Source organism: Vibrio sp. 2130-1 (genome assembly GCF_033339515.1).
Genome location: NZ_JAWOUT010000004.1, coordinates 115,343 through 173,013, shown reverse-complemented (window position 1 = coordinate 173,013; position 57,671 = coordinate 115,343). Strand labels below are relative to the sequence as shown.

Annotated in this window: 43 protein-coding genes (2 of these 43 running past the window's edge); 23 read left to right on the top strand and 20 right to left on the bottom strand. The window is 45.5% G+C overall.

Features of this window, described 5'->3' with window-relative positions:
* Window positions 1-17,236: the 5' portion of a tandem-95 repeat protein gene (locus R7Q09_RS07500; protein WP_318070692.1), read on the bottom strand. Its footprint begins 866 nt before the window's first position; only the first 17,236 of its 18,102 coding nucleotides appear in the window; it begins with the start codon at window positions 17,234-17,236; its stop codon lies off the left edge, out of view.
* 182 nt (window positions 17,237-17,418) lie between these two features.
* Between R7Q09_RS07500 and R7Q09_RS07495 the strand changes: the two genes are divergently transcribed.
* The 7 genes from R7Q09_RS07495 to R7Q09_RS07465 all read left to right on the top strand — a co-directional run bounded on the left by R7Q09_RS07495 (window position 17,419) and on the right by R7Q09_RS07465 (window position 26,971).
* Entirely contained in the window at window positions 17,419-17,787 is a 369-nt protein-coding gene (locus R7Q09_RS07495) for a hypothetical protein (RefSeq protein ID WP_205461380.1), read from the top strand.
* 9 nt (window positions 17,788-17,796) lie between these two features.
* On the top strand, window positions 17,797-19,146 hold the full coding sequence (locus R7Q09_RS07490) for an HlyD family type I secretion periplasmic adaptor subunit (protein WP_033906830.1): 1,350 nt from the start codon (window positions 17,797-17,799) through the stop codon (window positions 19,144-19,146).
* 3 nt (window positions 19,147-19,149) lie between these two features.
* Window positions 19,150-21,381, top strand: coding sequence for a response regulator (locus tag R7Q09_RS07485; protein ID WP_239945529.1), 2,232 nt, complete (start codon window positions 19,150-19,152; stop codon window positions 21,379-21,381).
* Entirely contained in the window at window positions 21,356-22,780 is a 1,425-nt protein-coding gene (locus R7Q09_RS07480; protein WP_213903492.1) for a TolC family protein, read from the top strand. Before R7Q09_RS07485 ends, R7Q09_RS07480 begins: the two co-directional genes overlap by 26 nt.
* Entirely contained in the window at window positions 22,770-24,356 is a 1,587-nt protein-coding gene (locus tag R7Q09_RS07475) for an ATP-binding cassette domain-containing protein (RefSeq protein WP_239945528.1), read from the top strand. The genes R7Q09_RS07480 and R7Q09_RS07475 overlap by 11 nt, the downstream gene beginning before the upstream one ends.
* On the top strand, window positions 24,353-26,491 hold the full coding sequence (locus tag R7Q09_RS07470) for an ATP-binding cassette domain-containing protein (protein ID WP_239945527.1): 2,139 nt from the start codon (window positions 24,353-24,355) through the stop codon (window positions 26,489-26,491). The genes R7Q09_RS07475 and R7Q09_RS07470 overlap by 4 nt, the downstream gene beginning before the upstream one ends.
* 105 nt (window positions 26,492-26,596) lie before the next feature.
* Complete coding sequence (locus R7Q09_RS07465; protein WP_064369162.1) at window positions 26,597-26,971, top strand: hypothetical protein; 375 nt, start codon at window positions 26,597-26,599, stop codon at window positions 26,969-26,971.
* Window positions 26,972-26,997: 26 nt separating this feature from the next.
* On the opposite strand, the gene R7Q09_RS07460 is transcribed toward R7Q09_RS07465, so the two are convergent.
* From R7Q09_RS07460 to R7Q09_RS07450, 3 genes are all read right to left on the bottom strand, one after another.
* Window positions 26,998-27,888 carry an RNA polymerase sigma factor RpoD/SigA gene (locus R7Q09_RS07460; RefSeq protein ID WP_025768458.1) on the bottom strand — a complete coding sequence of 297 codons (891 nt, stop codon included), beginning with the start codon at window positions 27,886-27,888 and terminating at the stop codon, window positions 26,998-27,000.
* A 333-nt stretch (window positions 27,889-28,221) separates the two neighbouring features.
* Window positions 28,222-29,664, bottom strand: a complete 1,443-nt coding sequence (locus tag R7Q09_RS07455) for a diguanylate cyclase domain-containing protein (protein WP_171345462.1) — start codon at window positions 29,662-29,664, stop codon at window positions 28,222-28,224.
* Window positions 29,665-29,921: 257 nt separating this feature from the next.
* Window positions 29,922-30,209, bottom strand: a complete 288-nt coding sequence (locus R7Q09_RS07450) for an alternative ribosome-rescue factor A (RefSeq protein WP_171345463.1) — start codon at window positions 30,207-30,209, stop codon at window positions 29,922-29,924.
* 365 nt (window positions 30,210-30,574) lie between these two features.
* Here R7Q09_RS07450 and R7Q09_RS07445 point away from each other — a divergent pair, with 365 nt between their 5' ends.
* The 4 genes from R7Q09_RS07445 to R7Q09_RS07430 all read left to right on the top strand — a co-directional run bounded on the left by R7Q09_RS07445 (window position 30,575) and on the right by R7Q09_RS07430 (window position 32,419).
* The gene (locus tag R7Q09_RS07445; protein ID WP_005375625.1) at window positions 30,575-30,784 is read left to right on the top strand and encodes a cold-shock protein; all 210 of its coding nucleotides are present in this window, start codon (window positions 30,575-30,577) and stop codon (window positions 30,782-30,784) included.
* 89 nt (window positions 30,785-30,873) lie between these two features.
* Window positions 30,874-31,419, top strand: a complete 546-nt coding sequence (locus R7Q09_RS07440; protein WP_005375627.1) for a YaeQ family protein — start codon at window positions 30,874-30,876, stop codon at window positions 31,417-31,419.
* A complete protein-coding gene (locus R7Q09_RS07435; RefSeq protein ID WP_262656006.1) occupies window positions 31,406-31,948 on the top strand; it encodes a hypothetical protein in 543 nt (180 codons plus the stop codon). The genes R7Q09_RS07440 and R7Q09_RS07435 overlap by 14 nt, the downstream gene beginning before the upstream one ends.
* A 111-nt stretch (window positions 31,949-32,059) precedes the next feature.
* Complete coding sequence (locus R7Q09_RS07430) at window positions 32,060-32,419, top strand: glutaredoxin family protein (protein ID WP_005375631.1); 360 nt, start codon at window positions 32,060-32,062, stop codon at window positions 32,417-32,419.
* A 191-nt stretch (window positions 32,420-32,610) separates the two neighbouring features.
* On the opposite strand, the gene R7Q09_RS07425 is transcribed toward R7Q09_RS07430, so the two are convergent.
* Window positions 32,611-33,237 (bottom strand): OmpA family protein, encoded by a 627-nt coding sequence (locus R7Q09_RS07425; RefSeq protein WP_085569492.1) that lies wholly within the window; start codon window positions 33,235-33,237, stop codon window positions 32,611-32,613.
* 282 nt (window positions 33,238-33,519) lie between these two features.
* Here R7Q09_RS07425 and R7Q09_RS07420 point away from each other — a divergent pair, with 282 nt between their 5' ends.
* Entirely contained in the window at window positions 33,520-34,152 is a 633-nt protein-coding gene (locus R7Q09_RS07420; RefSeq protein ID WP_318070693.1) for a thiol:disulfide interchange protein DsbA/DsbL, read from the top strand.
* Window positions 34,153-34,165: 13 nt separating this feature from the next.
* Complete coding sequence (locus R7Q09_RS07415; protein WP_005375638.1) at window positions 34,166-34,639, top strand: FKBP-type peptidyl-prolyl cis-trans isomerase; 474 nt, start codon at window positions 34,166-34,168, stop codon at window positions 34,637-34,639.
* Between the two features lie 82 nt (window positions 34,640-34,721).
* On the opposite strand, the gene cyoE is transcribed toward R7Q09_RS07415, so the two are convergent.
* Genes cyoE through R7Q09_RS07395 form a run of 4 tightly spaced genes read right to left on the bottom strand, consistent with a single transcriptional unit; the run spans window position 34,722 to window position 37,962 of the window.
* Window positions 34,722-35,621: a heme o synthase gene (gene cyoE / locus R7Q09_RS07410; protein WP_005385222.1), complete on the bottom strand. Its 900-nt coding sequence runs from the start codon at window positions 35,619-35,621 to the stop codon at window positions 34,722-34,724.
* Entirely contained in the window at window positions 35,614-36,633 is a 1,020-nt protein-coding gene (locus R7Q09_RS07405; protein ID WP_033906821.1) for a COX15/CtaA family protein, read from the bottom strand. Before R7Q09_RS07405 ends, cyoE begins: the two co-directional genes overlap by 8 nt.
* An 11-nt stretch (window positions 36,634-36,644) precedes the next feature.
* Entirely contained in the window at window positions 36,645-37,181 is a 537-nt protein-coding gene (locus tag R7Q09_RS07400; RefSeq protein ID WP_158155331.1) for a cytochrome oxidase biogenesis cluster protein, read from the bottom strand.
* Window positions 37,171-37,962: an SURF1 family protein gene (locus R7Q09_RS07395; protein ID WP_318070694.1), complete on the bottom strand. Its 792-nt coding sequence runs from the start codon at window positions 37,960-37,962 to the stop codon at window positions 37,171-37,173. Before R7Q09_RS07395 ends, R7Q09_RS07400 begins: the two co-directional genes overlap by 11 nt.
* Between R7Q09_RS07395 and R7Q09_RS07390 the strand changes: the two genes are divergently transcribed.
* Window positions 37,961-38,197, top strand: coding sequence for a DUF2909 domain-containing protein (locus R7Q09_RS07390; protein WP_005375504.1), 237 nt, complete (start codon window positions 37,961-37,963; stop codon window positions 38,195-38,197). The two genes, R7Q09_RS07395 and R7Q09_RS07390, sit on opposite strands and share 2 nt — an antisense overlap.
* A gap of 24 nt (window positions 38,198-38,221) precedes the next feature.
* Here the strand turns inward: R7Q09_RS07390 and R7Q09_RS07385 are convergent, their stop codons facing one another.
* Genes R7Q09_RS07385 through coxB form a run of 4 tightly spaced genes read right to left on the bottom strand, consistent with a single transcriptional unit; the run spans window position 38,222 to window position 42,509 of the window.
* Window positions 38,222-39,106 carry a cytochrome c oxidase subunit 3 gene (locus R7Q09_RS07385; RefSeq protein ID WP_005385214.1) on the bottom strand — a complete coding sequence of 295 codons (885 nt, stop codon included), beginning with the start codon at window positions 39,104-39,106 and terminating at the stop codon, window positions 38,222-38,224.
* 51 nt (window positions 39,107-39,157) lie between these two features.
* A complete protein-coding gene (locus R7Q09_RS07380) occupies window positions 39,158-39,697 on the bottom strand; it encodes a cytochrome c oxidase assembly protein (protein WP_017821600.1) in 540 nt (179 codons plus the stop codon).
* Between the two features lie 20 nt (window positions 39,698-39,717).
* Complete coding sequence (ctaD, locus tag R7Q09_RS07375; RefSeq protein WP_005375510.1) at window positions 39,718-41,349, bottom strand: cytochrome c oxidase subunit I; 1,632 nt, start codon at window positions 41,347-41,349, stop codon at window positions 39,718-39,720.
* On the bottom strand, window positions 41,346-42,509 hold the full coding sequence (gene coxB / locus R7Q09_RS07370) for a cytochrome c oxidase subunit II (RefSeq protein WP_005385208.1): 1,164 nt from the start codon (window positions 42,507-42,509) through the stop codon (window positions 41,346-41,348). Before coxB ends, ctaD begins: the two co-directional genes overlap by 4 nt.
* Window positions 42,510-42,839: 330 nt before the next feature.
* On the opposite strand from coxB, the gene R7Q09_RS07365 reads away from it, so the two are divergent.
* Window positions 42,840-44,534 carry a phospho-sugar mutase gene (locus tag R7Q09_RS07365; protein WP_213912111.1) on the top strand — a complete coding sequence of 565 codons (1,695 nt, stop codon included), beginning with the start codon at window positions 42,840-42,842 and terminating at the stop codon, window positions 44,532-44,534.
* 100 nt (window positions 44,535-44,634) lie between these two features.
* On the opposite strand, the gene R7Q09_RS07360 is transcribed toward R7Q09_RS07365, so the two are convergent.
* Window positions 44,635-45,057, bottom strand: coding sequence for a GNAT family N-acetyltransferase (locus tag R7Q09_RS07360; protein WP_213885958.1), 423 nt, complete (start codon window positions 45,055-45,057; stop codon window positions 44,635-44,637).
* Between the two features lie 79 nt (window positions 45,058-45,136).
* Window positions 45,137-45,769: a LysE family translocator gene (locus R7Q09_RS07355; protein ID WP_115386735.1), complete on the bottom strand. Its 633-nt coding sequence runs from the start codon at window positions 45,767-45,769 to the stop codon at window positions 45,137-45,139.
* A gap of 229 nt (window positions 45,770-45,998) precedes the next feature.
* On the opposite strand from R7Q09_RS07355, the gene R7Q09_RS07350 reads away from it, so the two are divergent.
* The 3 genes from R7Q09_RS07350 (at window position 45,999) to R7Q09_RS07340 (ending at window position 47,927) form a co-directional block, all read left to right on the top strand.
* Entirely contained in the window at window positions 45,999-46,826 is an 828-nt protein-coding gene (locus tag R7Q09_RS07350) for an AraC family transcriptional regulator (RefSeq protein ID WP_005385198.1), read from the top strand.
* Window positions 46,827-46,905: 79 nt separating this feature from the next.
* Entirely contained in the window at window positions 46,906-47,616 is a 711-nt protein-coding gene (locus R7Q09_RS07345) for an AzlC family ABC transporter permease (RefSeq protein ID WP_005375526.1), read from the top strand.
* A complete protein-coding gene (locus R7Q09_RS07340; RefSeq protein WP_213876038.1) occupies window positions 47,616-47,927 on the top strand; it encodes an AzlD domain-containing protein in 312 nt (103 codons plus the stop codon). The genes R7Q09_RS07345 and R7Q09_RS07340 overlap by 1 nt, the downstream gene beginning before the upstream one ends.
* Here R7Q09_RS07340 and R7Q09_RS07335 read toward each other — a convergent pair.
* Together R7Q09_RS07335 and R7Q09_RS07330 are read right to left on the bottom strand one after the other, a co-directional pair.
* Entirely contained in the window at window positions 47,924-48,538 is a 615-nt protein-coding gene (locus R7Q09_RS07335; protein ID WP_017635857.1) for a fumarylacetoacetate hydrolase family protein, read from the bottom strand. The two genes, R7Q09_RS07340 and R7Q09_RS07335, sit on opposite strands and share 4 nt — an antisense overlap.
* A 220-nt stretch (window positions 48,539-48,758) precedes the next feature.
* Window positions 48,759-49,817: a porin gene (locus R7Q09_RS07330; RefSeq protein WP_042521502.1), complete on the bottom strand. Its 1,059-nt coding sequence runs from the start codon at window positions 49,815-49,817 to the stop codon at window positions 48,759-48,761.
* A gap of 609 nt (window positions 49,818-50,426) precedes the next feature.
* Between R7Q09_RS07330 and R7Q09_RS07325 the strand changes: the two genes are divergently transcribed.
* The 3 genes from R7Q09_RS07325 to R7Q09_RS07315 all read left to right on the top strand — a co-directional run bounded on the left by R7Q09_RS07325 (window position 50,427) and on the right by R7Q09_RS07315 (window position 53,377).
* Window positions 50,427-51,398: a porin gene (locus R7Q09_RS07325; RefSeq protein WP_136976480.1), complete on the top strand. Its 972-nt coding sequence runs from the start codon at window positions 50,427-50,429 to the stop codon at window positions 51,396-51,398.
* Window positions 51,399-51,861: 463 nt separating this feature from the next.
* Window positions 51,862-52,719, top strand: a complete 858-nt coding sequence (locus R7Q09_RS07320) for a DMT family transporter (protein WP_005375542.1) — start codon at window positions 51,862-51,864, stop codon at window positions 52,717-52,719.
* A 43-nt stretch (window positions 52,720-52,762) separates the two neighbouring features.
* Window positions 52,763-53,377, top strand: coding sequence for a glutaredoxin domain-containing protein (locus tag R7Q09_RS07315; RefSeq protein ID WP_005385185.1), 615 nt, complete (start codon window positions 52,763-52,765; stop codon window positions 53,375-53,377).
* 127 nt (window positions 53,378-53,504) lie between these two features.
* Here the strand turns inward: R7Q09_RS07315 and R7Q09_RS07310 are convergent, their stop codons facing one another.
* The 3 genes from R7Q09_RS07310 to R7Q09_RS07300 all read right to left on the bottom strand — a co-directional run bounded on the left by R7Q09_RS07310 (window position 53,505) and on the right by R7Q09_RS07300 (window position 55,490).
* Window positions 53,505-53,639, bottom strand: coding sequence for a hypothetical protein (locus tag R7Q09_RS07310; protein WP_017635854.1), 135 nt, complete (start codon window positions 53,637-53,639; stop codon window positions 53,505-53,507).
* Window positions 53,640-53,772: 133 nt separating this feature from the next.
* The gene (locus R7Q09_RS07305; RefSeq protein ID WP_005375501.1) at window positions 53,773-54,120 is read right to left on the bottom strand and encodes a hypothetical protein; all 348 of its coding nucleotides are present in this window, start codon (window positions 54,118-54,120) and stop codon (window positions 53,773-53,775) included.
* A gap of 176 nt (window positions 54,121-54,296) precedes the next feature.
* Window positions 54,297-55,490, bottom strand: a complete 1,194-nt coding sequence (locus R7Q09_RS07300; protein ID WP_017821607.1) for a multidrug effflux MFS transporter — start codon at window positions 55,488-55,490, stop codon at window positions 54,297-54,299.
* A gap of 105 nt (window positions 55,491-55,595) precedes the next feature.
* Between R7Q09_RS07300 and R7Q09_RS07295 the strand changes: the two genes are divergently transcribed.
* A complete protein-coding gene (locus R7Q09_RS07295) occupies window positions 55,596-56,483 on the top strand; it encodes a LysR family transcriptional regulator (protein WP_025768470.1) in 888 nt (295 codons plus the stop codon).
* 183 nt (window positions 56,484-56,666) lie between these two features.
* Window positions 56,667-57,671, top strand: partial view of a putative bifunctional diguanylate cyclase/phosphodiesterase gene (locus R7Q09_RS07290; RefSeq protein WP_005375494.1) — the 5' portion only. Its footprint extends 816 nt past the window's final position; the window shows 1,005 of its 1,821 coding nt (coding positions 1-1,005); the start codon lies at window positions 56,667-56,669; its stop codon lies off the right edge, out of view.

The window sequence follows — 57,671 nt, the reverse complement described above, 5'->3', positions numbered from 1 at the left end:
CTTCGCTGGTTGTGGTTTCACCTTCACCTTGGATGTCGACATTAAAGAAGCTCTCAATGCGGTTTTCACCGTCAGTTGCAATGAAGCCAACTTGAACATCTCCGGTGTAGCCTTCTGCTGGTGTGAATTGGTAGTTACCTTGGTTATCGGTCTCTATCACACCTTGACCTTCCATTAGGCTCACTGATTCAATGCTCAAGCTGTCGCCTTCTGCATCGCTCAATGTCGATAGCATGTCGTCATTGGTGAACGACAAGGTGCCATCCGCTGCCATTTCTGTGGTAGAAATGCTGTCGATTTCTGGAGAAGCATTCTCTTGTGGTGCGTCTTCTTTCACGACCACGCCTGTTTGCTCATCATGAAGCACACCGTCTTTATCAATCACATAAGCGATATCCGCTTCACCAGTAAAGCCCGGTGCTGGATTGAATGTCCATGTGCCATCACCGTTATCGACAATCTCACCTTGGCTGCGATCAGCTAGGTGAACGAATTTCACTTCATCACCCGCGTCAGCGTCTACGTTTTCTGCCAATCCGATTAGGTCATCTGCGGTTAGGATAACTGGCTCACCCGCTAGGGTTTCGAAGTCACCTGAATCGATGCCATCTTCGAACTCTTCTGGCTCGTCACCATAATCCACCGTTGTTGCGGTCACGGTTACGAAGAACTCGCCATTAAAGTCAGCCGGAGGCGTCATTTGCAGGTCTGAGATATCCCACTCGTTCAAGTCGATGTATTGACCCGGTTCCGTAATGGTAATGGTGTTCACACCATCCGTAACTTCGAAGCCAACAGGGAAACCAGTCATCACTAGGTTACTTAGCGTTTCTGAATCGTCGATTAGACCGACATTCAAGCCTAGGTGACCCGTTTCGTCCTCACCGAAGACTAACGGACCATCATGGTCGGTTGTGATGACCGCGCCATCCGCAACAGGGCGAACAAACACTGGTACATCAAGTACTGTTTCAAACTCACCGTCACTTACCACAACTTGCAAGTCAGATACCCCTGCAAAATCGCCAGTCGGTGTGAATGTCCAAGTACCGTCACCGTTGTCCGTTACCTCACCACCATCTTCACCTTCTGCGGTGATAATGCGTGATACGACTAGGTTTTCAGTGTCGATATCGCCGAACAAGTTCATCAGGTCGCCAGCGTCGAAGGTGAATGCGCCATCCTCGTCGGTTGCCATAAAGGCATTACCCACATTGAATGGAGCATCGTTGACTGGAATAACATCCACATTCAACGAGCCTTCAACCACTTCTTCACCATCCGTCGCGGTGTAGCCCAGTTCCACCAAACCATTGAAGTCTTGAGTGGTTACCAAGTGGTACATACCATCTGGCTGCTGAGTTAATGTCGCGTTTGCAGGAGCACGAACCGTGATGCTTTCTACGCTGATTTCGTCACCATCAAGATCCGTGACTTGATCAGCGATGTAAGCTGGGTCAATCACCATGACCACATCTTCTTCGCCTTGCATCTGGATGGTTGGCGCTTCTGGTGCATCGTTAACCGCTTCGATGTTTAGATTGCCTTCAACCGGCGTCACTAAATCACCATCGCTGACACCAAACGACATTGGTACATCACCATTGAAGTTCTCAGCCGGAGTGAATGACCAAGTGCCATCACCGTTGTCTAGCAAGTCACCGTATTGCTCATCAATCACTAGGTCGACAGCAGACAGTTCGTCGTAGGTGTTGTCGATGTCTGTCGCGTTAGCAAGCAACATATCCTGCGTGATAAGAATGGTGGTATCTTCGGTGCCAGCAATATTCACTGGCGTTGATTGCGGCGCATCGTTAATTGGGTTCACCGTTAGGTCAACGCCCACTTCCACGCTCGCACCATCGTTATCAATCAAGTCGAAGCTTAGGTCGATATCGCCATTGAAGTTCGCATCAGGCGTAATCGTAAAGCTACCATCTTGGTTCTCAACAACGGTTGCATTGGCTACCGCGGTTAAGTTCACTGCTTCTAGATTATCGCTGTCTACGTCACCCGCTTGAGCCAGTAACTGCTCTTGACTCAATGTGATTGAACCGTCTTCATCGACGCTGTAAGCCAAGTCGCCAGATACCGGAGCATCGTTGACTGGCAATACATCAATGTTCGCGTTGGTTGTCGCAGTTGCACCGTCTTCATCAGCGACTACCACATCGAGACTTACGCCACCGTTGAAGTTTTCATTTGGCGCGAAGCTGTAAGTGCCATCGTCATTCGCCGTTAGAATGCCGTCGCTACCACTGTAAGAGACACTTTCTAGGCTCACGTCACCTTCCACATCGCTTGATTGCGCTAGCAGTTGCTCTTTCGTGAAGATAATGACTTCGTCTTCATTGACAGAGTAACTTGTCGCACCTGCGATTGGTGGATCGTTCACCTCAAGAACGGTAATACCCGCAGTGGTTGAGTCTGTCGCACCCTCTTCATCGACAACTACAACGTCTAGGCTGACCTCGCCATTGAAGTTCTCGTTTGGAGAGAAGGTGTACGTACCATCGCCATTGTCTTGGAAGACGCCATCGTTGCCACTGTAAGTCACACTACTGATGTCTACGTCGCCTTCAATATCCGACGAATTAGCCAGTAGTTGCTCGTCACTGATGGTGATCGAGTTGTCTTCATGTACGGTGTAAGATGTGCTGCCCGCCACAGGTGGATCGTTCTCCGGCGTCACACTCACATCAATGTTGGCAGAGGTTGTATCCGTACCGTCTGATACATCAAACGTGAAGTTCACGTCACCGTTGAAGTTCTCGTTTGGAGCAAAGCTGTAGGTCCCATCACCGTTATCGGTTAGGACACCATCTGCGCCTGTGTAGCTCACGCCTTCAACTGTTAGGTTGTCACCTTCTACATCCGTCGCGCCTGTTAACAAGTCTGCATCTGTGAAGGTAAGAAGACCGTCCTCACCCACAGTGAACACTTGATCTTGTGGCTCTGGTGCGTCATTCACTGGTGTTACTGTTAGATCGAGACCAGCCGCAACCACTTCTTCACCATCCGTGACATCGTAACTAAACTCGATATCACCGTAGAAGTTCTCGCTTGGAGTAATGGTGAAGCTGCCATCCTCGTTCATTTCAACCGTCGCATTTTCATCATTGGTGCTTAGGTTGATTGCACTTAAGTCATCGCCATCGATATCAACAGCGTGCTCCAGTAACTGTTCTTGAGTCAGCGTGATGCTGTTGTCTTCGGCGGTGACTGCCGTGATATCGCCCGTCACTTCTGGTGCGTCATTGGTCGGCGAGATATGAATCGTCACATCTTGCGTCGCTGTCGCTGTGGTTCCGGTATCAACATCTGTAGAGGTTGCATTCACGGTTAGCGTCACATCGCCGTTGAAGTCCGCAGAAGGGATAAACTCTAGTCCTTCTAGCTCGCCCGGTTGTAGTGACCAAGTGCCGTCGCCATTATCAACACCCGCTGATAATGCGCTGCCTTCTGGCACATCTTCAATCAAGATAGCGAGGTTTTCTGAGCCATCGGTATCGGTCAATGCTGCATCGATATCAAGCGGCACAGGTGTATCTTCGGTACCAATGATTTGGTAATCCGCATCCGCTACCGTGATTTCGATGTTGTCGATACCGAACGATTCATCCCAAACGTCTTGATTCAAGGTTGAGCCGAAGCCCAGTTGCAATTCACCATCCTCGACAGGAACCGTTAGGTTGATTTGGTGAGCTTGGTCATTCCAACCACTGAAGCCTTCACGTTGAGAGGCTCCGTGGATCACTTCACCCACTTCATTACCATCTGAGTCGTAAAGCGTTGTCGTACCATCTTGAGTACGGAACGCGGAGTTTTCCAAGGTGGTTAGCTGTTCACCGCCCACAAAGATTTGGAACGACTCGCCATCCCAAGAATCGATTTCGTAGAAGCTAAACGAGATATTCACTTCATTGACATCGCTTGGGATATCGTAAGTTTTGCTGACCGCTTCATCACCGCCAGTGCCACCAATACGACCCAGCATGTCGCCCGTTTCGAAGCCTTGTGAGCTCTCAGTGTTCGCGTTCCAACCGTTCGAGCCAGACTCGAAGTTATCAGAAGCAATCACCAAGTCTGAAGCAATCGACAGCTCTGGCATATCGACCACAGATTGAACATCAATGTTCGCTTCTGCTGGCACGGTTGCGGTGCCATCGTTGACATCAAACGTTACGTTCACGTTGCCATCGAAGTTTTCGTTTGGCGCGAAGGTGTACGTGCCATCACCGTTATCGACTAACGTACCACTGTCAGAAGTAACATTTTCAACCGTTAGGTTATCACCATCGATATCACCTGCATTTTGCAGCAATTGCTCTTCGGTAAAGGTGAAGCTGGTGTCTTCTTGCGTAACAAACTGTGGCTGACCAACCGTTGGCAAGTCATTCACTGGGTTCACAGTCAGATCGGCAGTGGCTTGAATGGTTGCATCACCGTCCGTAATGTCGAAGCTCAGATCAATGTCGCCATTGAAGTCCGCATCCGGTGTGATAGTGAAGCTACCATCATCGTTCGCAACAACGGTCGCATTACCGTCAACAGTCAGGTTGGATGCGGTTAGGTCATCGCCATCCACGTCGCTGGCTTGAGCAAGAAGTTGCTCTTGGCTAAGAGTGATAGAACCATCTTCATCCACGCTGTAAGCCAAATCACCTGATACTGGAGCATCGTTGACTGGCAATACATCAATGTTTGCATTGGTTGCTATCGTTGCACCATCTTCATCGGTCACGACAACATCTAGGCTGACATCACCGTTGAAGTTTTCGTTTGGTGCGAAGCTGAATGTACCGTCGCCGTTATCGGTAAAGATACCATCGGAGCCGCTGTAGCTGACACTATCAATCGCGACGTCACCTTCAACGTCAGAAGCATTCGCCAATAGCTGCTCAGAGCTGATGGTGATGACTTCGTCTTCGTTCACTGAGTAGCTGGTCGCGCCGGCAATTGGCGGATCGTTCACCTCAAGTACTGTAATACCCGCGGTGGTGGAATCCGTCGCACCGTCTTCATCGACAACCACAACGTCAAGGCTCACTTCACCATTGAAGTTCTCGTTTGGCGAGAAGGTGTAAGTGCCGTCACCATTGTCCTGGAACACGCCATCTGCGCCGCTGTAGCTGACACTATCAATCGCGACTTCGCCTTCGACGTCAGATGAGTTAGCCAATAACTGCTCGTTACTGATGGTGATCGAATTGTCTTCATGCACCGTGTAAGACGTGCTGCCTGCTACCGGTGGATCGTTCTCTGGCGTCACGCTTACGTCGATGTTTGCGGTCACGGTATCCGTGCCATCAGAAACATCGAAGGTAAAGTTCACGTCGCCATTGAAGTTTTCGTTTGGCGCGAAGCTGTAAGTGCCATCACCATTGTCGGTTAGAACACCATCTGTGCCAGTGTAAGACACACTTTCTACCGATAGGTCATCGCCATCGATATCCGTTGCGCCATCAAGCAGATCTTCATCAGTGAACAGCAAGACGCCATCTTCACCAATGGTGAACGCTTGATCTTCTGGCTGTGGTAGGTCATTAACTGGGTTAACCGTTAGGTCAGCCGTTGCAACAATAGTGTCGGTGCCATCGTTGATGTCGAACGTGATATCAATGTCACCATTGAAGTTCGCATCAGGCGTAATGGTAAAGCTGCCATCATCATTTGCCGTAACCGTTGCATCACCGTCAACCACTAGGTTAGTCGCGGTTAGCGCGTCCCCTTCTACATCCGATGCTTGAGCAAGAAGCTGCTCTTGGCTTAGCGTAATTGAATTGTCTTCATCGACACTGTAAGCCAAGTTGCCCGATACTGGCGCATCGTTGATTGGCAATAAGTCGATGTTTGCGTTAGTTGCCGCAGTTGCACCGTCTTCATCAACAACCACAACATCTAGACTAACATCGCCATCAAAGTTGGCGTTTGGTGCGAAGCTGAATGTACCGTCACCGTTATCGGTAAAGATACCGTCGGAGCCGCTGTAGCTGACGCTATCAATCGCAACTTCACCTTCAACATCAGAAGCGTTCGCCAATAGCTGTTCAGAGCTAATGGTGATGACTTCGTCTTCGTTCACTGAGTAGCTAGTCGCACCTGCGATTGGTGGATCGTTCACCTCAAGAACAGTAATGCCAGCGGTGGTTGAGTCCGTCGCACCGTCTTCATCTACCACGACAACATCTAGGCTCACTTCGCCATTGAAGTTCTCGTTTGGCGAGAAGGTGTACGTACCGTCACCATTGTCTTGGAACACACCATCTGTGCCGCTGTAGCTCACGCTATCAATCGCCACTTCGCCTTCTATATCAGACGAGTTAGCCAACAGCTGTTCGTTACTAATGGTGATCGAGTTGTCTTCATGCACTGTGTAAGATGTGCTACCTGCCACTGGTGGATCGTTCTCTGGTGTGACTGTCACATCGATATTCGCAGTCACGGTGTCCGTGCCATCGGAAACATCGAAGGTGAAGTTCACATCACCATTGAAGTTCTCATTCGGTGCGAAGCTATATGTACCATCGCCATTGTCAGTTAGGACACCGTCCGCGCCTGTGTAAGTGACACCTTCTACCGATAGATCATCGCCATCGATGTCCGTTGCACCATCCAACAGGTCTTGATCAGTGAAGGTCAACACACCATCTTCACCAATGGTGAACGCTTGATCTTCCGGCTGCGGCAAGTCATTAACTGGGTTAACGGTTAGGTCCGCCGTTGCAACAATAGTGTCGCTGCCGTCGTTGATATCGAACGTGATATCAATGTCGCCATTGAAGTTCGCATCTGGCGTGATAGTGAAGCTACCATCGTCGTTTGCCGTAACCGTTGCATCACCGTCAACCACTAGGTTAGACGCAGTCAGCGCATCACCTTCTACATCCGATGCTTGAGCAAGTAGCTGCTCTTGGCTTAGCGTAATTGAATTGTCTTCATCAACGCTGTACGCCAAGTTACCAGATACAGGTGCATCATTGATTGGTAAGACATCGACTGTGATGTAAGTATCAACCTCTGCGCCATCTTCATCGCGAATGGTCACATCCAACTGTACTTGACCGTTGAAGTTTTCATTCGGTGCAAAGCTACAAGTACCATCACCGTTTACTGAGAAGATGCCATCTGGACCGTCGTAGCTGATGCCTACTAGCTCAACATCCCCTTCAACATCCGAAGCATTCAGTAGCACTTGCGATTCACTGAAGGTTAGAACTTGGTCTTCATCGATAGTGTATGCGGTAGGACCTGCGATTGGTGGGTCATTTACCTCAATCACAGTAATGCCTGCAGTGGTCGAGTCCGTTGCACCATCTTCATCGACAACGACAACATCTAGGCTCACCTCGCCGCTGAAATTTTCGTTTGGTGAGAAGGTGTACGTACCATCACCGTTGATTTCCAGCACGCCATCGTTACCGCTGTAGCTCACGCTATCAATCGCCACTTCGCCTTCTATATCAGACGAGTTAGCCAACAGCTGTTCGTTACTAATGGTAATCGAATTGTCTTCATGAACGGTGTAAGCCGTGCTGCCTGCAACCGGTGGATCGTTCTCCGGCGTCACGCTTACGTCGATATTCGCCGTCACGGTATCCGTGCCATCGGAAACATCGAAAGTGAAGTTCACGTCGCCATTGAAGTTCTCGTTTGGTGCGAAGCTATATGTGCCATCACCATTGTCAGTAAGAACACCGTCCGCGCCTGTGTAAGTGACGCCCTCAACAGATAAGTCATCCCCTTCAATATCGGTAGCGCCTGTTAGGAGATCCGCATCAGTAAAGGTCAGCACACCATCTTCACCAATGGTGAACGCTTGATCTTGTGGTTCAGGCGCATCGTTAACTGGTGACACCAATAACTCAAGGTTGGTTGAGACAACATCATCGCCGTCAGACACATCGAACGTAAAGGTGATGTCACCATTAAAGTCCGCATCTGGCGTTAAGGTGTAAGTACCGTCACCATTGTCTGTGATGGTGATGTTTTCATCATCCGTTGCCAAGTTCAGTGCTGTCAGTTGGTCTCCATCCAAGTCACGCGCATTAGCGAGCAAATCTTCTTGCGTGATTAGGATTGAACCATCTTCTTCAACCACAGCAGAAACAGGCAATGCTTCAGGCGTATGTTCAATGTGAGCACCCGTTGCATTGACGTAGATGGTTTGAGAAACGGTTTCAGAATCATTATTTGATAGCTCTGTCGCCGTTGCCGTTACATTGATTTCTAGCTGTTGGTTAAAGTCTTCTGGCAATTGAATCTGTAGCTCTTGTTCAATTGCTGTGGTTGGAAGCGTTACAGAACCATCTGGACCGACTGTTACTTCACCGCTGTAGATCTGGCTGTTCACTTCACCAACATCAATGGTGAAGTTGAAGTCACTATAATCGGCATCGCCACCACCGTAGAGATCTTCAAAGCCGTAAACCAGTTCACCGTCTTCGTTCACAGTAGTTCGAGTATGTTCAATGCCATCTTGGTTGAGCTCTGAGCTTGTGCCGCCATGGAAGACTGCATCACCAAATTGGCTTTGAATCACGGTTTCAGAACCATCAGCACCCACAAACACGAGTTGTGGGTCAACTGTATCCATGTTCGCAGGAGAGCCATCTGCTGCACGGAACTCGTACTGACCATCTTGCATGGACGCAAAGTCATTGAAGTTATGACCGTTAGGAATCAAGAATAGGTTGAAGCTTTCCCCTTCCGAGATTTGGAAGCTGAACTGATCTTGTCCCGGAACGAGGTCACCGCCGCCACCAACTTGAGAGGCGTTTTCGTACACCACTTCAACGCCCGTGATATTGCCGTCTTCATCAACTTTGTAATAGCCAGCTGCGTTTTGGTAACCCGCGGTTTCACCTTCAAAGGTAACCGTGATTTCAGTATCATTGAAACTGGTGATACCGTTGTCTTGATCGTTAAGTACCCCTTCGTTGTCGTAGCTGATCACCGAACCTTCTGGAACACCATCAACGGTCACAGTCAGCGTTTCTGACAAGTCTTGGTCAACCAATGCTGCGGCGATGTTCACTTCAACAATACCGCCTGGCTCAACCAAGATCGCTTGGTCATCCACGTTTCGACCGTCGCCATCAGTGATGACTAGGTCTGGCGCATCTGCTACGGCTTCGATATGGACATTAATGTCTTGCTCAACTTCATCCGTACCGTCAGAAACCGTAAAGCTGAACTGTAAGTCACCACTGAAGTGCTCTTCTGGTACGAAGCTAAATGTACCGTCACCGTTGTCCGTTACAGTACCTTCATCACCCGAGTAGTTAATGCTCGTAACAGTGAGGTCATCACCATCAATATCAATCGCGCCACTTAGCAGATCTTCTTGCGTGAACAGGATGCTGCCATCCTCTTCAATGTGGTACATGCCAGGCGCAACAATTGGAATGTCATTGACTGGGTTCACCGTCAATGTCATTTCATTGGCAACACTCAATTCACCGTCGCTCACTTCATAAGTAAACTCGATGTCTCCGTTGAAGTTCTGTGAAGGCGTAACGGTAAAGGTGCCGTCGCCGTTATCCACGATAGAGGCATTAGGATCATTGGTTTCTAGTGCCGTTGCGTATAGGTCATCACCATCTTGATCGCTGGCATTTTCAAGCAGCATTTCTTGTGTCACGAGAATAGAGCCATCCTCGTCCACGTCTGCCACGATTGGCGCTGCTTCTGGTGCGTCGTTGACGAACTCAACTTTCAAGTCGATGTTTGCCGCCACCACATCGGTGCCATCACTCACATCAAACGTGAGGTCAATATTACCAAAGAAGCCCTCCTCTGGCGTTAACGTGTAGGTGCCATCGCCATTGTCTGTTACTTGAACCGTATCGCTTAAGCTCGTCACGTTCACAACAGATAAGTCATCACCTTCGATGTCCGTTGCTTGAGCCAGCAACTCTGCTTCAGTAATCGTGATAGCTTCGCCGTCTTCTGTGGTGAAGGACAAATCAGGCACATCTGGCAGGTCGTTCACTGGGTTAACGGTGAGGTTTAGATCCGCGGCGACGGTTTCGATCGCGTCAGTTACGTCATAAGTAAATTCGATTTCACCAAAGAAGTTTTCGCTCGGTGTAATCGTGAAGCTACCATCAGCGTTCTCAACGATGGTTGCATTAGGATCGTTGGTCGACAGGTTCACCGCTTCAAGGTTGTCACCATCCACGTCCGTCGCGTTCGCTAACAAGTCTTCTTGAGTGATGGTAATTGAGCCATCTTCATCGACGACCGCATCAACCGGGCCGCTGACCTCTGGACCTTCGTTGACGATCTCAACATCGATCTTCGCAGTGCTTGGGGCACTTGCTTGACCATCGCTGATGTCGAAGGTCAGGTTCACTTCACCATAGAAGTTCGAAGTTGGCTCGAAGGTAAAGGTGTTGTCGCCGTTGTCTGTCAACGTACCTTGTGACTGGTCAACAAGCAGCAGGTTCTCGATATGCAGGATGTCGCCATCCACATCGGTCGCACCTGATAACAGGTCTTTTGCTTCGATGATGATGGTGCCGTTTTCTAGCATTTGAGTATGCAGCGGTGCACCAGGAACTGGTACATCGTTGACCGGAATAACGGTCAGATCTAGATGGGTATCGACTTCATCGGTGCCATCGAAGACTTTGTAATCAATGTCGACTTCACCATTGAAGTTTTCATTCGGCATAAAGGTGTAAGTGCCGTCGCCATTGTCGACAAGCTCACCGTTATCACCGCTGTAAGAGATATCAGAGATAGACAGCGCATCGCCTTCCACGTCACTTGCATTGGCAAGCAGATCGTCCGCGCTAAACGTAATGCCCACATCCTCATCAGTCGACAACACAATCGGACCAGAAACGATTGGCGCATCGTTTACTGCTTCGAAGTTGATGTTGATGATGTTGTCGTCAGTGAGTTCACCATCCGTGACTTGGTAACCTAGCTCAATCTCACCGTAGAAGTTCTCATCTGGTGTGACTGTCCATGTACCATCGCCATTGTCGGTTAACGTAGCGTGCTCCGCGTTATCCCCCACCAGCTCTAGGTTTTGAATATCAAGAACATCGCTATCGATATCACTCGCTTGTGCGAGAAGCTGCTCTTCTGTGATTACCACAGAGGCAAACTGCGTAGAACCTTCGGTATCAATGGTCACATTTGGCAGGTCAGCGGTCAGTTCGATTTCACTGTCACCTTCTCGGATATTCAGCTCTACCGTTTCAGTGATTTCTGTGCCGTCCACTCCAATAGATGTGAACACCGCTTCATCATGACAAGTTTGCGAAACCGTCATGTTTTGAACCACGTAAGTACCGTTACCTTGAATCGTTCCTAACTCAAAGTAAGACACAGGCTCATTCACCGTTAGGGTGTAATCCGTCTCATAGCTACCACGATCTTCTTTGTGGTAAGTCATTGAGTCGATCAAGTCACCATCGGAATTGAATGCGCGAATTTCGACTTCTGTAAAGTGGCGAGACTCCTCCATAAACCAGCCACCTAGACCGTCTAGGTGGAAGCTGATTTCGTTGATGTCTTGACCTTCAACGCTCACAGTCAGTTTTTCATCACCACTCAAGCCTTGACGGTCAGTATCACCAATACCGTGACCGATGTGTGTTTTACCATTCCACGCACCGAGTGGGTCATCATTACTTTGAACGGTAACTTTCAAATCACCATCAACAAACTCACGTGTGTAAGGGTCAACAGCAGTACCCCAATCATCGAGGCTAGCGTTGTCATCAAAGGTACCAATTTGACTCGTGTGCGTACCGTTTGCCAATGCGTCATCATTTGGAATGAAGCGCACTTCCGTATCTGCAGGCACCTCCTGCCCGACTTCTAGCTGTACCCATTCGTCATTTAGATTTGCTTCAATGATGCCGTTTTCAGGGGCTTGGTCGAGACGTAACGCAGGCTCTTCACGCAGAGAAACACCCACGGTTTGATCTTCTTCTGCTTGAATAAAGATCTCGTCGCCCGCTTCTGGCGCATCGTTGACAGGATTAACGGTCAGATCCAACGTGGTCAGAACATCATTTTCGCCATCGCTGATGTTGTAAGTGAAGTCCAACTCACCGTTAAAGTTTTCGGTGTGCGTAATGGTGAAAGAACCATCGTCGTTGGCTACGATCGTCGCATCTGGGTCATTGGTTTGTAGATTGCTGGCAACAAGGTCATCACCTTCAATGTCAGTCGCATTCGCAAGCAACTGTTCTTGCGTGATGGTGATGGCGTTATCTTCATCTACCTCAGCTTGAATACCTGACGTTTCTGGTGCGTCGTTCACCGCGATAACATCGATGCCTGCGGTTGTTGTATCCGTTGCACCATCTTGGTCGATGACCGTAACGTCGAGCGAAATGTTACCGTCAAAGTTCTCATTTGGTGTGAAGGTATATGTGCCGTCGCCATTGTCTACGAAGCTACCGTCGTTACCAGAGTAGCTAACATTCGCCAAGGCTACGTCGCCTTCCACATCAGAAGAGTTGGCTAACAACTGCTCGTCACTGATGGTGATTTGACCGTCTTCTTGAACCGTGTAAGACGTAGAACCTGCAACCGGCGGATCGTTCACTGGTGTCACGCTGACATCAATGAATGCTGGTGTTGAACCTGTGCCGTCAGACACATCGAATGTGAACTGAACATCACCGTTGAAGTTCTCATTCGGCGCGAAGCTATAAGTGCCATCACCATTATCGGTAAGTACACCATCCGCACCTGTGTAGAGAACGTTTTCGATAGACAGATCATCGCCATCAATATCCGATGCGCCTTCCAATAGGTCTGCATCCGTGAACAGCAAGGTGCCATCTTCTTCTACCGTGAACTGTTGATCTTGCGCTTGTGGCAAGTCATTCACAGGATTAACCGTAATATCCAGACCAACTTGTACCGAACCACCATCGTTATCAATGATATCGAAGGTCAGATCTAGGTCGCCGTTGTAGTTTTCATCCGGTGTGATGGTGTAACTGCCATCATCGTTGTATTGAATTGTCGCGTTGTCATCTGTCGATAGATTGATGGCTTCAAGGTTCTCGCTATCAATATCGCCCGCTTTGGCAAGCAGCTGCTCTTGGCTTAGCGTGATTGAGCTGTCTTCGTTGATGGTGTAAGCCAAATCACCCGATACTGGTGGATCGTTGATTGGCAATACATCGACATTGATGTGCGTATCAACGGTTGCCCCATTCTCATCTTGAATGGTCACATCCAACTGAACTTGACCATTGAAGTTCTCGTTTGGTGCAAAGCTACAAGTACCATCGCCATTGACGGTAAAGATACCATCCGAGCCTTCATAGCTGATGCCAACAAGCTCTACATCGCCCTCGATATCAGATGCGTTAGCAAGAATTTGTGACTCACTGAATGTCAGTACTGAATCTTCGTCAATCGTGTAAGACGTTGGACCGGCAACTGGAGGGTCATTCACTTCAATGACGGTAATGCCTGCAGTCGTTTCGTCAATCGCACCTTGCTCATCCGCCACAATCACATCAAGGCTGATATCACCGCTGAAGTTCTCATTCGGCATGAAGGTGTAAGTGCCGTCACCGTTGTCTTGGAATACGCCATCGGTGCCTGAATAGGTCACGCTATCGATGGACACTGCGCCTTCCACATCCGAAGAGTTAGCCAGAAGCTGCTCGTCGGAAATGGTAATCGCGTTGTCTTCATCAACCGTGTAAGACGTAGAACCCGCAACCGGAGGATCGTTCACTGGAGTGACGCTCACGTCCACATTTGCTGGTACGGTTTCAGTACCGTCAGAAACACCAAAACTAAAGCTGACGTCTCCGTTGAAGTTTTCATTTGGTGCAAAGGTGTAAGTACCATCACCGTGGTCAGTCAGCACACCATCGCTGCCTGTGTAGCTAATGCCATCAACCGTTAAGTTATCGTCATCGATATCGGTCGCGCCAGCAAGCAAGTCTGCATCGGTAAACTGAAGCGTGCCATCTTCTTCAACACTGAACTGCTGGTCTTGAGGAACAGGAAGATCGTTAACTGGATTAACCGTTAGATCCGCCGTTGCTTGGATAGTGTCTGTGCCGTCCGTAATGTTGAATTGGATATCAATGTCACCATTAAAGTCCGCATCTGGCGTAATCGTGAAGCTGCCATCGTCGTTCGCTGTGACGGTTGCGTTTCCATCTACAGTCAAATCGCTAGCAGTCAGACCATCTCCCTCAATATCAGACGCTTGAGAAAGAAGCTGTTCTTGGCTGAGTGTAATCGCACCGTCTTCATCAACGCTGTAAGCCAAATCACCCGATACTGGCGCATCATTGATTGGCAATACATTCACATTAATGACGGTATCAACTTCTGCTCCATCTTCATCTCGAATGGCCACATCAAGTTGAACTTGTCCGTTAAAGTTCTCGTTTGGCGCGAAACTGCATGTGCCATCATCGTTAACGGTGAAAATGCCATCCGGACCATCGTATCTAATACCAACAAGCTCTACGTCGCCTTCCAAATCAGAGGCATTCAGCAGCACTTGCGACTCACTAAAGGTCAGAACAGAATCTTCATCAATGGTGTAAGAAGTTGGTCCTGCGACTGGTGGATCGTTCACTTCCAGCACCGTAATGCCAGCAGTGGTGACATCCGTTGAGCCTTCTTCATCAGCGACGACAACATCAAGCGTCACTTCACCATTAAAGTTTTCATTTGGAGAGAAGGTGTACGTACCGTCACCATTGATTTGCAACACACCATCGCCGCCAGAGTAGCTCACGCTATCTATCGAGACATCCCCTTCTAAATCCGAAGAGTTTGCCAACAGCTGCGCGTCAGAAATGGTAATAGAGTTGTCTTCGTGAACCGTGTAAGACGTTGAACCAGCCACAGGAGGATCATTCACCGGCGTAACGCTCACATCTACATTCGCTGAAACTGTATCTGTGCCATCAGACACGTCGAAACTGAAGTTCACATCGCCATTGAAGTTCTCATTTGGCGCAAAGCTATATGTGCCATCACCATTGTCAGTTAGAACGCCATCGGTGCCTTCATAGCTGATTCCCGTTACAGAAAGGTCATCGCCTTCAATGTCGGTCGCACCAGCAAGCAGATCCGCATCAGTAAATTGCAGCGTGCCGTCCTCTTCCACACTGAATTGTTGGTCTTGAGGAACCGGCAGATCGTTGATTGGATTAACGGTTAGGTCAGCGGTTGCTTGAACGGTATTCGTGCCATCTGAGATATCGAAGCTGATGTCGATATCACCATTGAAATCTGCGTCTGGCGTGATAGTGAAGCTGCCATCGTCGTTTTGAGTCACCGTCGCATTGCCATCTACTGAAAGGTTAGACGCCGTCAGTGCATCGCCTTCCACATCGGAAGCTTGTGACAACAACTGCTCTTGGCTCAAACGAATCGAGCCATCTTCATCCACCGAGTAAGCAAGATTGCCTGATACTGGCGCATCATCAACAGGTGTAACGCTTACATCAATGTTGGCAGAAACCGTATCTGTGCCGTCGGACACATCAAAGCTGAAGTTCACATCACCATTGAAGTTTTCATTTGGCGCAAAAGTGTAAGTCCCATTACCGTTGTCGATCAGGATGCCGTCGCCACCGTCGTAGCTTACGCCCTCAACCGTTAGGTTATCGCCTTCAATATCCGTTGCACCACTAAGCAGGTCTGCGTCCGTAAAGATCAGCGTGCCATCTTCTTCCACGCTGAACTGCTGGTCTTGAGGAACAGGCAAATCGTTGATTGGATTAACCGTTAGATCAGCGGTTGTTTGAACGGTGTTCGTACCATCTGAGATATCAAAGCTAATGTCGATATCACCATTGAAATCTGCGTCCGGCGTGATGGTGAAGCTGCCATCGTCATTTTGAGTCACCGTCGCATTGCCATCTACCGAAAGGTTAGACGCCGTTAGTGCATCGCCTTCCACGTCAGAAGCTTGCGACAACAACTGCTCTTGGCTCAAACGAATCGAACCATCTTCATCCACCGAGTACGCAAGATTGCCCGACACTGGCGCATCATCGACAGGCGTAACGCTTACATCAATGTTGGCAGAAACCGTATCCGTGCCGTCGGACACATCAAAGCTGAAGTTTACATCGCCATTGAAGTTTTCATTTGGCGCAAAAGTGTAAGTCCCGTTACCGTTGTCGGTCAGGATGCCGTCGCCACCGTCGTAGCTCACGCCTTCAACTGTGAGGTTATCGCCTTCAATATCCGTTGCGCCAGCAAGCAGGTCAGCATCGGTGAAGATCAGCGTGCCGTCTTCTTCCACCTCAAAGGTTTTATCTTCCGGCACTGGTGCGTCATTGATTGGACGAACAGTTAAATCAATCGAGCTAGAAATGGTTTCTTGACCATCACTGATATCAAACGTTAAGCCGAGTTCACCATTAAAATCAGTATCAGGTGTGACGGTATAAGTGCCATCACCATTATCCACAACCGATGCATTAGCACCCACTTGCACGTTGAATGCGGCAAGATCATCGCCATCAACATCACTCGCGTATCCGAGAAGTTGTTCTTGAGTGAAGGTAATAGTGCCATCTTCATCCATGATGTATGCCAGATCTTGCCCTACTTCTGGCGCGTCATTTTCACCTTCGACTTTAATCTGGAACGTTTCGCTCGTAGTTTCGGAGTCGAAATCGTCTTCTACTTGCGTCGTGGTTTCTTCGCTGGTGTCTTGTACATCCACCGCGAAGCTCTCTTCAGTGGTTTCTGAATCTAGCTCGTCACCACCTTGAGAACCTTCAGAGTCTGAAGAAGCACTTGGCGCAGATGAAGTTTGTACCGCTTGTCCTTGCGCTTCATTGCCTTCTGCGTCCGAACCACCTTCAGAGCCAGAGGCATCACCACCACCGACCGCTTGGGCACCCGCCCCAGAATCCGAACCACCGCTGCCCAGAGCCTCGTCACCTGATTCTCCGCTAGAAGCTACACTATCAACAACATTGGATTGTGCAGCGTCAGAGTCGCTGCTACTTTCAGTATCCTCTTCTTGAACTGCGCCACCCGAGCTCACTGCTTCTTCTTCCGTACCCGCGCCACTAGGATTTTCTTCCATCGCACGATTGGCTTCATCAACAGCATCTGCACTTTCAGCACCAGTCGCTACAGTCGAAGAGACGGTCGACTGCTGTTTTTCTTCTTTTGTCCCCGTATCCTTCGTTTCTGTTTGCTCTACCGCATCGTTAAGCTTTTCATTGTCTTTTTCTTGATTAGTGTCGCCTGCCATTACAGCCTCCGTTGCTTTTAGCTAACTGATCGTATTTAGAGGCAGTAAAGGACACCATTTTTAGAAACCAACTTTTTTATACAACTTTTTTCATACCTTTCGAGTTCCATAAAAACAAAAAAATTTGAAAACCCAGTATAAAGATCCTTACTTGTTGTCATTAAAGCAATTAGTGCGGTGGGATAATGATAAATATGACAAGTCTGTTGCGCTCAGTCGACAACAGCCATAAGGGGCTGCAATTGCTATTAGGCGATTTTTACCAAGATTTCAGTGATGCAGGGATTGATATTGAGATGCTGCATAAACAAAACCGTTTTGAAGCACTCAGATGTTATTCAAAAAGGCTAAAGACCATTCTCGTCTTGTTATGTGATGACGACTTACCACCAAAATTGGCAAAGCTTGAACACTTAAACAAACACCATTTCCCTGCTCCTAATGAATTGATCGAGGACGTTAAAACCGAGCTTAACAACGTAAACAAACAAATTAGCCAGCTGTTAAAAATCGAAAATTCAATCGATAGCCGCACAGGTAGTGAATCGTAGGGGTGGCTCATGAGTAATAAGCAAATAGAACATCACCTCAAAAAGGCACTCGTTTCGAACAACGAAGCTTCGAAGGTAACAGCAGACGATACAATCGTGCTAGCCAGTGCAATGACCAGCGTACACAAAACCTTGCTGGTTATCTTTTTGCTTTCCATGGTGGCTATCGCCGTGGCATCTCAGGCTCGTATCGACATTGTGGTGTCGGTGCGCGGTGAGCTATTGCTCGAATCTGACATCGAAAAAGTGCAACACCTTGAAGGCGGTATTCTAGAAGAAATGCTAGTGCGCAAAGGCGAAGTGGTTTACGAAGGTCAACCTATTGCACGCCTTCGCTCTTTGGATAGAAACACTCAACTTGATACGGTAAACACAGAGATCATTCAGCTTGAGCTAGACAAGATTCGTTACGAAAGCCTGCGCGATATGGTGGAACCCGACTTTTCTGCCTACATCGAAAAGTACCCAGAATTAGTGCAAGTCAACATGAATACCTGGCAGCAAGAATTTTCTAAAAACCGTTCCAATGAAGAGTTGATCACTCACGATATCCAACATAAGAATTCGCTTATTGATTCAATGCTCAAGCGCCGTAAAAGCTCCGAGAACCAGCTCTCCTTGATACGCAAGCAGCTCAATATTAAGAACACCTTGTACAAAGAGGAAATGGCGTCTTACGTCGATGTTCTGAATATGCAGGTTCAAGAGTCAAACATGGTGCGTGAGATTGAAAACCTTGATGAGTCGGTCATGAATGAGCGCTTCCAACTCGACAAACTAGAGAAGCAGTACCGAGACTTGGTGGAGAATCGTAATGCCGAGTATCAAGCACAAATCATTCAAGCAAACAAGGACTTAAAGTTGAAACGTATATTACGTCCTCAACACTCAGATAAAGTGGATCGCCTCGTGGTTTACGCCCCTATTGACGGTGTAGTAGATAAAGTGCACTTCAACTTCCGCTCCGCTGTGATACCGCCAGGTGAAAGCATCGCGGACATTGCACCGATCAATAACGCCCTTCATGGAGAGGCGAAGATCCCGCGTAAAGACATGGGTTTTGTAGAAATCGGACAAGCGGTCAAAGTGAAGATGGATACCTACAACTTTGCCAAATACGGATTTTTGGAAGGTCGAATTGCATCGATCAGCCGTTCTTCTTATGAAGAAGAAGACGCTGAATTCTACCTCGCGGAAATCCAAATCAGTCAAAACTATCTAGAGCGCGGAGGCACACAATACAAGCTGTCCCCTTATATGGAGTTTACCGCAGACGTGAAAACAGGTTCACGCCGGGTTATCGAATACGCAGCGAAGCCGGTTATGTCGGCTATCGAAGACGCATTCGATGAGAGGTGATGGATGAGTAGCAAGCCTTCTTACAATATTTCCGTTCCTGTTATGCGCCTAAGCATTGCTTTCAGCTTGATGCTGGCTGCCCTCGCCTTTTATTTGTATATCTCTTGGGACAAAGTGGATTCAGTCGAGAAAGTGCAAAACGCGCCTCTTTTGGTTCAAGCTCAACAGCTCAACCAAACTATCGAGTTTGATATTCAAACGCTTCAACGCTGTTTAAGCGCACGTTATTGCAGTACAACAGAGCTTGATTTTGAGGTTCTGAAAGACGAAATTGACCAATTTAAGTCGCTCGCGTCACTCAACAAAACCGAGTTTAGCTTGGTGGGCGCGACCGAATACACGCAGCTTGAACTGGCAATCAATCGCTTCTCAGACAGCCAAAAAACACGCGACGATGTGTTGGCACTGTACCTCTCGCTCACCAATAACTACCTACAAATGGACGACAACTACCGGACCATATTTAACAACCATGCGAGCGACCTAATGATGGAGAAAAACGAGTTCTTCATTTGGTTGTTTGTGGTCGTTGTCGTACTGGTTGGTATCGCAGTGCTATCGAACTTGGTGGCAATCCTTAAACTGAAAAAATCCAGCTCGAATGAGCGTGACATTGACCAAGAATTCGATGAGCTTTATCAAGAACTCAAACTACTGGATTTACAAAGGTTGGAAGAGTTGCTGAATGAAGTGAGCATCAATCCTAAGCAGCGTCAGATCTACTCACACCTAAAACTGATTTTCAGCAAACTCGAAGAGCAAAAACGCAATAACGATCTCTACAAGCAGCTCTATGCTCTGATTGGTTACGAGATTCGTGGCATCACCAACACCATTAACGGCGGCGTGCAATATCTCGTTCAAGAGACCGATGAGAGCGGAGTGTTGATGGCGCAAGATATAACCTCGGCTGCCAATACCCTGTCTGAATTGGCAGAGAACTACAACCGACTCATTTCACAAGGGACCGAGAGCAAATCGAAAGAGTTTTCACTGCTGAATGTACTGTCTGAATTGATGATTCACATCAGTTCAAAAGTGCAGCGAAATGAAGGTGAGCTAGACTGCTTTATCTCAGATAACTTACCAAACCGTGTTGAAGGACAATCCACCAGCTTATTCTGGGTGTTGTTCCTTCAGCTATCAAATGCCATCCAACTCAAAGCCGACAAGAAACTGTTTGTCACCATTGAATCAGGTGCGGCGTCAGACATTGAAAATACCCGCCTGACCATCAATCTAAACTTCTTAACCACGCTGGATGTGCCGCTTGCCAAGCTCAATACCCTACACTGGAGCGACCATAAGCAGCACACTGCAACCAAAGACGATTTGGCGAAAAGCGTACTGAAAGATTATGGCTATTACGAGAGCCATTGGTATCAATCGGGCAATCAGGAACGTTTTCAAATTCAGCTCGATTTGAAAGCCAAAAGCTTCCACACCGAGAAAACTCGCTTCGACAATAAGCGTTTGTTGCTGTGTGCCAACTCTCAGCTGCGCATTGATGTAATGAACAAAATGTTAGTCAACTTGGGCTTGGAGATCACGCCAATTCGAACGCCGAACGAACTCTTCTCTGCGGCAAAAACCTTTGGCGAATACGATGCCATCATGCTGACCGACACGTTCGAGCCAAACAAGCTGCCCTCACTGAGCAAAACGGTGAAATCGCAACTGCGCAATCACCCGAACACCAAGTTGTTGCTTTCAGTCACTAGCACTCAGCAAGCACAAGAGAGCCATACCTTTGTCGACAAGATTCTGAACTCCCCTGCGATTCCGTATGAGTTCATCCCTAACCTATTAGCAATCATGGAAGCGGAAGCCTCTGAAGAACAGATGGAGAACAGCTCATTCCTGATTGTGGAGGATGACCGTGTTCAACAGATTCTACTCAAACGTATTTTGAGCAAGCAAGAATACGAAGCCGACACCGTTGGCGATGGCGCAGACGCCGTTCAGCATTTCATGAATCAGCGCTCAGACATCATTTTTATGGACTGCATCATGCCGGGCATGGGCGGCATTGAAGCGACCAAACGCATTCGACAATACGAACAAGAGAGCGGACAGAACCCTTGCACCATTATAGGTGCGACAGCATTGACCAGCAGTAATGAACACCAAGCTTGTATCGAAGCTGGAATGGATTACGTGATCAGCAAACCTTATAAAAACGACGAAATCATCAAGGTGATCAACAAGTATGTGGCGGTACAGAAACTTAACTAGCTGTATATTGGCAGCGCTTACATTGAGCAACGCTCCTTCGGCAATGGCGACCACCTTGCTTGAGGCGGTCAAACTCGGCTTGGAAAACAATTTATCTCTGCGCGCTAGTGACAAAGGCGTGGAAGAAAACGAATACAACATCGACATTAGCCGTTCTAAGTTTCTACCCTCTTTAAACGGTGCTGCTGATACCACATGGAATGAAAACGAAACCATATTAACGGGAACACCGGATACACGTTCTAGCTACAACTCAAATAGCTACAGCGTGTCTTTATCGCAATCGGTGTTTAACCTTGGCGACATCTTCAAATACGGCACCGCGAAGCTGGATTTCAACATTGAGGAAATCAAACACGAGAACAAAATCCAGAGCACCATTTCTGAAATCGCGACGCAATATTTCGAATACCTCAAAAACAACGCGCAAATCAAAGCCACCCAAGTAGAACTTAAATCGTCTGAAACACGTGAGCGCCAAATGCGTCGCAACGTGGAACTTGGCAACACTGCGGCGAGCGAGTTGTATGAGGTAATTGCCCAGAAAGAAGGCATTGCCAATCGCTTAAGAACCTTAGAGAAAGACCGGCGCGTAATTTTGAACGGTTTAGAGATTCAAGTTCAATACCCAGTCACCCCATCACAAGACATCTACGAAAGTGTTCCCTTGGAGGAAATCAGCGAATCCGAACAACGTGAGATTCTTGAACAAGCTTTGAAGCTCAATAACGACTTATTGGTTGCGAAGAAAACCGTCGAGCGCAGCCGAAGAGGCTTGAAAGAAAGCGGTTCAAACTTTGTGCCGACCGTATCGCTCTCTGCCAGTTACCGTTACGACGATGCGAACAACTATGACCGAACCGACCCAACCGCAACAGGGGACAGTAACTCGACCAGCGTCGGGTTGAACTTGAATGTGCCAATTTTCTCCGGCGGTTCGGATTACTACGGTTATCAAAAATCGTCGACTGCCATCGAGCGAACCGAGCTGCTGTACCAAGATTCATTGTTCGCGACGCGCAATAGCGTTAACACCTCAGTACTCAACATTAACGACTTCTCCCGCGCCATCAGCAGTTACGAGAACATCATCCGTGCCAACTACGCTTCCTACAAAGGCATTCAACGCGCCTATCAGCTTGGTACGCGAACCATTACCGACTTACTGGCAGCGGAAAGTAAACTGTTCAGCGCGCTACGTGATTACGAGAGCGCGCGCTATGACTACATCATTGAATCGATCAATCTTGAGCAAATCAAAGGCATGCTATCGGTTCAATCTATCGAAAGCATCATGCAGTTGATGAGCGATATCGAAGGCAGAAGCAATCAAGACTTAGTTCCAAAACACCTTCTCTCTAAACCATCGATTAAGAAAGGAGGTCGCAATGCAAACTGAGCACTTTTCCCAAAAGATTAACTTTGCTGACAAGTGTTATCTGACTTTCTCAACGGTCATCTCAACACTGTTTGGTTTAGTGCTGCCCTTTTCGATTCTTATTATCTTTGACCGTGTTTTACCTAACCAAGCCAAAGACACGCTGTTTCTTCTGTTTGCCATTATCTTGATCACCATCTTCCTCGACTATCACTTAAAGAATCAGGAAGAGAAGATTTCGTCGGTGATCATGAAGCAATTCGAAACCAACTTAACCAACAAGGTGTTTCAATCAATCTGTTTGGCTGAGATATCGAAGTTTCGTCGTCTAGAACCCGGTGAATACCTAGAGCGTATTGCGACCATTCCAGAGATTAAATCCTTCTTTGGCGGAGAATCTGTACGGGCATTGATCAACCTTGCCGTCAGCATACTGACCATTCTGATTATCGGTGTGATCAACATTTGGGCGGGAGTGACCATCTTGCTCGCCTCCATCATTTTGGCGGTGTTCGCACTCAGTCTTTCCAAGCAGAAAATCAACAGCTTAGAAAACAAATCCGACATCGAAGGCTTAACTACTTCTAAAATCATCGAGATCATCTCTAGCCCACTCGATATCAAAGCGCGCAATATGGAATATCGCGTTGAGAGCTTGATGACACAAATGGTGGAAGAGCGTGAAGTCGAGAACATCAAGTACGAGCAAATTGAATCAAACTTCAGCCTGATCTTGTCGCTCATACAACAGCTCTCCATCGCTTGTGTGGTGGTGGTTTTGGCAACGGCAGTTATCAACATGCAATCGAGCCAAGGCATCATGGCTGCCATCATCATGCTTACCAACCGCTACTTCGCGCCATACCAGCAAGTAATGCGCACGGTGAGTCGATGGGAGTTGAACAAGCTTCATATTCAACGTATCGCCGAGCTGCTTGAGCTTGCTGCATCTATAGAACAACAAAACGACACGACAGAAGTCGAGCGCATCTCGGTGAAGTATTCGGAAAAACAACGCATTGAGTTTGAACGCGGTCAGGCTTACGTGCTGACGGGGAAAAGCGGCGCAGGTAAAACCCACCTCGCCAATTGCATTACGCGGCAAAACACCGACAGCAAGCTCGATATCCAAATCAACGAGACACCGCTCGATGACGTCAACTACAACGTCTGGCGTAATAGCGTGCTCATGGTCGACAAAACCAGTTCGTTCGTCGAAGGCACCATCATCGACAACTTGACTTGTTTCCGCCCGAGCTTAAATAACACGGCATTTGCGCTTTGCGAAACCATGAACATCAAGGCACAAATCGATGCCCTTCCCGCTGGTTTTTACACCGAGCTTAAAGGACATTTACGCAACCCATTCTCGCGCCAAGTCGCTTATGCCTTGTTGTTAGTGCGTGCCTTACTCGCGAACAAACGTGTGTTGATCTTCGACGACATCGACTGTGTTTATGATGACGACTTTGCTCGATTGGTTTTGACCAGCACCGCCTATCGCGCCAACGACAAAATCCTCATCATCGTCAGCAACAAGATGGACAAACTCAATCATCGCCTCAAACGCGTCAAACTTACCGGAGGTGACCAATGAGTATTTTGGTTGATTTTAATAATGTCCCTCAGCGCTTGTTGGACTTTGAGGCTCGCAGTTATGACGAGCGATACAATGAGTCACCTTTGATTCGTGGTTTAGCTTACACCCTCATAGCGCTTGAATGGGAAGGCACGCCTTCTATCCTCAGCGACGCTTTTATCCCTAAACCAAAAGACAGCGACAGTTTTATCGCTACGATTGAACGCCTTGGTTACCGTTGTGACGTCACCCAACTAAAAACGTTGGAGCACATCGAGGGGCATCCTCATCCTTGTTTTATCGAGATAGAAAACCTCACTGCGATTTTCTTGGGCACTAAAGACGGCAAACTGATCCTGTTTGATTACACAAATAACAACACCATTGAATACCCGCTCTGCAAGAAGCCGTGCTTGTTGGTCTCGATCAGCGAATACTCCCGCTTATTCCGAGAACCGCCACCTGAATCTCAAGACCGCAGTAACTGGATTAAATACGCGTTTTATCGCTACAACAATGAACTCAAAAGCCTGATTATTCTCAGCTTCGTGGTCAGCATTCTCGGCGCACTCCAGCCCTTTTTTATTATGAGTGTGTACAACTTCGCCTTAACCTCTAGCTCGCAAGCCACGCTTTATTGGCTCACGTTATTTGCTGTGATTGTTGGGTTCTCGGAATACTTTTTCAAGAAAATGCGGGTCAACATCATCGCCACATCAGGAAAGGATTTGGCGGTGCATATTTCTCAAAACGTAATATCCAAACTGTTGTGGCTTCCTTATTCGATGACATCTACCGCTGGTGTCTCTTCTCAGTTAGCACGATTGAAGGACATCGACACTTTCCGCCGTTTGGTAACCGCAGAGTCAACATTAAGCTACTTCGACATGCCGTTTGTTATCGTATTCATTATTGCCATTGCTCTTATGTCTGGTACCGCAGCGCTAGTCGTTATGGCGGGGTTGATTCTAATGTTGGTGTTCTGTGTTTATTCTCGTTACATCTACTCGCAAGCCACGTCCAAGAGCTCTCGCGCCAACGCCATGGTTTCTTACCAATGGAATGAGATTCTTCGTGGTATAAAAACCATCCAAGGCTTGCCATTATTGCGTGTTATCCAGTCCCGCTTTAGCGCATCGCATTTACAAAGCACCAACGATGCAGAACATGTTTCAGTGACTAATAGCAGGGTTCAGGCAGCAGGCGGGAGTTTGATTCAGGTTATTGGTACCGCAAGTATCGTCGCGGCCGTTATCGGCGTGATGGACGGCACCTCCGATGCAGGTGCAATGCTTGCTACCGTAATTTTAGTCTGGAAGGCGTTGGGGCCTATTATGGGCATCTACAACTCTATTTCTAAGTTCCAATCCATTAAGGCGTCTTCTGCGCAAATCAACAACCTTATGGCGATGAATGACGATAAGCTAACGTTAGAGAAAAGCCCCCCTATTCGCCTCTTTCAAGGTAGTATCGTCGGCTCTGGTGTGAGCCATCGTTATAGTGGTGCAGCAACAGGCTTAACTAATCTTGGTTTTAAAATTCCACCGGGCGCAAAAGTCGTGATTTGTGGACCAACAGGTTGCGGTAAAACGACGCTCATTTCTATTATCGCTGGGCTAGAGGAACGCTATCAAGGCTCAGTTTCGGTAGACGGTTATAACATCAAACAGTTCAACAGTTACCGCTATCGAACCTCGATTAACTACATCCCGTTTAACCTGCATATTTTTGAAGGCTCCTTGGAGACTAACTTCATCTTGCATAATGGATTAATCCCAACAGAAAAAATGCGTGAAATGGTGAGTTTCTTTGAGCTCGATACATGGTTGCCACAAGGCCTGGACACTCAATTGAGCGTTGATATCTGTAAAAGTTTACCAAATGGTATTCAACAAAGACTGCGGCTCGCATTAGGGCTAGGTAACTGCGAACAATCTTTGATTATCATTGACGAGCCATTTAATGGTGCAGAGCAAGAAAACTCGCACTACTTCAAGCGGTTATTCAGCGACAAACTACTCAATAAGACCGTTATTTTCTCAACGAATGATCCGGGCATGATCTCTACATCCAATATGAGCTTAGTCTTGGAGCCAGATGGCAACTTGAAGTATTTCGGGTTAACCGATAAGTACTTAAAAAGTCTAAGTTAAGTTCGGAATGTGGTGTGGTTCATCATTCATAATTGAGCACGGTCATTGACAAAAATGTAAACGATGAGACTATTTACTCTGTAAGCGCGTACACTAAGGAATCCGATGTATACATTTGTTGCAGACAAATTGGATGTGGTTTATTTATCAACAATACCAGAAAACTACCATTTACAAGACTTCGACGTGCCTGAAGAAGAACTCGAAATTCGTGAAATTGTAGAGGTATGGTATGAGTGTGCGTTTCTTCCTGACTTTAACCTTCAACACATCGACATCGAAAACAAAACCGCATTGGTCGAGACACAAGCGCGAGTCGTAAACAACTACACAAGTACGCTCGCTTTTTTACTCAAAAGTCGTACTTATCGCGCAGCACTTAACCGATTATTGAGTGTATGGAGATTGGAGGCAGCAGCTAAAGCACAGCTTGAGCTGCTGTTACTTACGGAAGAACAGAGTAGCAAGCCAGTAAATTAATCGGCTAGGATAAGGGGCTAAAAATCTTAAACCCAACCATCGAATCGGAGACGTTTCTGCACGCGTTCAACCGCCTCTATCTGCATCTGACGAACACGCTCGTTAGACACGTTTAATAACAGGCCTATTTCCGACAAGGTTTTCACTCTCTGGTCAAATAATCCGAATCGATGGATCAAGACTTTCTGCAACTTAATTGGCAAAGTTTTAATAATATTTTCAATAGCTTGAGTAAAGCACTGGTTTTCACAGTCTTGTTGTGGATCTGGCGTATACTCACTTTCACACAGTTCAAGAACAAATGGAACGCGATGTAGGTCCGCAGTGGTCGATACATCAATAAAGCCACTAAGCGCAACAAGTTCATCTATACGCTCTGCTTTCACCCCTGAGCAGCGTGAGAGTTCAGAAATAGACAACTCCTTGCTCTCACTTTTTGACGCATCGAGCTTTTTTAAAGCCAGACTATTTATCTCTTTGCACACATGAGCAGGTAAACGTACCGTTCGGCCATTGTTCATTAATGCCGCTTCTATATTCTCGCGAATCCACCATACCGCATAAGTAGAAAAACGGTAGCCTGGCTCAGGATCGAACTTATCGACCGCTTTTATCAAACCAATATTACCTTCTTCTATTAAATCGAGCAGAGTAAAGTTATTGCCTGGCCGTTTGAGGTAGCCTTTTGCGATTTTCACAACAAGTCGAAGATTAGACTCAATCAACATTTCGCGCGCTTCTTCATCACCAGCTCGATTAAGTTTGGCGTAATGCAACTCCTCTTCACGAGACAACAAATCAATGCCCACAATATCTTTGAGATAGTGAGCATAAGGGTCTTTCCCAACTGACAACGATTCTTTCATTGACAGTTCATCCGTGACAGCTCGGAACCTAGCAAAGCATTCGTTGTTCATTCCCCGTCCTTCTCAAGCCAACTTATTTCTTATCTTCTTTAATTGTTTTTGTACAACACTGTATGCATCATGCTTTATATGCATTACTTTACACTGAGTGTAGACAGGGGTTCTGATCTTTACCAAGAAATCGCTTATCACTTTGAAACAATTACTGCTTCTATGATAAAGACGTGAGCAGGTGGGGGGTTATATATATGAAAGTGCAAGTATTTGTACGCAAATTGGCCTCAAAGAAAACAACGCAACGTGATCGTCAACGCTTACCACGTTACTCTGACTAAAACTTTGAGGCTTGAGGATGGTTTGAAGCATCAGTTGAATTAGCGAGATCTAATTCACTTGACGAAGCGCAGGTTGAAGCTGACAGTCTGTTATAACTTGGAAAACTGCACGATTCTTTCCTTCAGACTTACCTTGATACATCAACTCGTCAGCATCTTGCAAGCTCACGATGTGGGTAAACTCAGGATAGTAAGCACAGCCCAAACTGATACTCAAATGAATTGCTTGTCCGCCCAGTATAACAGGCTGATCGTAAACGGCTTTACAAAGCATATTGGCAAAATTGAGCGCTTCTCGCTCTGACAGAGAAGACGTAACGAGTGCGAACTCTTCTCCTCCAATTCTCGCCAATGTCATTCGGTCATCAGTCATCGACTTAGCGGCTTCTGCGATGGCAACTATTGCTCGGTCTCCAGCAAGGTGGCCATATCGATCATTGATTGATTTAAAATCATCAATATCAAACACCATCACCGTTAAGTTTCGCTTCAAATGATTCAGTAGCGCCAATTGCTCAATCAGGTGTCTACGGTTGTATAGCTTTGTGAGAGAATCCGTCAACGTCATCTCCAGCAATTGCTGATTGGCAATCGTTAATTGCCTTGTCCGAAGAGCAACCATACGTTTGAGGGCAAAAATATGATAAAGCGTTGCAATCGCCATAATGAAAATAGCAATAGGGAAAAGATAAAGTGGATAAACCGTTTTCACCACACTCCAACGGGTAAGGATCCGCTCACGATCCGTATCAATGACTTTTTCAAACGCTCTTGATACCTCTAAAATGGAAGTTGCACTATGCATTCCTTTAGCAATCCGAAGATCTTTACTATACAAGCTAATTGTCGGGACAAACATACCCGCTCCCGGCGTGGTTGCCATATAAAAGTTAGCAACTTGCAGGTCTGCAACAAAGTACAGCACCTTTTTATCGACGGCTGCTTGTATCATCGAATCATTGTTAATGTACTCTGCAATAGGTGCATTTGGATAATTCGTCTGAACAAACTCAGACTCGTAACTTCCTTTAACAACGCCAATTGGCAGCGTCATTTCGCCAGTTAAAACACTCCTGATATCAACCGAAAGTACATCTTTATTTACGTACAGTTTGGTTTGGATAGGCATTATGACTGCGCCAAAGTCCATATACTTCGCTCTTTCGGGCGAGTAGACAAGTCCTCCGTGAAAGTCAGCCTTACCCTCTTTTACGGCTTGTAAAGAAGCATCCCAATCCAAAAGGAGAAACTGAACGTCGATTTGGTTGTTCGCCGCGTACTCTTTCCAAAAGTCGATTAAAATACCTTTAGGTTCACCATCTGGGCTAAGGTAAGAGAACGGCTTCCACGCTTTGGAGTTAGCAACAATTAAAGAATGAGACTCTGATTTGTGCGCATGCGCCATCGGACAAATGGACAGCCACACTAGTAATAAAGAAGCACACGCTTTTTTACATTTGCAACCATAAGTACCATAACTCGTCGATGACATACCTACTTCTCACCAGTCTTTTTAAACCATAATCTCGGCTGTTTGATTAGACTAAAGATATAGTAGAGTTGCATAAGACAGGAAGTGACGCTTATTGATATGAATCTAACTTAGTAAGTTTTAGTACTTAATTGGTACTTTCAACGCCTGGTTCGCTGAAGCAGTTGAAGCAGTTGAAGCAGTTGAAGCAGTTGAAGCAGTTGAAGCAGTTGAAGCAGTTGAAGCAGTTGAAGCAGTACATGATAAATTAGGAAAACTTATCTGGTACTAAAAAATTGACTATCATCAGTTTTGCAAACACCTAGTACCAATAAAAAAGCCCTATTCAAAATCCACCTTGGGGAGAACTTTGAATAGGGCTCTTTGCCTCTATGCTTCATTTTACGGCTGAAGCTACCTTTACCTTTTTTCGCTTTAACGACTCGTGTTTGGAACAGCTGACTGGTAACAACCGCTTTTAGCGCGTTGTCTTTGATTTCACCTCTGCCGAAGTCGGTCTCATGTTGTGAGCCACTCGGTTGAGGACTGATTTTACGCTTTGCCATAAATCCTCCTTAATGGTCGAACCAGATTGGACAATAATTATATAAATAAGTCAAATTTATAGATTTAGTTGAATTTTATGCTAAAAAACTTCACATCACCGTCATTTATTTGAAATTTAATCAAAAACATGCTGGTTAAATAGTGACTAAATACAAATATTTGTCCATAAAGCACTAATATATGTTGACTCTTCGTGGAATTAACCTAGACTCAAACACGGCTAGAAAGAAAGTTCTTTGTTTTCACATTTCGTTGGATTACTTGTAACCCGTCGTCCTGTGGTACGCAATAGCAATTTATTTTTCCACGCTATAAGCGCCGTTGAGGCGAAAGATTACATTATTTAGATATTTAGGAAATAGACATGTCTAACACAGCTACTGGCACAGTTAAGTGGTTCAACGAAACTAAAGGCTTCGGTTTCATTCAACAAGAAAACGGTCCTGACGTATTTGCTCACTTCTCTGCAATCACTGGTGACGGCTTCCGTACTCTAGTTGAAGGCCAGAAAGTAGAATTTGTTATCTCTCAAGGTCAAAAAGGCCCTCAAGCAGAGCAAATCAAAGTACTTTAATTCTTAAAGAATTTGATACGATAGCCAGCTTTTAAAGCTGGCTATTTTTTTGCCTAAAACTTATTTTGCCAACAAAACGATATAAATCTATGGCTCTTAAACCAACCATTTACAAATTTCGTATCGCCATTTCCGATATGAATAATGACTATTACGATTCTAAAAATCTAACTATCGCCCTCCACCCTTCTGAAAAGCCGCAACGAATGTTGGCTCGCATTCTAGCTTACTGTTTAAATGCTCAAAGCAATCTGGAGTTTACAAAAGGACTCTCTACGATTGAAGAGCCTGATTTATGGCATGTTGGCGATGATCAAAGCATTACTCACTGGATTGAAATTGGCGAACCAGAACCAGACAGAATTAAGAAAGCTTCTCGCCTCGCAAAGCATGTAAAAGTTTACACTTATAACACCAAAGCGGCTGTCTGGTGGGACAAAATGTCAGGAAAGTTCTCAATGCTTCCCGTCAACGTAGAGAGCTTTGACTATGACGCTATCGACTTGATTTGTCAGCACCTTGACCGAGGTACTAGCCTTTCTGTTATGATTACTGGCAGCTCAATTTTTGTTGATATCAATGATCAACATATCGAAGTAACGGTGAAGGAACTAAAAAACCATGACGTCTCTTAGTGAACTGAGTCAAGAGATGGGATTTGAAGAAATCCCCTTTGTTAAAGAACATAAAGCAGCAAAGCGGCGTTGGTTAAAAGAACAGTCACAACTATTTACAAAAGTTTGTGAGAACAAACCCACAACAGCACCTACTCTTCACCTGCTTGGCCTTTTGACCAAATCACATATTGAAGCAAGTGCTAACTACGAGCAACATGCTCACTCTACCCAGCGTATGCAGCAAGTTCTGACTGACTCCTTGGGTAATGAGCACGCGGATAAGTTTACTAACCAATCTGCTGAAGACCTAATCTTAGTCACCCACCTTTGGTTATACACGCAAGGCTATTTAAATATGGATTTCAGCTTGGCGCACGATCATGCCGAGCAGACTCAAAATACATTGCAGCATGAGCTTGTCATAAAACGCATGGACGTTGATGCATTCAGAACCGAACTCATGCAAAGTTTTTATCAAGGTAAAGAAGCCCGTCCGGCTTCAGCAAGTGGCTTTTTGGGTTGGTTTAAACGTCTATTTTCCGCATAAAATACATGGTTTTATCCATTTCAAACAACTGATAGACTTCACGTTCAGTGCAACAAGCATCATGATTGCATTCTTAAAGGACAATTACCCAATGAACATCAAGGGATCATTATGAAGTTTATCCGTTGGATTTTAGGCAAGGTTATCTTATTGCTGAACGCGGTGTTCTCACCTCGTGGTATTAAGCGCACCGCAGAAGAACAGCAACGTATTGATGAAAAAGCGAAACAATACGCACTTTACCAATTTGAAGCCTGCCCTTTTTGCGTAAAGGTCCGCCGTGCAATGAAGCGTCAATCGGTGAACATTGAGCTACGTGATGCAAAAAATAACCCGACTCATCGAGCTGAACTAGAGCAAGGTGGTGGGCGAGTTAAAGTCCCTTGTCTTCGTATCGAAAAAGATGGCGAGACACAGTGGTTATACGAGTCATCTGACATCGTCGCTTACGTTGAAAAAGAATTTGCCTAAGTTCCCCCTATGAACATTGGCGGATGTAAAAGAGGCACCTAACGGTGCCTCTTTTCTATTTTTTCTAGCTAAATGTTGCCGTGCGAGCTTTCCTTATTCAGTCTTCTTGCTCAACTCCGAACTTAAACTCCACTAAGCAAATAACGGGTATGCGAGAACAACACAACGAAGATTACCGCCTAACGTCTGCGTTATTCATCCACGATCAATGTTAGCTCTACGCGCCGATTGCAAGCTTTACCACTCGCTGTCGCATTGCTGCACTTCGGTACATACTCTCCGAAGCCTCTAGAAAACACTCGTTGACGTGGAATACTCGTCGCCAATAGTTGTTTTTCTACTTCACGAGCTCGCTTTTCAGATAGCGTGTCATTGAAGCTTTCAGCTCCCGTGCTATCCGCATGACCATCAATCACGACATCAACATCAGTTCTTCCAGCCAGATAGTGACCAATGTTTCGAATCCAGTCTTGAGATTGAGCAGATAACCGTGCAGAACCCGTTTGAAAATGCACTTGCTCTTTCAAACGTATCATCAGGTGACCACCACTGAGCGTCTCGTGAGGAATGTTATGCCTGCTCAGGAACATTTCCAGAGAGGTCACGTTTTGCGACTTTTTTACTGACGCCCTCGCCGTTTGATATGAACGAGAGGAAGAAGCCACATTGGATGCGCTCGGGTATCCCCACTCTGGGTGTCTCAGCTCAGTGTTTGATTTAGGAGCTGTATCTAAAATGTTCCCACCTGGGACCATATCTTGATCGAGGCTACTGCACCCGGCCAGAATGCCACAAACAATTAAAAACCAATGCTTCATACCATTACCAACGTAGAAAAACTCTTGTTCATTGTGTCGACAAAACACGCCGAATCTTTAGCGCTTTTGTTCACCGATTGGTTTGTCTATGCAGCGTTCATGCCACTGGAGTCAATGCAAAATCATCTCTCAAATAAAAAGCAACACTAAAATACCCTACCCTTACAGCTCATACGTCAGGCAAAGTCTGTTACCAATGGTCTCACTTTATTGTTATTTAATGGTTTTAGTCACTATCGTTAACCGATAAACTAACGCAAATTTCTCATTTAGAGCACTACTATGTTAAAAACCATATCGAAAGGCTTTGCTGTTGTTGTTGCCGTAATGGCTTTGTCGGCATGCGATAGCGGCAAGAGTCAGCCTCAGCAAGGCAAACAATACGAAGTTTTGCCAGTATCCCTTGAAGAATATGATTTAGCTCCCCTGACTGAAGCATTCTCTTTAACTTGTGGCCACTGCCGCTCAATGGAAGAGTTTGTCCCTCAAATTGAATCATTGACCGATCAAAGCGTTGAAAAAATGCATGTAACGTTCAATGAAAGTGCACAAGTGAGCGCCATCATCTTCTATACTGCCGTAATGCAGCTTGAATCAACACCAGATAAAGCGTTTATGGCGGATCTTTTTACTGCTGTGCAAATGGGTGCCGATGCAACGCCTGAGGAACGTCAAATCGCTGTTGAGAAAGCCTTTGAGTCTCGCAACCTTATCAGCCCTTACCATTTAGATGAAGCACAGCAAAAAGCGCTGTTTGAGTACATCATTAAGGCAGAAGCGATCACCACGCGAGGCCAAATTAACTCCGTTCCAGCCTTTATCGTAAACGGAAAATATCAAGTGATTACTGGTGGTCATGACAGCGTTGAAGCCATGGCAGAAACCATCAACTTTTTGCTAAAACAACCTAAATAGACAAGGAGATTACGTGTCTAAATTTTTGTTTCCTCTTATTATTTTTATTTTGGCGGGCTTTTTCATTTACCGTACTTGGACAAACCATAAAGTAGCGGATGAAAACTTTGCCAAAGGCCAAGCATTCTTACTAGAAAATGCGAAAAAAGAAGGCGTCATCACAACAGAAAGTGGCCTTCAATACATGGTTCTTGAAAAAGGCGAAGGTGAGGTTCACCCAACGGCAACAAGTAAAGTAAAAGTACACTACCACGGCACCTTGATTGATGGCACGGTATTCGATAGCTCTGTTAATCGTGGTGAGCCTATTTCATTTGGTCTTAACCAAGTCATTAAAGGCTGGCAAGAAGGCCTACAATACATGGTAGAGGGTGAGAAAATCCGCCTTTTCGTACCAAGCACGCTTGGCTATGGTAAGAGTGGCTCTGGCCCAATTCCACCAGCAAGTGTTTTGATCTTTGATGTTGAACTGCTAGAAATTCAATAAATCTAGAAAGCTTTGTCTTAAAGCCAAAGTATCAAAACCAAAAACGCCGCGAACCACGCGGCGTTTTCTGTTTTAAGAGAGGTTAAAAACCAATATAGTGATCCGAAAGCAATGCAATGAACAACGCCAAAAGATGATAGATAGAGAATTTAAACGTCTCCATCGCGGTATTTGGCTCTGGTGCATATTTTAGCTTCCATGCATGGTACATAAAGCCAGCATTGAGTAGTAGCGAGGCAAAAAGATACACCACGCCGACCATACCAACCAAAACCGGTAGGACACAAACCAAAGTCAATAGCACCGTATACAACAGAATAGAAGTTTTGGTGTACTCAATGCCGTGTGTCACTGGCAGCATGGGAATATCTACCTTGCGGTAATCCTCGACACGATGAATAGCCAGAGCCCAAAAATGTGGTGGCGTCCAGATAAAAATGATCATCACGAGCAGCCAAGCATTCGCATGTAATTGCCCTGTTACAGCAGTCCAACCGAGAAGAGGCGGCATCGCACCGGCAATCCCTGCAATGACGATATTTTGGGGCGTAGCACGTTTGAGGTACATTGTGTATACCATCGCATAGCCGAGCAAACTCATCAAAGTCAACCATGCCGTCAGCGGGTTGACCATCGCATAGAGAAGTACAAACCCTAAGACACCTAAAACTGTAGCGAAGGCTATCACCGATGATGGTTTAGTCTCACCCGATGGCAATGGTCGTTTGTGTGTACGTGCCATTCTCGCATCAATTCGGCGGTCAATTAGATGATTAAACGCTGCCGCAGACCCTGCCATCAGACCAATCCCCGTTAGGCCAACTACCGCCTGCAACCAGGGGAAATCATCAACCGGGGCTAAGCTCATACCTACTACTGCCGTCACCAACATTAACGCCACCACTTTAGGTTTCGTTAACTTCAAATAAACGGAACTTAGTCGCTTTCGCCCATTTAACGACAGCGCGATTTCTTTACTCATAGCGAACTCCTTTCGCGGTGTAATTCCAAGCCGTTTTACCCTGCCACAAGTAAAACTGGCTAACACAAACGAGACTCAACATAACAGCGGCACCAAGGTTGTGCGCCACCGCGACATAGATAGGAAGTTGAAATACTACGTTGCTTACACCCAGCATAATTTGGCACACCAGAGTGAATAACAACCACCCTCCGATTCTCTGTGAATGATGAGAATCTTGCCTCATAAGCCCAATACTATAAGCCAATACCACGGTGGCGGTAACAATAGCGCCTATACGATGAGTGACGTGTATAGTCATTCTTGCCGGATACTCCAAGACACCAAATTCATAATTCTCGAATCCAGTTTGCCAGAAAGAAAACGCTTCTTTCCATGAGAGATGGCTCATCCAGTCTCCCTCACAAATCGGCAGTGTGGTACACATCAGCGCAGCATAATTTGACGAAGTCCATCCTCCAAGGAGCACTTGCACCAAAACAACCAGGAAAACCAACAATGAAAAGCCTCTCAGAGAGCTAGAAGATGGAGAGAAATAGAGATTGTTTTGCGCTTTTAATTGGCAGTAAAAAATCGCCTGTAACGCCAATAAAACAAAACCACCGAGCAAGTGAAGCATCACGATGACGGGCATTAATTTAAGAGTAACTGTCCACATTCCCAAAAGTGCCTGCCCAATCACCAATACGCTTAGCAACATCGGAATGGTTGAATTTACACGCTCAGACCTTATTGATATCGCTGCCATCGCAAAAATGACTAAACCTAACGTTCCTGCAAAATAGCGATGAATCATCTCAAGCCATGCTTTCTCATGCTCTACTGCCCGCTCGGGGAAGTTCAGGTTAGCACGTATGACGTCTTCTTCTTGATGCGGCACAGAAAAGTGCCCATAACAACCAGGCCAGTCCGGGCAACCTAACCCTGCATCTGAAAGGCGAGTATATGCCCCTAGCATGATCACCACGAGAGTTAGGAGCAAACTGAATCTAACCAACTGAATTAATTTCATATGCACTTCCTCTAACCGACTCGTGACAGTTTTAAGAGCTTGCGTAAGTCCGCCAACATACCTTTATTCAATAGGACTAAGTCCTCATTTGGTTTCGGCGAGTAAGACATCACCAGTTGCCCAAGAGGATCAACGATCAACATTTGCCCAGGTTTCACTTTAGCGGTAACCAATTCATTCATTTGCATCGCTAACATCGATACTTCCATGGGATCTGAATGCTCAGTCTGCCAAACGACTGGCACTACTCGCTCTTGATACTTACCTAAAGCAACATGGCTTTGCTGAAGCAGGTAAAGCTGCTGTTTACACTCTTCAGTGCATTCGTTAGGCAATACATAAGCGAGTTGCCAACCATGGTCTTTGAGAGGTGACTCTTGACCAAGTTGCTCTAACGTCGTGTATGGTTCGACTAACTCGCCTCTATTGGTCACTCCGCTTTGATACCACCCTTGTGTGAGAATGACTTTTGCAATGACAGCGGGAAGCGCGAACGTACAAACCAGCGCAATCAACATTAGTCGTCCTTTGGTTACTTTAGATGTCATGCTTCACCTCCATGTGACGCAACTTTTTTTGCCAACGAACAAAAACAATTAAAGTCAGTATTAAGAAAACACCTGCCATCGAAAACCATTGAATCGAATAGCCAAAATGTTTGGCACTATTGAGTGGTAATGGATTCCAAGGAAAGTCATAGGGCCAACGAGTTAAATTGTCTGGCTGCAAGACTGCGGGCATAAGTTCAATATTCAGTAGCTGATTCAATTGCGCGATGTTTAGGTTTTGCACGCGAATAACATCGCCAACTTCCGGCATTAACTCTGAACTCAGTGGATTAGTAGATTTTCGGTACAGGCGTCCTGTGATGAAAGTCGAATTATCGAGTTTGGTGACCGTTGGTAACATTGAGCGATCTGCTCTTCCCTCGACAAAACCAAGCTCCAATAACGCATAGGTACTATGCTCATCGCTCGTCAATACAATCTGAAATGCTAAATATCCCACACTGCCTTGATGCGTTTGGTTGTCTAACAAAATTACGGGAAACGCCTGAGGAACAACATTAACTTCCACTTTTTTCCCGAGGATACTTTCCTCTCGCCAGTCGTTGTCTTCAAGAACGACGCTTAGTGCTTGGTACGCACTATCCGCACGCGCGAGAATGGCTTGTTCCAATGCTTGTTTTTCTTGCCCTCTCTCAAACTGCCAAAAACCCAGTTTGACCAAAAGAGAAAACACAACCACAGTTAAACCAACTGCAACCCAAAACCGTTTCGATAGCCATAATTGTCTTGATAACAACAATGATGAAACCGGAGGTGCCATGTCCACCGTATTTCTATTCAAACTGACGCTTGTCCTTTTGCTGCTTTTCATTATCTTCAACCTCGCAAAAGCGCTTATCGAAATGGTTCGTGAAGACCCAGATAATCCTGAAAAAAGAGACAAACCCATGAGTCATTACTTAGGCCGTCGAGTCATGTTCTCCGCTTTGGTGGTCGTCCTTTTGCTTATTGCGCTCAGCTCGGGTTGGCTAGCACCAAACCCTCGCCCTTATTAGTCGAACCAAGAGTTCACTCTGCGCCTAAAGTACGTAAACAAACACAAACAGACATAACCAAACCACATCCACGAAATGCCAATACCAGCTGCCCGCTTGAAAGGCAAAATGGTTCTTTGGTGAAAAGTGATCTTTAGCGATTCTGAACAGCAGCACGATCAAAAAGATAGTCCCAAGACAAACGTGTAAACCGTGGAACCCCGTCAACATGAAGAACGTGTTACCGTAAATACCGGACTGCAACGTGAGCCCTATATCTTGATAAGCATGAACATACTCAACCGCTTGGTAATATAGGAAAAAGCCAGCAAGTACGATGGTTATCTCTAACCAAACAATCAGTGCCGTTCTTTTGTCTTGTTCAAGGCTTATATGCGCCATATGTAGCGTAATAGACGACAATAGCAGCAAGATAGTATTGGTAAGGGGTATGCCCTGCCACGGCATAGCTTGTGTTGTTTCTCCTCCCGGCGTCAGTGTGAGTGGCCACATCGCTTCGAAGGTTGGCCACAGGACTTCGTTGGTCATGAAGTTATTATCTGCCCCACCTAACCAAGGCACAGAAATCATTCTGGCGTAAAACAAGGCACCAAAAAAAGCACCAAAAAACATCACTTCAGAAAAGATAAACCAGCTCATTCCTTGGCGAAAAGAACGAGTAATTTGCGAACTGTATTTTCCACTCAGTGATTCAGTAATCACATTACTAAACCAACCAGCCAACATGTAAAGCAAGAACAAGAAGCCCACCGCTAGCACAATGCCGCCAATGGTTCCCACTGCACCATCACTTTGTGTCCCCTGAACGGTCATGCCTGCGCCAACAGCCACTAAAAACAGAGCAAATGCACCGATGATCGGCCAGCTACTTTGAGCGGGAACATAATATGTTCCTGGCTTGTTACTCATAATTTCTCTCCTTACTGACCAACCTTGGTCTGTATCTCTCTCCCTGAATGGCTAAGAGCCTGTAGGAGGGGGAAGTTTATAGAGTGTGTAAGACAGCGTTAATGTGTGTATAGACTCCGGCAAGTCCGGTTCGATATAAAAAATCAACGGCATTTGAGCTTGCTGTTTACCATCCAGAGGCTGCTGGTTAAAACAAAAACACTCAATCTTATTGAAGTAAGCAGCTCCAGTCCCGGGAGAAACAGAAGGAACGGCTTGCCCCACCAACTTCTGCCCGCTTTCATTAAATGCAAGGTATTCGGTTTGCACGACTTCACCTGGGTGAACATCCATCGAAATCACTTTGGGTCTAAACTCCCAAGGCATATCTGGGCTGACATGCGCCATAAACTCCACGCGAATAGTTCGGCTCATGTCCGGTTGCATACCTGTCGGTTGAATGGCGGCCACTTCACTTGTCTTTCCATTGATTCCCAGTGCGTCGCACATCACGTCATAAAGTGGGACCAGTGCATAGCCGAAGCCAAACATTAACAGGGTCGCCAAAAGCAACTTCACTGTGAGCTTCTTGTTTGATGGATTCGGTTTCATGTCACTCACCCCACTCTTTGCTAGTCAATCTTAGGCGGTGTAGTAAACGTATGATGCGGCGCAGGGCTTGGCACTGTCCACTCTAAGCCCTCCGCACGTTCCCACGGTTTTGCAGAAGCCTTTTCCCCGCCACGAATACACTTGATCACCAACCATAAGAAGATCAGTTGTGACAACCCGAATGCAAACCCACCAATTGATACTATTTGATTAACATCAGCAAACTGAATGGCGTAATCCGGTATGCGTCTTGGCATGCCCGCTAAGCCTAGGAAGTGCATTGGGAAAAACAGGACATTGACGGAAATAATTGAGCACCAGAAATGCCATAAACTCAGCTTGTGGTCGTACATATTGCCCGTCCACTTAGGTAGCCAGTAGTATGCCGCTGCCATGATCGAGAATACCGCACCAGATACCAACACATAATGGAAATGGGCAACCACGAAGTAAGTGTCATGATATTGGAAATCCGCCGGCACAATCGCCAACATCAGTCCCGAGAAGCCGCCAATAGTAAAAAGCACAATAAAGGCAATGGCAAACAACATTGGCGTTTCAAATGTCAGAGCTCCACGCCACATGGTGGCAACCCAGTTAAAGACTTTAACCCCCGTTGGTACCGCAATCAGCATAGTGCAATACATAAAGAAGAGCTCAGCAAAAACTGGCATCCCCGTGGTAAACATGTGGTGCGCCCACACAAGGAAAGATAACAATGCAATGCTGCACGTCGCGTAAACCATCGAATGATAACCAAACAGCTTCTTACCACTGAAAGCAGGCAGAATGGCGGAGATGATTCCAAACGACGGTAAAATCATGATGTACACTTCTGGGTGACCAAAGAACCAAAAGATGTGTTGGAACATTACCGGGTCACCACCACCAGCTGCGTCAAAGAAGCTAGTCCCGAAATATTTGTCAGTAAGAACCATGGTCACCGCACCCGCTAATACCGGCATAACCGCGATTAGCAAGAAAGCGGTAATTAACCAAGTCCAAACAAACATTGGTAACTTGAACCAAGTCATTCCCGGAGCTCGCATATTTACGATCGTCACGATAACGTTGATCGCGCCCATAATGGAGCTGATACCCATGATATGCACAGAGAATACAAACAGCGCAGTGCTATCCGGGCCATAAGTCGTGGACAGCGGAGCATAAAACGTCCAACCAAAATCAGGACCGCCGCCAGGTAAAAACAACGAGCTCAACAAAATAAGAAATGCAAAAGGTAAGATCCAAAAACTCAAGTTGTTCATGCGCGGCAGCGCCATATCTGGAGCGCCGATCATCATCGGGATCATCCAGTTAGCAAGGCCAGTAAATGCTGGCATCACCGCACCAAATACCATCACTAAACCGTGTACCGTGGTCATTTGATTAAAAAACTGCGGATCGACTAGCTGTAGCCCTGGCTGGAACAGTTCGGCACGAATGATCATAGCCATCGCACCACCTGTTAGAAACATCGCAAAGCTAAACCAAAGGTAGAGGGTGCCTATGTCTTTATGACTTGTAGAATACAACCAACGAGTGATGCCCTGGGGTGCATGATGCTCGTGACCATCATCAATCGCAATGGTACTGTTCGCACTGGCTTCTGCTGGCGCAGACTTCACTGCCTTATCTATTGGCTTACTCATATTTCCTCCTTAGCACTGCCTTGTGCCTTAAAGGCATTCACATCGGATGCTTGCACTGTATCGCCAGTATCGTTGCCCCATGCATTTCGTTGATATGTGATAACCGCGCCAATTTCTTTGTCACTTAACTGATTAGAAAAAGCCTGCATTGCGGTGCCCGGGCGACCGTTGACAATAATATCTATGTGCTCTGTAACATCTCCGGTTGCAATAGGACTGCCTTTAATCGCGGGAAATGCACCCGGAATCCCCTCACCATTTGCCTGATGACAGACAGCGCAGCGCGCCGTGTATATAGATTCGCCTTGCGACATCAATTCATCCATAGATAAGTCTTGAGAGAGCGCTTCTTGTGCCGCCGCTTTTTGAAGTGCGAGTTCTTCCTTCTTACTCGCTAGCCATTCATCGAACTTCTCTTCTTCCATCGCATGCACCACCACTGGCATAAATCCGTGTGCACGACCACATAGCTCCGCACACTGACCGCGATATACGCCTGGCTCATCAATTCTTGTCCATGCTTCATTAATAAAACCTGGAATGGTGTCTTTCTTGACGGCAAAGTCCGGTACCCACCAAGAGTGAATGACATCATCAGAAGTCATCAAAAAACGCACTTTGCGATTCACAGGCAACACCAAAGGGTTGTCTACTTCCAGTAAGTAATGTGCGCCTTTAGCTTCGATTCCATCAATTTGTTTTTGGCTGGTGGCAAGCAAACTAAAAAACTCAACATCTTCGCCAAAATAGCTGTAATGCCATTTCCATTGCGAGCCTGTGATCTTGACCGTGATATCCGATTGGCTTGTGTCTTCCATTGCTACTAGAGTTTTTGTTGCGGGAATCGCCATAGCGACAAGAATGATGATGGGTATGACCGTCCAAATAATTTCCACTTTTGTGCTTTCATGGAAATGTGCGGCAACTGCTCCTTTTGACTTGCGATGACGAAAGATGGAATAGAACATCACACCAAAAACAATCAAAGCAATTACACAGCAGATATAGAAAATCAGCATATGTAATTCATACACTTGCCCACTTATCTCTGTGACCCCTTTTGTCATGTTGTAGTCATTTTCCTTTGACCAACCAAAAGAGGAAAATGTGATTAAAATCACATTCAGTGATAAGGCTAGAGTAGTCGTTAATCTTTTCAAAAGATCTCTCCTCTGCTCAGCCGCTACGCCTACGCGAGCTTCCTTGCGTCCCGATGCAAATATCGAACAACTTTACGAAAAATCACAAAAACTACGATTTCGACACGGTTTGTTATATTTATGTTAAAAGGCTAGTTATAGTTCCAAGGTTCTTCAAGAAATTAAATATGATTAAATTTTGTTCGGATAAGAAAAATTAATTCGGTTTATCGATTGCCCTCTTTGAAATGTAATTGAGAACCATTTACATTGATTTAAAAGAAAACATTGAGATACTTACCAAACGAAGTGTCCAAGAAAGTAGGCTCCCCCTACTAAGGAATGACTGATATGACAGCACTAATTACGCAATGGCTAGAACGAGACCCTGATCCTAAGACTCGTGAAGAGCTACAACACCTCGTCGATACGAACAATGAACAAGAACTTACTGATCGCTTTGGCTCACGCCTTGCCTTTGGTACTGCAGGCTTACGTGGCAAAGTGGGCGCAGGTCCAAACCGAATGAACCGCTTGGTGATTCAAGAGACCGCCACTGGTTTAGGGCACTATTTGCTTGAGCAAGTCAAAGATGCCGCGAGTCGTGGTGTCGTTATTGGCTACGACGGTCGTCCCGATTCAAAACAATTCGCGCATGATACCGCATCCGTACTGACGGCCCTTGGTATCAAGGTTTACCTAACGTATGACGTTGCAGCAACCCCAATTGTCGCGTTTGGTGTCCGTACATTGAATGCAGCGGCCGCTGTTGTTGTTACTGCCAGTCACAATCCACCAGAATACAATGGCTTTAAAGTATATTGGGAGAATGGCGCACAGATTATTCCTCCGCACGACTCTGGAATCGCAGCGAAAATTGATGACGCAACAACGAAGCCATTACCTTTAATGTCTCTCGATGATGCAAAACAGCACGGTTTGTTAGTTTGGTTGGAAGACGACTACTACCAAACTTACCGTAAGACAATGAATGAAAACGCGCTGCTTACTCCTGACAACAATACCGATATATCTATTGCTTACACCGCAATGCATGGCGTTGGCGCGAATATGGCGGAAACGCTACTTGCCGACGCAGGCTTCCAAAAAGTGGCAAGTGTTAAGGAACAGCGCGAACCTGATGGAAGCTTCCCGACCGTCAACTTCCCAAACCCTGAAGAAGCCGGTGCAATGGATATGGTGATGGCATTAGGTAAGTCCGTAGATGCCGATATCGCTTGCGCGAACGATCCAGATGCAGACCGTTTTGCCGTGGCAGTTAAACGCCCAGATGGCGAGTATCAAATGCTAACGGGTGATCAGGTGGGCTCACTGTTTGGCGATTACTTGTTGGAACAGCAACCTAACGCTTTGGTTGGCAACACCATCGTATCCTCAAGAATGCTGAGCAGCATCGCTAAGGCGCATGGCGCACAATACTATCAAACATTAACTGGCTTTAAATGGCTTACTAACGTTGCCATGGAACAAGAGACAGAAACCAACCCATTCTTGTTTGCTTATGAGGAAGCGCTCGGTTATACCGTGGGTAACAAGGTGTGGGACAAAGATGGCTTATCTGCAATCGTCGCGTTTTCACAGCTAACAGGCAAACTTAAAACGCAAGGCAAAACACTGTGGGATAAACTGGAAGAGCTGTACCGCGAGCACGGTTTCTACTTCAACGCACAACGCAGCATCGCTCTCGACCCGAACTCTCCACCAATCGGCGACAAACTCCGAGCAAATCCACCAACAGAGATTGCTGGTAAAAAAGTTGCAGTAACCGAAGATCTTAAAACATCGGTTCGCATGTTTGACGACGGCTCTGAAGAATCCATTGACTTACCAGCAAGTGACGTATTGATTTATCACCTAGAAGATCAATCACGCGTGATTGTTCGTCCTTCTGGTACTGAGCCAAAACTAAAATGTTACTACGAAGTCATCAACCTCTTCCCTGCGGATATGAGCTATGAGCAAGCACAGCAAGCAGCAGAAGCGAAAATGAACGAACTTATCGACGCGCACCAGCAAAGTTTGTAAGTCAAAGAGAAACATAGATATTTGATACAACAAGAGGCGCAAATTCGCGCCTCTTTTTTTGATTTTAACGAGAACAAGTCAAGCTAACCCGTGCTTTTCCCTAGCCTACAATTTCCTTTTGTAGAAAGTGCTTGTGGATGCCCTCTGCAGGATAACCTGAGTACTGCCCCACTTTCTCAAAACCTAATTTGAGATAGAACTCAAGAGCTTGAAAGCTGTAGGTATCCAAATAAACATGGGTAACCCCGTGAGGCTTTACTCTTTGTTCTAGCATCGACATTAATTGGCTACCGAGACCAGAGGTTCGACTTTCAGCGTCTACCCACAAAAACTCAACAAACACCGTATTTTTAAACATTTCGCCAGTCAAGCCACCCATGATCTTGCCATTCTCATCTTTTGCGAAACAGCCTACAGCATGCACTTCCCCTTCAGGTAAATGCAGTCGGTTATAAGATCGAATACCTTCACGAACAAAATCAAGGTCTGTTTGATCTGGATTTAAACAAAATTCAAGCTTCATATACCCTCTCCTTAGGAAACACCAATATCCTAAAACAAAAAGCCAGCAATTGCTGGCTTTCTGATGGAATATGATAACTTTACAAGGCGAAACTACTCAGCATCCACAACGCCAGAATAACAAACACTAACCCCATTAGTTTATGTTGATACGTGCGGAATTTTTCGTTCTCGAGCAGCCCTTTGCCCAATGTGCCTGCTAACCCAACAAGTAATAAATTGAATGACAAGCCAAGAACGTTCAACAATAACCCTAGCGCTAGCATCTGCTCACCGGAAGATGCCGTGATATTGCTTGAGACAAACTGCGGCAAAAACATTACAAAAAAGACCAAGGCTTTAGGGTTAAGCAAATTACTCATCAAAGCACGCTGATAATAAGTTGATGCCATTTTGTTTTGACCATCAAGCTCTGGAGCCGAAGAGGCCTCAGCTCGTAAGCAGTCCCAACCCATTTTTAGCAAGTAAGCGCCACCTAATAGATGAAGGACTTTAAGGGCTATTGGGCTCATGGCAATCAGGGTAGATACGCCCATTGCAGCAAGCAAAGTAAGAATAACACCAGACGTCGCATTGCCTAAGCTAGCAAAAAAACCGACCTTCTTACCGTAACTCATACTAGAGCTCGCTATCAGCAACATATCGGGCCCTGGTAACAGCAACAAAGCCACTACTGCGGTGAGATAAACAGGAAGTACAGATAAATCAATCATGATGAAACCGCTTTTCTACAACAAGGCGGCGAATGTTATACCAACAAAATAACATCATCCAGCCCAAAATAGCCAAGATAAATCAAAAAATAAAAATCATAGTTTGCCCAGTTGAAAAATAGCAATCAATTCGCCTGTTTATCAAAATCGAATAGCAATTTTGTACAAAAATAAGCACGATGGATCCGTTACACTTCTAAAATGATTTTCTTGAGCAGACCGGATAAAGATGAAAGAAAAGAATAAGGAAATCGCTACCTTCAAGATAGCTCAAGAGCTCGGCGGTTTAGAACTTCTCGATGCAAAGTATGAGAAGCAGAATTTTTCACGCCATAGCCACGAAGGTTACACTATTGGTGTCATCGAAAAAGGGGCACAACAATTTTTTAGGACGGGCGGGAATCATATCGCGCCACAGGACAGCATCATCCTTGTTAATGCAGATGAAGTACACAACGGACATTCAGCCTCGGAAGGCGGCTGGGAATACAAAGCAATGTACCCCGTACCTCAGCAGTTTCAAACTTTAGGACAAGAGCTTGGTTCACCAAATGTAGCTCTGCCCTATTTCCCTCAACCTGTGGTTTACGATCCTGAGCTGGCTAGTCAGTTACGATTGGTATTTGAAACACTAGAAAAATCAGACAACCGTTTGTTGAGAGAAACTTTGGTTTACGGCACGTTGATTAAGCTAGCCAGTAAACACAGCACTCATCGGGCACCACTGAAAGAATCAACCAGAGCTCAGCGACAAGTGCAGCTAGTCAGAGAATTTTTGGAAGACTTTCCACAAACGGACGTCTCACTAGAAGAACTCGCCAAACTGTCTGGATTAAGCCCTTTTCATCTGCTGAGAGAGTTTCAAAAGCAATTTGGCTTTCCGCCTCATGCCTATCAAATTCAGCAACGTTTACGTATGGCGAAGAAGCTACTAAAAATGGGACAAAAAATTTCAGACGTGGCACAAGAATGCGGCTTCCATGATCAAAGCCATCTGCATCGACACTTTAAAAAAGCCATGGGCGTCACTCCCGGCCAATACGTCCGTCACAGCTAAAGCAGCAATATTGTACAAGGCGTTATGCGACTACCGAGCTATCTTGGTAATCTGATTTAGGAATAAATAAGAAGAAACTATGGACCACACTTTGCCGTTACAAAAAGAATCAAAAGCCACGCTATTTTGGCAAGGTACACTTGCGATGATGCCTCTGAGTATCGCAGTGCTCCCTTGGGGCTTACTCGCAGGCTCATTCGCAATTGATACTGGGCTTCACCCTTTGGAAGGACAAGCACTATCCGCCATTCTGTTCGCAGGTTCTGCACAGCTCGTCGCGATGGGAATGATTAAAACGGGAGCAGGTCTAGTGACCATGTTACTGACAACGTTTTTTATCACCTCTCGACACTTCCTCTACAGTGTATCGATGCGCAGTAAAATTGCACCGCTCCCTCTAAAATGGCGATTATCACTCGGCTTCTTACTTACTGACGAGCTGTTTGCGATTGTAGGCCACCATTCCGATAAACAATTTAATCGCTGGTATGCACTTGGGGCTGGTCTGAGTTTTTACCTGTTTTGGAATGTCGCGACATTGACGGGCATTATTGCGGGAAGTCTAATCCCTGAACTGAACGAAATGGGTTTGGAATTTGCTGTGGCCGCAACTTTTATCGCGATAGTAGTACCCACCATTAAAAATGCAGCGGTGCTCGCGAGTGTTATTGTGGCTTTGGTGAGCTCAGTTGCCCTAACCTATTATCAAATTGAGGGAAGTTTGATGATTTCAAGCATTTTAGCCATGCTTACTGGTTACTTTGTGGAACAAGTAAAGGAGAAACGCTAATGATCATGTTGGCTATTTTACTGATGACGGTACTTGTTTTCACCAGCCGCTACTTGTTTTTAGAACCCAAGCTACCATTGCGATTAGGGACGCGCACTCAAAAAGTACTCAATTACGCTAGCCCCGCAGTACTGACTGCGATCTGGGCACCTATCGTTTTCATTCCAGATGGGGAGCTCAACGTCAATGTGCAAAACCCATTTTTACTGGCTGCCGTACTGGCTGCTTTAATCGCGTATTTTACTAAAAATGTTCTTTTAACGACGGTTATCAGTATGGTGGTATTTCTCGTTCTACGAATTTGGCTTTAATCCGCCAACCACTCAATCTCCAACAAGGTGACATCGCCACACTTTAATCGACCAAGGAAGATGTCACCTTCATGTACCTCACCAACGCCCTTTGGTGTACCAGTCATCACTACATCGCCATCTTGAAGTGTTGTGTAACTGGTTAATTCATCCAGGATAGTTAGCGGCGGGTAGAGCATTTGGTTAACGTGACCTTTTTGTACACGAACACAGTTAATTAAGAGCTCAAGGTTAAGATCGTTGATATCAATGTTATCCAAAGAGACAAACCGACTAAACACAGCAGAGCCATCAAATGCCTTAGCACGCTCCCACGGCAACCCCTGATTTTTAAGCGAGGATTGCAAACCACGCTTGGTCAGATCCAATCCCAAACCAACCGCTGAATAACGTCCATCCTTGATCAAAAAGCAGATTTCAGCCTCATAATGAAGGGGCTCTTGATGGAATGAACGCAGAGTTGTTGATACGGAAGTTGCGGGTTTATTAAATACCACCATTTGCTCAGGCATTGCATTATTAAGCTCATGAATATGTTCAACGTAATTTCGTCCAACACAAAGCACTTTACCCACTTCTACTTTCTTTTCTTCAACTTGAATAACACTCATCATTCTTCCCTGCAAAACAAAAATCCCATCATAATCTAACCTATTGACTTAACGACACTAAATAGCAACCTCTAGTGTAAAAAATAAGACATTCACCCCGTTTTGAGTTTTGTATCATCTAATTGAAACAGCAAAGTATTTGTAAAACAAATAGACAAAAAGCCAGCACGAGGCTGGCTTTAGATCAATGAGCTTGAATAATAGTTCTCGCTAAACCCTATTATAGGTAGTAACGAGCACCTAACGCCCATTTGTCATCAGTTTCACGACCATTGTCGTCATTTAGGTCAAACTGGTAACCCGCGTAACCAACAAATTTAGGCGTGAAGTTGTATTCTGCTTGTAGTGCCATTTCTTCACGAGCAGTTTCTGTTTTAGAGCTCTTAAACTCTTTACCTTCCACCATCTCATAGTTAACACTCAAGTTTAGGCTGTTTGCTAGAGCGTATGCGATGATCGCTTCGTACGCATCACTTTCTTCTAAACGGTCGCCTTTTGCACTGAAGTTCATGTTTTCGTTTGAACCATAAACCGCAGCAAGGAATAGGCCTTGGCCGTACGCACCGTAAGATGCTGATACAACGTGTGATTCCGCCGTGTGCTTACCTGCATATGCAGGGTGCTGGAAATCACCGCCATTGTATGAGTAACCGATTTTAGCGCCCATGATTGAGTAAGAAAGCGCAGCTTGCACACGATCATCGTATTTAGCACCGCCAGTTATAACTCCAGCATCGTTGCGCGTGTAATCATCGTTTGCACCCTGCCAACCAAGACCAAAGTTGATCACACCCGCTTCACCCAGCTCGATGGCATTACGGTAAGAAAGCATTTTATCCGCACGGCCAGTGCCAAGGTTTCCATGATCGTCATAGATGAAGTCGTTTGCAAACGCGATTGGCATATCTGCAATACCTGCGACATCGTAGTAAGGTGACCATTGCGTACCACCTACTGCACGACCATAAACCTCATGTGTTATACCTAAGTAACCTAGACGAGTTTTAAACGACTCTTCACCACCGTCTAAGTAGTTTAGCGCCCATTCACCACGTGCGTCTGCGGTGAAGCCATTACCCAAATCCTGTGTCGCAGAGATATTGATACGAGGAGAGTTAGTACCCACATCCGTGTCACCTTGCTCTGATCCATTTAAATTAACAGAAACGTGGCCGCCCATCGAAAATGTTGTGCCATCGTTATTATATAGTTCCACTGCAACTGCTTGAGTACCGAAGGTTGCTGCCGCGATTGCCGCTGCTAATAATTTTTTATTCATTTCTAAATCCATTACTTATTAGTTGGTTAGTCAGTTTTAGACCCGGCTTTGGTTCACTTTCGTAAAAACGAAATGATGAACAAAGAGAGGAATACAAAGGCTATCCGAGGCATCGTTTCCACCAGATTAGTTTTACCTTTGTGTAACAACTGCCGACACTTTATTTGATTAGTTCCTGACAACCGAGTGAAAAGATCTCAGACAAAACCTAAAAAGCAATCGTTTACTTAGCCTTCAAAAAATCGAGAAATAAAAACCTTACAATAAGAAATGCTTTAGAGAGAGTTAGCTCACAAATAGCTGATGATTCGCTATTTTTAGGCCAAACTTCCCTGCCAAATTGAAATGTTTACTTACATTTAGGGTCAAGAAACAATTCAGGAACTTTTTGAAAAAAACACAGTCTTCAACGGAGAGGAAAAAACCTCAAAAAAGATAAACCTTTCTTTTTATAAGTGGTATGAGAAGGGGCACTTATTCTTTCCAGCAATAAAAGTGCAATCAAATCATAACTTAACAGAAATCTATCTTTCATTTTCAGCCTTTACCTTAGCGTCATCAACACATCGGGCAAGAAAGCCCATCGATTACAACTAGGGTAATAAGAAAATGAAAAAGGCAGCACTAACTACTGCAATTCTTACAGCATTGGTATCAGCACCATCATTCGCAGCAACTGTATACAAAAACGACGGTACTGAATTAAAAGTTGGCGGCCGCGTTGAGTTTCGTGGTGACTTCATCGGTTCAGACGGTGCTGAAATTGAAGGTTCCATGGAAGATAAAAGCCGTGCTCGTCTTAACCTAAAAGGTAAAACAGACATCGGCAACGGCCTTTCTGCTTTCGGTGTTTACGAAGCCGAACAAAAAACGGGCAAGAGTGAATTCAAAAACCGCTACATGTATGCAGGCGTCGACTCTGATATCGGTGCTTTCTCTGTAGGTCGTCAAGACATGGCTGCAGTCATCATCTCTGACATGACGGATATCACAGAATTCTCTGGTGTTCAGCAAGTTATTGATTCGTCTTCTGATAAGCAAGACAGCGTTTTCGCATACCGTGGTGCGTTTGATGCACTACAACTTCAAGCAACCTACCAAGCAAACTCTAGCGATAACGAAGATAAATACGGCATCTCTGGAATGTACTCACTACCAATGGGCCTCGACTTTGGTCTTGCATACTCTGGTGGCGATGTAGATAAAGATAACTCTGAAGATCAAATTCTAGGTGGTATCGCTTACTCGATGGACAACCTTTACCTAGCAGGTACTTATTCTCAAGGCTCCCTGACTGACTCTGAAGACTTTACGGCTTACGAGCTAGTCGCAAGCTACAAAGTAGCAAGCAAAGTGACACTTGCAGCTCTATACACAGCTCAAGAGAATGATCCAGACAACGGTTCAAAGTACGACACCGTTGAAGGTATCGAGCTTGTTGGTTACTACAAACTAAACAGCAACTTCCGTACTTACCTGTCTTACTACATCAACCAACTTGATGAAGCAAAAGATGCAACAACAGGTCTAGTAACAGAAGGCGAAGATACACTGCGCCTAGGCGTACGTTACGATTTCTAATTCACTCTTGTCCTAAGAGCGAGTCCACTTGGCCAGCACCTTTGCTGGCCATTTTTATGTAACCCAACACAACTCGATAAGTCTTCACACTATCCAAGCATCGCTCAGCAATGAAAAACGACCGTAACGACGCCTACTTCTGCCCTCTTTTAATGCGATTGATCACTAAGTTAGTGCATTTCATCTAATCGACAACATAGAAAAACCAAAAAACCATTTAAAATCAAATATATAAAAGTTGGCACGTGTTCTGCAATATTATTTATGCAAATGCATGGCAGCGTTTGTGCTTCTCGTTCTTTGTACCTGTTATAACAGGCACGTCCTTTGAATTGGTAATGTCGCCTCCCTCTGGGAGGCATTTTTTTATTGGCGCGAAAAACAATAGGACGTATGATCCCGCCACCTCTATCAAACTGGAATTTTTCAATTGAATCATCATCCTGTTCAAGGTGCGTCCTGGATGCTAACAGCTGGCTTGGCATTCGCCATAGTGAACAGCTTCGCCCAAATTGCTAGCATCAACTTTGGTGTCTCTTCCACCACATTTGCGTTATTCCAATATGCAATCGCCTTGTTTGTTATTCTGCCCTACCTACGTACACTTGGGATTAGGCGTTCTTTAAGAACCCAACACTTTGGCTGGCATGCATTCCGCATTTTTCTCTCTGTTATCGGGATTCAACTTTGGTTATGGGCTCTCGCTTACCCAGTTCCAATTTGGCAAGGCATTGCACTTCTCATGACCTCTCCGTTATTTGCCACAGTTGGTTCTGGCTTGTTACTCAAAGAGAAAGTAGGTACTGCACGCTGGCTCGCTACATTGACGGGGTTTGTTGGTGCCATGATCATTCTTGAGCCTTGGGCAGACTCATTTACATGGGCGACCCTGCTCCCTGTTGGCGCCGCATTTTTCTGGGCAGCGTATTCATTAATGGTTAAAAAAATGTCGGTAAACGATCCGCCTTCAACCATGGTCGTCTATTTGTTACTGCTGATAACGCCATTTAATATCTTGTTAGCGATACCGACGTTTACTATGCCAGATACGTGGACGATATGGGGTGTGCTTTTAGCCGCAGGTGCACTTACAGCACTCGCTCAGTGGGCTATCGTTAAAGCATATGCAGTAGCAGACGCCTCATTTGTGCAACCATTTGATCACGCCAAACTGCCTTTGAATGTTGTTGCTGGTTGGTTGGTGTTTGGTTGGGTGCCACCTGGTCGTTTATGGTTAGGTGCTGCGATTATTATTGCATCTATTGCGTTTATTACGCATTGGGAAGCGAAAAAGACAAAGTTAGTTGAAAGAAAAATCTAATTTAAAAGTTCTATATTTTCAGGAAAGGAAATGAGGAACCCATATGAGTCAACCAATCAAAATTACACTGTATCGCTGGGCTGGTAGTTGGGGCCCATTCAAAGTCAATATTCCTTGTGGTGAATGTACATTAACCAAGGATATTTTAAAGGATACTTTTGAAAACGAACTAGCCGATGTGCCCGTTGAACTTGAAGTAAAAGATTGGTTATCGCACTGGTGGGAACCATTAAAAGCTGGTGCTTGGCATGCACCCATTCTTCTTGTCGAAGGGAAAGTTATCAGTCAAGGAGAAGCATTGAATCGGGGTGTGCTTGTACAGTCTGTTATTGCTGAGTGGGTAAAACGCGATGAGCTAAAAGGCAACATTGTTTATGGTAAAGCAACTTGCCCTTACTGTGTCAAAGCCAAACAATTACTTGACGAGGCTGGCGTTCAGTATGAGTACCATGATGTAGTTAAAGACAGCGCCGCCTTATACCGCATGATTCCTGAAGTAAAAGCCATCATTGGCGAAAAAACACCGGTAACAGTGCCGCAAATCTGGTTAGATGGAAAATATATTGGAGGCGCTGACGATTTAGAAAAGTGGTTATCAGCAAAGGGGCTAGATAAAGTGCCTAACAATGTTGTGGAGATACCAAGCCAATCCGCGTAATTCTAGATTTAAATGTCATCAGTCTTTGAGTAGCGTTTTGCCAATGTTGTGCAATATGTTGGCTACTTACTAACAACAAAACAGAGAAAAGCAAAAAGCCCTGATTTTTCAATCAGGGCTTTTTAAATTATTTCGCCAGTTTTTTAATAACACGAGCAAAAACAGAAGCTTTTTTCTTCTTCGCTTTACCGTAAAGCGCTTTGTGCATCGCGTCTTTTGCAATCATCTGGCCAATATAAGCACCACCAAGTTCGTTACCCATGACCTTCTCCTGAATGTATTGACTTAACTATGTTGTAATTTTACACCACAATTAGATAAAAACAAGACTCCAGTCACATTTATTTTGTAATTAACTTTCAGTTTGATTTTCGTGGATTTCTTGAAATGAGCGTCTATCGCTTAGGTTGTTGGTATGTTTTACCCGCTGCGACGTACGTATCTTTCTGTTTGATTTCAAAGAATGTTTCAAAGAACCACGCAGCAAACTTGATCAAGTGATCGCCTTCATTCATGACGTGCTCTACGTATTCTTGCTCTTCTCCGGACTCATCTTCTTGAGTGGTAATATGGTAAATACGTTTCTCACCATCAACTTCTGCAAGGCCAAACTGACCCGTTAGGGATTGCGCCGCTTGTGCAACTTCTTCTTCCTCACACGCCTTCAAGATTTCAAGTGCCTTTGGCATGCTTTCTTGCTGAGTAATTTCTTTTACCAGTGTTTCAAATTCGTTTTGTTGCATTCTTTCACCTAACGATTAGAGATCGGATAGCCATTGGGCAGAAATGTATTCCAAGCTTGAGAGAAGTATCAAGGTTCGCCCTCTTCCTTTCAAACCAAGTCATTCAGTATACACAACAGGCCAGACTTAATTTAGCTGCGCATTTTAGAAAGCCGACCTTCTGGTTGCAAGTATATTCAGATGGAAGTTTCTGCTTGAACCGTCCCTTCTGGCACTTTACGAAATTGGCTTAGTACAAGAACAAAGCAAGAAAGTAACGCAATAAACAAATAAAACACCCCAAGCTGCTGCTGATTCGTAACCCATGAGTCTACTAAGTACCCACCAAACAAACCTGCTAAACACATTTGAATAGAACCAGATAGCGCAGAAACCGCGCCTGCCTGTTGCTTATGTGGTGAAAGTAGCAAACTGATCGATACCGGGAATGACATTCCTTGAGCAAAACTTAAACACGTGAATGCCGTCAGCAATGAAAATACACTGAAGGGGGTAACCAACAACATGAAGCCTGCAACAGCAACAATCGCGAAACTCATCAGCAAGATTTGCTGAGCTTTGTAACGAGCATTGATCAAGTTCAGCACTAAGCTACCCGTCAGCAAACCAACTGATGGTATGATCATCAAAGAGCCGTAATCTGCCGCCGTTAATCCTAACTCTTGTTGCATTAAAAATGGATACAAGGAGAGAGTAACCAGAGCCGATAAATAACTAAGCCAGTTGTAGCTCGCACTACCAATCACTTGTGTATTCGTTAACAGACGCAAATAGTTCGCGCTTACTTCGCCTACTTTAAATTTTCTCTTCGGATAAGGCAGCGTTTCTGGCAGCACCAATAAACCAAGTGTAAAAATTGCCATTAAGTAAATCAGTACAAACACGAAGACAGCATGCCAACTCAGGTGAAAAGCAATCCAGCCACCAAACAGCGGAGCAATAATTGGCATCACTGAAGCAGTGACTGAAATATAAGATAGCGCTTTGGTTAATTGCATACCGTCATAACTATCACGCAGTACTGACCGACCAAGTACCGAAGCGCTGCCCGCTCCTAGGCCTTGCAGTAACCGTCCCGCTTCAAGGGCAACAATGTTGTCCGAAAACGCGATGCAAATAACCGTACCAACTAGATATACACTTTGCCCCAGAATAAACACCGGCCGACGACCAATCGCATCAGACAATGGGCCGTAAAAAAGCTGAGAGATACCGAAGCCAACGAGAAATAGCGTGACGAGATTCTGAATCGAATGTTGCGGCAAATTCAAGTCATGACCAATCAACGGCAAAGAAGGAAGATAAATACTAACGCCAACTTGGCCTGTGGCAATGATCATCATCGCTAATAACAATGGTGTTTTACGCAAACGTTCCTCCTACTTTGTGACAGATTGATGGCAAACAGTGTATATTTGATACTCAAAGATGATAATCAGCTAAGTTGGAAAGGAATTAATTCCCAAGGAGATACAATGGACTGGATTCAAAGCGTGAAGAGTTATATTCGTGTGGTCGAAGAAGGTAGCTTTAATGCAGCAGCGCGGAAACTCAATACCACCAGCTCAGCTATCAGTAAGCGAGTTCAATGGCTAGAAGATAAAATTGGCGTTCAACTACTCAAACGTACGACCCGCTCAATTAGCCAAACTGAAGCTGGTGCGCTGTTTTATCAACGAGCAAAAAGTCAGCTTGATTCATGGCAATCGGTATTAGATGAAACTCGCTCAGTCAACCAATCACCAGCGGGGCTATTAAAAATTGGGGCAACGCTGGCCGTTGGTTCTAAATTTCTAGTTCATTATCTTGATGATTTTCTTGATAAATATCCAGACATCACACTTCAATTAACAACAACGCTACCAGGCCAATTGCCAGAGCTAAGCTTAGACCTGTTTATTAGCCGGGAATTAGAGCAACTGAACTCTCTAAGTTTCAAAGCTACTGCACTTTTCGAACATAAAGCCCAGTTTTACGCCGCGCCTAGTTACCTAAAGAAATATGGCACACCACAATGCGTTGAGGATCTGACAGAGCATAATGTCCTGATTTGGGGAGAAAAACCCTCACGAGAAATCAAAACAAATCGAGGCAAACGTATCAGCTTGTCCGGTAACTTTGCCACGACCAACCCAGAAGCGCTGTTTCATGGTGCCAAAAGAGGCATGGGTATTTTGATGACGAACAACGTCATGATCAAAGATGATCTCAAATCCGGCGCGTTAGTCCCTATCCTGCCCGATATCACAGCGGATAAAGCCACTGTATATGCCTACTATCCAAAGCTGGATTATCAGCATACCCGAACTAAGCTATTCCTCGATTATCTCAAATCACGATTGGAAGAGGAGAAGCGCGCCTAGCTTAGCGTTTTTATCGTTATAGCTTTAAAAGGTTCAAGCATAAAAACATGAAAATAATGATTTGTTCGTTCACAAAATTTGAAAAATCTGCCTTAGTAACCGATAGTTTATTTGATGCATATCAAATAATAATTCGTCGTGTCTTACACGATATGTTAATAACAACGCTAGGTGAAATGCTCAATGGGTCAGGTACAAATCAGTTTCCACAAAATTGATGAGATATTGAAGCTAAACGGCACGGCTCAGCTAAACCGAGTCACGCTAGATATTCATCAACACTTGCAGAGCCATTGCACTTGCGTTGTAGAAGTTGCGCATCTTCAGCATTCGGCTCATACCATCTCCTTCGCCAGCAATGGAAAAATTACAGACAACCTAAGCTACCACCTTTCAGGCACCCCCTGTGAAAAAGTGGCGAAAGACATTGGCGAACATATTTTCTATCAAGACCAGGTATACAAGCGTTTTCCTGAAGATCAGATGTTTCAAGAAGATGGCATTCAAGCTTACATTGGCCTGCCATTGAAGACACAAAATGGCGAAGTTCTGGGAATTTTACTGTCTACCTTTACCCGAAGCATCCACGCGAAAGAAGCGCAAGATATCCTCGACTTCCACCGATTTTATGCCAATGTCATTATTCATAGCTTACGTGAAAAGTGGGTCAGTGAACGTTCAGATAAGCTTCTTAATCAGCTTAGCTATGAGGTATCGCATGATAACCTAACTGGACTGCTCAACCGTAGCTGTTTAGCTGATACCTTGGAGACATTAACGCAGCAGGCGACTCGCCCATTCAGTTTGGCATATCTTGATATCGATAATTTCAAATCGATCAATGATATCAACGGAAACTATATCGGCGACCAAATCATTAAGTTCACAGCTAACGCCATTCAACAGAGCTTGTCGTCGCCAAACAATGCGTTCCGTGTTGCAGGAGATGAATTCGCCTTCATCACGTACGACGAAGATCCTGTCGCCGTGTGTCAGGAAGTACTCGACAAAATTGAAAGCGGCTACAGCGACAAATCTAACCGGATTTCTTTCACCGTTAGTATTGGTATTGCACGTGCCCCAGTACATATGTTGAACAGCGATGAGCTGATTTTGAATGCCAGTCTCGCTCTCAAAGATTGTAAAAAACACCGCGATACACGGATTCAGCATTACGACACACACCTT

What these genes read in the sequence shown, in the direction of transcription:
- R7Q09_RS07490 (WP_033906830.1), top strand. Translation starts at nt 17,797, where the DNA reads ATGAGTAATAAGCAAATAGAACATCACCTCAAAAAGGCACTCGTTTCG.
- R7Q09_RS07485 (WP_239945529.1), top strand. Translation starts at nt 19,150, where the DNA reads ATGAGTAGCAAGCCTTCTTACAATATTTCCGTTCCTGTTATGCGCCTA.
- R7Q09_RS07480 (WP_213903492.1), top strand. Translation starts at nt 21,356, where the DNA reads ATGTGGCGGTACAGAAACTTAACTAGCTGTATATTGGCAGCGCTTACA.
- R7Q09_RS07475 (WP_239945528.1), top strand. Translation starts at nt 22,770, where the DNA reads ATGCAAACTGAGCACTTTTCCCAAAAGATTAACTTTGCTGACAAGTGT.
- R7Q09_RS07470 (WP_239945527.1), top strand. Translation starts at nt 24,353, where the DNA reads ATGAGTATTTTGGTTGATTTTAATAATGTCCCTCAGCGCTTGTTGGAC.
- R7Q09_RS07465 (WP_064369162.1), top strand. Translation starts at nt 26,597, where the DNA reads ATGTATACATTTGTTGCAGACAAATTGGATGTGGTTTATTTATCAACA.
- R7Q09_RS07460 (WP_025768458.1), bottom strand. Translation starts at nt 27,888, where the DNA reads ATGAACAACGAATGCTTTGCTAGGTTCCGAGCTGTCACGGATGAACTG.
- R7Q09_RS07455 (WP_171345462.1), bottom strand. Translation starts at nt 29,664, where the DNA reads ATGTCATCGACGAGTTATGGTACTTATGGTTGCAAATGTAAAAAAGCG.
- R7Q09_RS07450 (WP_171345463.1), bottom strand. Translation starts at nt 30,209, where the DNA reads ATGGCAAAGCGTAAAATCAGTCCTCAACCGAGTGGCTCACAACATGAG.
- R7Q09_RS07445 (WP_005375625.1), top strand. Translation starts at nt 30,575, where the DNA reads ATGTCTAACACAGCTACTGGCACAGTTAAGTGGTTCAACGAAACTAAA.
- R7Q09_RS07440 (WP_005375627.1), top strand. Translation starts at nt 30,874, where the DNA reads ATGGCTCTTAAACCAACCATTTACAAATTTCGTATCGCCATTTCCGAT.
- R7Q09_RS07435 (WP_262656006.1), top strand. Translation starts at nt 31,406, where the DNA reads ATGACGTCTCTTAGTGAACTGAGTCAAGAGATGGGATTTGAAGAAATC.
- R7Q09_RS07430 (WP_005375631.1), top strand. Translation starts at nt 32,060, where the DNA reads ATGAAGTTTATCCGTTGGATTTTAGGCAAGGTTATCTTATTGCTGAAC.
- R7Q09_RS07425 (WP_085569492.1), bottom strand. Translation starts at nt 33,237, where the DNA reads ATGAAGCATTGGTTTTTAATTGTTTGTGGCATTCTGGCCGGGTGCAGT.
- R7Q09_RS07420 (WP_318070693.1), top strand. Translation starts at nt 33,520, where the DNA reads ATGTTAAAAACCATATCGAAAGGCTTTGCTGTTGTTGTTGCCGTAATG.
- cyoE (WP_005385222.1), bottom strand. Translation starts at nt 35,621, where the DNA reads ATGAGTAAAGAAATCGCGCTGTCGTTAAATGGGCGAAAGCGACTAAGT.
- R7Q09_RS07405 (WP_033906821.1), bottom strand. Translation starts at nt 36,633, where the DNA reads ATGAAATTAATTCAGTTGGTTAGATTCAGTTTGCTCCTAACTCTCGTG.
- R7Q09_RS07400 (WP_158155331.1), bottom strand. Translation starts at nt 37,181, where the DNA reads ATGACATCTAAAGTAACCAAAGGACGACTAATGTTGATTGCGCTGGTT.
- R7Q09_RS07390 (WP_005375504.1), top strand. Translation starts at nt 37,961, where the DNA reads ATGTCCACCGTATTTCTATTCAAACTGACGCTTGTCCTTTTGCTGCTT.
- R7Q09_RS07395 (WP_318070694.1), bottom strand. Translation starts at nt 37,962, where the DNA reads ATGGCACCTCCGGTTTCATCATTGTTGTTATCAAGACAATTATGGCTA.
- R7Q09_RS07385 (WP_005385214.1), bottom strand. Translation starts at nt 39,106, where the DNA reads ATGAGTAACAAGCCAGGAACATATTATGTTCCCGCTCAAAGTAGCTGG.
- R7Q09_RS07380 (WP_017821600.1), bottom strand. Translation starts at nt 39,697, where the DNA reads ATGAAACCGAATCCATCAAACAAGAAGCTCACAGTGAAGTTGCTTTTG.
- ctaD (WP_005375510.1), bottom strand. Translation starts at nt 41,349, where the DNA reads ATGAGTAAGCCAATAGATAAGGCAGTGAAGTCTGCGCCAGCAGAAGCC.
- R7Q09_RS07365 (WP_213912111.1), top strand. Translation starts at nt 42,840, where the DNA reads ATGACAGCACTAATTACGCAATGGCTAGAACGAGACCCTGATCCTAAG.
- R7Q09_RS07360 (WP_213885958.1), bottom strand. Translation starts at nt 45,057, where the DNA reads ATGAAGCTTGAATTTTGTTTAAATCCAGATCAAACAGACCTTGATTTT.
- R7Q09_RS07355 (WP_115386735.1), bottom strand. Translation starts at nt 45,769, where the DNA reads ATGATTGATTTATCTGTACTTCCTGTTTATCTCACCGCAGTAGTGGCT.
- R7Q09_RS07350 (WP_005385198.1), top strand. Translation starts at nt 45,999, where the DNA reads ATGAAAGAAAAGAATAAGGAAATCGCTACCTTCAAGATAGCTCAAGAG.
- R7Q09_RS07345 (WP_005375526.1), top strand. Translation starts at nt 46,906, where the DNA reads ATGGACCACACTTTGCCGTTACAAAAAGAATCAAAAGCCACGCTATTT.
- R7Q09_RS07340 (WP_213876038.1), top strand. Translation starts at nt 47,616, where the DNA reads ATGATCATGTTGGCTATTTTACTGATGACGGTACTTGTTTTCACCAGC.
- R7Q09_RS07335 (WP_017635857.1), bottom strand. Translation starts at nt 48,538, where the DNA reads ATGAGTGTTATTCAAGTTGAAGAAAAGAAAGTAGAAGTGGGTAAAGTG.
- R7Q09_RS07330 (WP_042521502.1), bottom strand. Translation starts at nt 49,817, where the DNA reads ATGAATAAAAAATTATTAGCAGCGGCAATCGCGGCAGCAACCTTCGGT.
- R7Q09_RS07325 (WP_136976480.1), top strand. Translation starts at nt 50,427, where the DNA reads ATGAAAAAGGCAGCACTAACTACTGCAATTCTTACAGCATTGGTATCA.
- R7Q09_RS07320 (WP_005375542.1), top strand. Translation starts at nt 51,862, where the DNA reads ATGCTAACAGCTGGCTTGGCATTCGCCATAGTGAACAGCTTCGCCCAA.
- R7Q09_RS07315 (WP_005385185.1), top strand. Translation starts at nt 52,763, where the DNA reads ATGAGTCAACCAATCAAAATTACACTGTATCGCTGGGCTGGTAGTTGG.
- R7Q09_RS07310 (WP_017635854.1), bottom strand. Translation starts at nt 53,639, where the DNA reads ATGGGTAACGAACTTGGTGGTGCTTATATTGGCCAGATGATTGCAAAA.
- R7Q09_RS07305 (WP_005375501.1), bottom strand. Translation starts at nt 54,120, where the DNA reads ATGCAACAAAACGAATTTGAAACACTGGTAAAAGAAATTACTCAGCAA.
- R7Q09_RS07295 (WP_025768470.1), top strand. Translation starts at nt 55,596, where the DNA reads ATGGACTGGATTCAAAGCGTGAAGAGTTATATTCGTGTGGTCGAAGAA.